Raw genomic sequence first — 45,700 nt, 5'->3', positions numbered from 1 at the left:
CATAACGTTGTGGTGAGCAGGCTTGCCCTGCGCTGGGCTGCGAAGCAGCCCCACTCCAGACACTGTGTTTTTATCGGGCACACCGAGGGGCTTGGCTTGGGGGCCGCTTCGCAGCCCAGCGCGGGGCAAGCCCGCTCACCACAAAAAAACCTATTTTCTCAGGTCTTCCAGAGCGGCCGCAGCGCATGGTCGATCACCCAATGCGGCTCGCCGGGGCGGATGCAAGTGCCGCCGACCCAGCGTTCGTGTGAGGCGTGGTCGGGCCAATAGGCTTGGCCGCTGAGCACCTGATGGCCCAGGGGCGTCAGCGTCAACATGCGACGGGGCCATTCCAGTTGTGTTGCGCTTTCGGTAAGTAACGGTTGCGCGCCATCGATGAGCGGGCGGAGCAGCGCATGGAACATCATGTCCCCCAGAAACGGCAGTGGTTCGCGCTTGGCCATCAGGTCGGCGAATACACGCCCGAAGGGCATGGGCCCGGTGTCGGCGAGGCTGGTCAAGGCCAGGCGTTCGGTCAGCGACAGGCCGTCCTGGGCGCCAGGCAATTCTTGCAACTGACGCAACAAGGCCGGGCCCAGCAAGGGCAGGGCGGGGTGATGGGCGTGTGCCAGTTGCGCCAGTTTGAGCGGTGACGGATCGCAATAGGCCGACCAGGCCTGTTTGGCCAGTTGTACCGCGTCGTCACCGATCAAGCGCCGCTGTGGCCACAGCCAGGCGAGCACGTCCGGGGCCAGTTGGCCGATGCCGATAAAGCGTTCGACGCCTGGAATCTGCGCCACTTCAATCAACTCCAACTGGCGCGGAGCACGGTCCAGGCTGGCCAGGACGCGGATCAGGAACAGCTGGTCATACGCGTCCGCTTCGCACCACAACACACTGGGCGTGTCGTCGGCCAGCGTCTGCAATTGCTGATATTCATCGTCGACCCGGCGCGCCACGGTGGCCAAGTCCAGGGCGAAGGCCTGGCTGATAAAGGCGCTGCGTAGAGCGCGAAACGCCTCGGCGGGAAGGTCGCGTACCGGGCCCATGCACAGCGGGTCGGTGAGCATGCGGAACTGGCCCTGGAACCCGGCCAGTTGCAAGGTGTGGGCGATGTCACTGCCGCAGCGCCAATGGGTGGTGCGGGCTTCGTCGCTGGCGTGGAAATCGGGATGGCGCGCGGCAAAGTCAAGGGCGTCGACATGGGCCTTGAGCTTGGGCCAACTGCTGAACCCCAACTGCTTGGCGATCTGCCATTGGGCCTGGGACAAGGTCGCACCGGGGTCTTGGGCTTTGAGCTGCGGCAGCAATTCCTTGGCGCGCTTGCGCTGCTGCTCAAGGTTGAGGCGACCATCGGTGGTGGAGGTGATAGGAAGTGGCGACATACGAGCTCCTGGGCTTACCTTTTTCCGCTGTCAGGTGGGGAGTCGTAGCAATCGGATGGGTGTTGCGGTGTCCTGGGCGCAGCCCTTTCCGCGGAAGGTGGCGTGGATCGCGCCAGGCCGCAAATATAGGCAGCATGGCAGGCGATTGCAAGGCGGCCCTCACGCAGAGGGCCGCTTTGCCTCACTTGTCCTGGCGCGCGTCCAGGGTCTTGCGGTGTTCGGCCAGGAACGGCTGTTCGGCCGGATCAAAGCGATCGATCCCGGCAGTGAAGCGGTGCCAGTACGGGTACAACGGCTGGCGCCGTGTCACGGCTTCGATGCGGGAGGATTGCGCCTCGGTGAGCTTCAACTCGGTGGCCGCCAGGTTATCGCGCAGGTGTTCCTCGGTGCGCGCGCCGACGATCAACGAGGTGATGCCCGGACGATCCTTGAGCCACGCCAGGCACGTACGCGCCACCGAGACGCCGTGCTCGTCGCCTACCGAGGCGAGGGTTTCGATGATGTCCAGCGCGCGCTCCTGATCATGCACGTAAGGTTCCGGCCAGTCGCTGCCCTGGCGGGTATTGGCCGGCGGCTTTTGCCCTCGGCGGGTGGAGCCGGTCAACAGACCTTCGCCCATCGGTCCCCACACCAGGGTGCCCACGTGCTGATCGAGGGCCAGCGGCAGTAACTCGTACTCGGCCTCGCGGGATTCCGGGGTGTAGTAGATCTGTTGCGTGATGGGTTTGAGCATGCCGTGCAACTCGGCTTTGCCCAGGGTTTTCATCATTTGCCAGGCCGTGAAATTGCTGGTGCCGAAATAGCGGATCTTGCCCGAACCCACCAACAAACGCAGGGCTTCGAGGGTTTCCTCGATGGGCGTCATACCGTCCCAGTTGTGCAACTGATACAGGTCGATATGGTCGGTGCCCAGGCGCTTCAAACTGGCTTCGCAGGCTCGGATCAAGTGATAGCGCGACGAGCCGGAGTTGTTCGGGTTGTTGTCCACCGGGCTGCGCCCTTTGGTGGCCAGCAGGATGTCGTTGCGCTTGTCGCCCAGCGCCTTGCCGACCACTTCCTCGGCCAAGCCATGGGAATAGAGGTCGGCGGTGTCGACCATGTTCACCCCGGCGTCGAACGCGATGTCGAACATGCGTCTGGCCTGGGGCACGTCGACGCTGCCGCATTTCTCAAACTCGGCGCGGCCGCCAAACGGTACGGTGCCCAGGATGATTTCGGATACCAGCAGACCCGAATGGCCCAGTTGTCGATACTGCATGTCGCCTCCTGCTAAACGTTGAACGTGAAGTTCTGAGCCGTGCAGTTGGCGATAGTTTGAATTTTTTCCATGAAACCTCGATACGCCTGCTGCATCGCTGTGCTGGATACATGTGGATAGGCATTGTTTCGCCAGATGAAATACTCGATTGTGAAGCGTGGTGATTCCATCGGTGGCAGCAGCGCTGGAAGATGGTCAGCGCTGCCTACCCACTACTTTTTTGGAGCCTGTCATGTCTCAGCCTACGATCAAACTCTACGGTTTTCCGTTGTCCGGCCACTCCCATCGAGTCGAGCTGATGTTGTCGCTGTTGGGGCTGCCCAGTGAATTTATCCTGGTCGACCTCAAGCAGGGCGCGCATAAAAGCGCGGCGTTTCTGGCCAACATCAACAGTTTCGGTCAGGTGCCGGCCATCGATGACGGCGGCGTGGTGCTGGCCGATTCCAATGCGATCCTGGTGTACCTGGCGAGCCGGTACGGTAACGGCCAATGGCTGCCGAGTGACCCGGTGGGGCAGGCGCGGGTCCAGCGCTGGCTGTCGGCCGCCGCCGGGCCGCTGCACGCAGGGCCTGCCACCGCGCGGCTGGCGGTGGTGTTTGGCGCCGATGTGGATGCGCCGTTGGCCATCAGCCGGGCTCATGGGTTGTTGAGCCTGTTGGAGCAGCAACTGAGTCAGACACCGTTTTTGGTGGGCGAGCAGCCGAGCATTGCCGATGTGGCGTTCTACAGTTACGTAGCTCACGCGCCGGAAGGCAATGTGTCGTTGGCCGACTACCCTCAGGTACGCGCCTGGTTGGGGCGCATCGAAGCCCTGCCGGGTTTTGTCGGTATGCCGCGCACAGCCGTCGGTTTGCAATCGAGCTAGGGAGCGTCAATGGACCGATTTCATGAAATGCAGGTGTTTCTGGCGGTGGCCGAGGAGCAGGGCTTCGCTGCGGCAGCACGGCGGTTAAATACGTCGCCCCCCAGCGTGACCCGTGCCATCGCCGCGATGGAACAACGCCTCGGCACACAGCTGCTGGCGCGCACCACCCGCAGCCTGCACCTGACTGAAGCCGGCCAGCGTTATTTGGAAGATTGCCGACGCATCCTCGCCGAGTTGGACGAGGCCGAGGAGGCGGCGGCGGGCAGTTACGCCAGCCCCTGGGGCCACCTGACGGTGACCGCCCCGGTGCTGTTCGGCGAGCTGTATGTGGCGCCGCTGTTGGGCGAATACCTTGACCGATTCCCCCAAGTGACGATCAACGCGCTGCTGGTCGATCGTGTGGTGAACATGGCCGATGAAGGTGTCGACGTGGCCGTGCGTATCGGCCATCTGCATGAGCCGGGGCAGCAGGCGCTCAAGGTCGGCGAAGTGCGCCGCGTGGTATGTGCTGCGCCAGGCTATCTGGAGCGGCATGGCCGGCCCGAACATCCCGGGCAGTTGCGCGAGGCTACGATTGCCACCTCGTCCGCCAGCCAAGTGGTCAGCGAATGGCAATTCGTCGACGACGGTCGCTCGCTGACGGTGCCGATTACCCCACGCCTGGTGGTCTCGGCGAATAACGCGGCGATCCACCTGGCGCGCCTAGGCTGGGGGATGACGCGTGTGCTGTCGTATCAGGTCGCGGCGGCGGTCGCGGCCGGTGAGCTGGAGATTGTGCTGGACGCCTTCGAGCCGCCGCCGCTGCCGATCCAGGTGGTGTTCCACAACCGTGGGCGCGTGCCGGCCAGGGTCAACACCTTTGTCGACTTTCTCAGCCAGCGCCTGAGCCAGGATGCTGCGCTGAACCCGTCCCACCGGCACTCGCCTTGATGGAGCGTTATCGCGACATGCAGCTGTTCGCCGCGCTGGCCGGGCAACCTAGCCTGGCGTCGGCGGCGCGCGCTGCACGGGTGTCCGGCCCGACCTTGGTGCGCGCCATTGCCCGTTTGGAGGCGCGTCTGGGGGTAGCGTTGTTGCGGCGCAGCACCCGCGGCGTCAGCCTCACCACTGCCGGCGCCGCCTACCTGGCCGATTGCGTGCGGTTGCTGGCCGCCGTCGACGCCGCCGAAGCCTCGGCCAAGGGCTTGCAGATGCAGGTTCAGGGCAGCCTGCGGGTGTGCTTGCCGTTACTGTTCAGCCGCTACGTGATGGCGCCGGTATTGGCCGACTATCTGGCGAACTACCCCGACATGCGCTTGCGGGTGCGCTATCAGGACCCTCACCCTAACCTGCACGAGGAGGGGCTGGATGTGGCGATCCTGGTGGGCGAATTGCCCAACTCAGCGCTGATCGCGCGACCTTTGGGGCAGGTGCGACCCATTCTGTGCGCAAGCCCCGATTACCTGGCTGCCCACGGTGACCCCAACCACCCCGATGAACTCAAGCAGCATCGCTTGATCGCCAGCCCCGCCCCCCACGACCCGTTCCGCACCCGCGCACGTCTGGCCTGTTCCACGGTGCAAGGCGCGATCAATGCCGCCGTACAGGGCGCTGGATTGTTGCAGTGCCTCAGTTATCCGGTGCATGAGCATTTGCTCAGCGGCGCACTACGCCGCGTGCTGCCGGACTTCGACGGACCACCGCTGCCGGTGCAGGTGGTGTACCGCGAGGGCAGGCAGGCGCCGATGCGCGTGCGCAGTTTTGTCGAACACTGTGTGAGCGCGCTGCGCGGGCATCCGGCATTTCAGTTGGCGTAACAGTGGATTGCTGGAGGTGGTGATTCCCTCGTCGCGTATTGGGGCGCAGCATTCGCCTATCCCTAATTGGAGGTGGCCCTATGAACCCGATCGAACAGTCCCCTTGGCATGCCGGCGAGCGGCAGATGCAGCACAGCGCCGGCGTTGCCGAGCGCATGGCGATGGTCGGGCCCAAGGTGATTCGCGACCACTTGCCCGAACAGCACCGGGATTTCTACCCCTTGCTGCCGTACCTGGTGCTGGGCGCGGTGGATGCGCAAGGCCTTCCCTGGGCGACCCTGGTGGAAGGTGCGCCGGGCTTTGTGCATTCGCCCGACCCGCAGCGCTTGCAGATCGACAGCCTGCCCTCGGCGGGCGATCCGGCCCGTGCGGGGCTGCATCAGGGCGCGTCGGTGGGCGTACTCGGCATCGACCTCAATACCCGTCGTCGCAATCGTATGAATGGCCGCATCGGCGCCCTTGACCACGAAGGATTGTCGGTGGACGTGGTGCACACCTTCGGTAATTGCCCCAAGTACATCCAATTGCGCCCGGTCGAAGGCGTCGCCCGCAAACCGGGCAGTGCGGTTGAGCGCTACGATCACTTGGATGCCGCCGCGCAGCACCTGATTCGCAACGCCGACACCTTCTTCGTCGCCAGTTACGTCGACACCGGCAGCGAGCGCGCGGTGGACGTTTCCCACCGGGGCGGCAATACCGGTTTCGTGCGCGTCGACGGCAACGTGCTGACCATTCCCGACTACGCCGGCAACCTGTTTTTCAACACCCTGGGCAACCTGGCGGCCAACCCGGTGGCAGGGCTGTTGTTTATCGATTTCGACACGGGGGATGTGTTGCAGCTTGTCGGGCGCACCACGCTGATCCTGGACGGGCCGCAAGTGGCGCTGTTCGAAGGCGCCCAGCGCGTGTGGACAGTGACCGTGGAGCACAGGGTTCGGCGCCCGGCGGCATTGGCCTTGCGCTGGCGGTTTGCGGAGTTCTCGCCGTTCAGTCTGGCGATGGGGTGATCGTTTCTGTGGCAACTGCAAATAGGATGAGCAGCGGGCCAGGTGTGAAGGGTGAGACTTCTGTGGTGGGCGGACCTGGCTTCATCCTGCTTCGTATCCAGACGCTGCCGCGCCGATCATCCACTTGGCTAACCCGTGCCGGCCGCTGACGCCCAGCTTGGTGGCGGCGCGTTTGAAGTAGGTTTCGATCGAGCTGTTTTTCACACTGAGCTTTTGCGCCAACTGCGGCACGGTACCGCCGGTCAACAGGCCCAGGCACACCTGTTGCTCGCGCGCGGACAGGCTGACGGCGTCCAGGGACAGGCGTTGGTAGAACGCACGGTGCAACTGCGATTGTTCGGGCAGCGCGTGATCCGGATTACGCGGTACCTGATGCAGCAGTTGTACGTGGTGTTCGAGCAGCGGCAGCAGGGTATCCGACAGTCGCTTGAGGAATGACAGCTGTGCCAAGGCAAAGCCGCGTTCGGTGTCGGATCGGTACAGCGAGATCACCCAGCGTCGGTTGCCTTGGCGTGACACCAGGTGGCACTGGTGTAGGTTGTTGATCCTTGGGTTTATCTGGATCAGCAACGGGTCCTGCATGTCGAGCATGTCCCGCAGCAACGGCTGGTCCTGCCCCGACGTCAGGCATGGCGGCCGTGCGTGCGGGTGGCCGGCGCTGCCCAGCCGCTTGATGTCGAGGACGTGTCCGGGCAATTCATCCAGGGTCCACTCACTGAGGTCGACCCATTGGGCAGGCACCGATCGGTTGACCAACTGCAGCAGATGGTCGGCGAAATGGGCGTGGCCGCTATGGGCAATCACCTCGCCCAGTTGCGCGTAGAAATGTGGGCTCTCGGGTTCGTGTGGCTGGGCATCCATGGCCCGCCGAGCGTCAAGGTTCAGCACTGTTAATGGCCGCCCTGGGAGTTTGCTTGAAGCATAAGCGCCTGATCCTACTTATCCAGCTGAAACGAGGTAGACAACGTGCCATAAAAATCGCGTCATTAATTCGACGTTTCTGAAGGGCGTTTCCGGATATGGATCTGGGGGGCAAATTTTTGATTTATCCTAACTATATGAAATGTAAGGATAATATTTAGCGAGAGACAGGCAGGCACTCGGGTTGACCTCGCCAATCAGTAGCCAATGTCTTACAGCGCTTTAATCGTTTCAGCCGTCGGGCTTCAGGGGTGGGGACCTATTCGTTTGGATATCGGGGCAAGAGGGCGGCAGTGAAGTCAATCGCCCCTTTCAGGGCTGGCGCGGAATGAATGCTTTGCTGCCGTCCTGCCTCGCCCGGAACAGCCGTTCGCCGTTATCCGGTTGTGTCGTGATGACCTGATGGTCTGCAGCGAGGTAAGCCAGTGGCGTCGGGTCGTCCTTGGAGAACGCTGTGACGATAATCGTGCGCTCTGGGTCGAAGTGACGGCCGCTGGTGGTGTCCAGCCAAGCCATGAACGCGGCGCTGTCGCCTTGGCGCGGGAAGTTTTGGGCCTGGCTGACGTAGTAGAACGCGTTGCCTTGGTTTTGCAGGTACAGGGGCACCTTGTTGTCGACTTCCAACATGACCATCTGCCATTGATCCCACGGCGCGGTTTTGACCGCCTCGGTGCGTACATCCTTGGCAAAGCGGGTGACGCCGCCATTGCCGTTGCTCCAGGGGTAGGCCACGCCGAGCACACCGAGCATCACCACGGCGGCGATGGCGAAACCCTTGTGCCAGCGCGTCCCACTGGCCGGCTTTTTCGCCAGGCGTTCGCTCAACCACCAAGCGGCCAACAGCTGGGCGAATGGCACCAGCGGCAGCACGTAGTAACTGCGTCGGCTGCCGCTGGCGGTAAAAAACACAAACAACAGACCCAAGCCCCAAACCAGCCAGCGCACATTGGCAGGCGTATGGCGCCAGTGCCGCACGGCCAGCCACAGACCCAGCAGCCAGCACGGCGTCCAGGGCAGGGTGTAGGCGGGCAGGTAGATCAGGTAGGTGTAGATCGGCCCCATGTGGTCGAAGGGATCGAAGAAGCGCACCACGTTTTCCCGGAACACCAACGCCAGGCCGCTCTCGCCGTAAGTCGCTGCGCCGTAGAGGTGAGATAACACGAACGGTACCGCATATGCCGCGCCACCAATCAGTGCGGCCAGTAACAAGCGCAGGTTGAGGTGCTGCCTGTAGCGCTGCTTGCTGAGCAGGTGCGGCAGCAACACCAGGCCTGGCAGCACCACGCCGATCAAGCCTTTGAACAGCGACGTCGCTGCCAGTAACAGGCAGAACACGGTGTAACGTCCCAGCCGTGTGTCGTCCGGCCCACGCCAGTACCACCATACGGCGGCGAGGACGCCGCACAGAGTCAGCACATCCGCCGTGGCCACCCGCGCCCAGAAGAGGAAGTAGAACGTGGTGGCGAGCATCCAGCCCGCGATCAGACCGGTGCCTCTGCGAAACAGGCGCTCGCCGAGCAGGTAGATCAGCCACACGCTCAACCACGCGGCGATGACCGAGGGTAAGCGCAGCGACCACGGGTCCAGGCCGCCCATCAGGTGCGCCATGCCGGTGATCATCCAGTAGGAGGGCAGGGGTTTGTCGTAATACGGCGCGCCTTTGAGGTAGGGGTCGAAGTAATCGCCGCTCTGCAACATCTGCAAGGCAATGTTCGCCCAACGGGTTTCCGGCCCCCATAGGTCACGCGCGCCGAGCCCGCACAACAGCAACAGGGCACAGACGCCGAGCAGTAACAGCAAGGCGCCACGTTCGCTGCGAGGATAGACCGGCATCAGGGCACCTGCGGGTACAGGGTCAGTTCCAGATAGCCTTTGTTATAGCGTTTACCACCCAGCGGCAGTTGCCCAGCCTCGGCCATTTCGCTGGTGCTGCCGACCCGCAGCAGCACGCCGACCGGGCCGTGACGGCGGGCCTCTTTGAGCCAGTCCTGAACCTGCGTCACGTCCACCTTACGCTGCGCGGCATCGGGGTATTGCAGGCCGTAACGCAATTCGCCCTCGGTGTTGTACAGCGTCACGTCAGGGCGTTGCAGGCGCCAGGCGAGGGCGCTGGCGCTTTCCAGTTGGTTGCTCAGCAAGGCGCTGGTTTGCTGCAGTTCGCCCAGGTGTTCTTGCACGAATTGGTCGGGCATTTCGTTGTCGGTGATCAGCGCCGGCATGCCGGCCGGCAGCAGTACCACCAGCAGGCCGATGCCCAGGGTCGGCATGGCCCACAGCGTCAACGGGCGGAAGGCTTGCAGCAGGTTGGTCAGAATCCACACCAACAGCACGATAAAGGTCAGGGACAGGCTGAACATCTCGGCATGGCTATTGCCGTATAGCGGTCGGGCGATTTGCAGGTAAATCAGGCCGATCATCGCCGCCATGCCAATGGCGAAATTAAGCAGGCCGTTAAGGCAGATCGACCGGGCTTTGCCTTGGCTGATCAGGTCGATCAAGGTGTGCCCCATGAGCAGGGCGAGCGGCAGCAGGCACGGCATGATATAGGTCGGCAGCTTACCGTTGCTGAGGCTGAAGAATCCCAGCGGCAGCAGTAGCCACAGGGCCAGGAAGCGAATGGGGGCCTGGGTTTTTTCCTGCCAGGTCTTGCGCAGGGTGTTGGGTAGCAGCCCCGCCCAGGGCAGGCACGCCACAGCCATGATTGGCAGGAAAAACCACCACGGCCGCACATGCTGCGCATCCTCGGCACTGAAGCGGCGAATATGTTCGTTCCAGAAAAAGAAGCGCCAGAAATCCGGTTCCTGCACATGAATCGCCCACACCCAGGGCAAGCACACCAGCGCCGCCACTAGTACCGCCAGTGGGCCGTAGCGCAGCAATTCCCCCAGGCGCCGTTGCCAGAGCATATAGGGCACCGCGATCAATACAGGTAGCGCCCAGGCCAGAAAGCCTTTGGTCATAAAGCCCATGGCGCAGGCAAGCCCCACGATGGCCCAGGCGCTCAGTCGGCCAGGCAGTGTTTGACTGTCGAGGGCAAACCACAACGCGACCAGACTCAGGTTGACCCACAGCGTGAAAAGCGGATCGAGGTTGGAATACCCGGCTTGGCCGGCGATCAAGCCGAAGCTCAGGTAGAGCAGGGCGCAGGCGAAGGTTTTGCGCGGATCATTCCACAGGCGACGGGCGAGCAGATAGGCCAGCAACACACTCAGGCCGCTGGTCAGGGCCGAGGCGATGCGCACGCCGAACAGGTTCTGGCCGAACACGGCTTGGCCCAGGGCGATCAGCCAATAGCCTCCGGCGGGTTTTTCGAAATAGCGCATGCCCATAAAGTGCGGTGCCACCCAGTTGCCGCTGAGCAGCATTTGCTGGCTGACCTGGGCGTAGCGGGTTTCATCCGGCGTCCACAAACCGTGCAGGCCCAAGGGCAGCAGATAAAACCCTGCGAAGGCCAATAACAGCAGGTGCAACGGTTTTATGCGGGGCATGGCAACGTCGCTCCTTGACGTTTTATGGAGGCTGTTTGAACTAATAAAGTCATAGCGGAAGAACCAAAGCGTTCACTAAGTGGCGAGAAAGAGTCATGGCGTCGTGATTTAAAGACGCAATTCAACATGCCAGAAAAGGGCTGTCTTTTTGCTGAACACGCTGTGGCGGTCGTTGTAACTGTGCTTAAAGTTGCTTGAGGGCAGCGGGCCAATCGGGGTTATTAACAATGCCCAGGGTTTTGAACTTACCGTTGGGCAGAACTTGCACGAACAGTGCACTGCCGTACTCGGGAAACCGCGCACGGGGGTAGCCCAGATGGCTTTCAAAGTCGGCGATGCAGCCGCTGTGCGTGACGAACACCAGGTTGCGCCCGGGCTGTTTATGGCTGAGCAATTCCTCGCCCATGGCCGCGCCGCAGACGGCTTGCTGGCTGGCGGTGACATCGGTCTTGCCGAACATGAAGCGGGACGTCTGGGCGGTGCGAATAGCCGGGCTGGCGAGCACGTCGCTGCCTTCCATGCCCAAGGATTTAAAGGCTTTGCCGAGTTGTTCGGCGCGTTGGCTGCCTTTGATCGTCAGGCCTTCGACGGGGCCCAGGCACGGGTTGCTCGAACGGTCGCAGCGCTCTTCATGGCGCACCAGTACGATCAAGTCGCCATCGCGCCAGAGCGGCAACACCGATGAACTCAGCAGGCGATTGCCGACACCCAAGTCCCGTGGCGATAAGGGCCAGTTCATGAAAGCAGTCACGAGCAAGGCAACTACCGCAATGCCCAGCCAGAGCGCTGACAAGCGCTTGAGAAAGTGTCGGTGTGCGCGTGGCTTGGTCAGGGTCAGGTCAACCACTTCATTCACCTTGGGCGCTGTCGCCAGCGTTTTATTTATTGGGCGCGACATGTTGGCGAGTGCCTTGAGTGGAGCCAGAAGCTGTCACAGAGCGGCTGTCTTTTCGCTGAACATGGAGCGTTTAAAAGTTGCCAGGCGTAACAACTAACAAGTTGCCGACGGATGACGCTTGGCCGGCAATTTAAAGAGTGACGGGTGGCCGTCCGGTGAAATCCATGTGAAAAATTTGCGTGGGCTCGGACCGCAGCCGTTATCCTCGATGGCCACCCATCAAACGAGTGCTCCCATGTTGCAGGTGCAAGGCGTGTTTAAAAGCTATGTCACTCCTCAGGGCCCGTTGACGGTGCTGGCCGGTGTCGATCTGCACCTGGCCGCACGCAGCAGCTTGGCGTTGATGGGGGAGTCGGGCAGCGGCAAGAGCACGCTGTTGCATTTGGTGGCCGGGTTGGATCGAGTCGATAGCGGCCGTATCCAGATCGGCGAACAGCGCCTGGACCGGATGAGCGAGGCGCAACTGGCGCACTGGCGGCGCACGGACATCGGCCTGGTGTTTCAGCAATTCAACCTGATCGGCAGTTTGCGCGTGGCCGACAACCTGGCATTCCAGGCGCGGCTGGCGGGGCGTTTCGATGCCCATTGGCAGGCCCAATTGATCGAGCGCCTGGGCCTGGGGGATTTGCTGAGGCGTTACCCGGAGCAACTCTCGGGCGGCCAGCAGCAGCGGGTCGCGGTGGGGCGTGCGCTGGCTTCGCGTCCGCGGCTGTTGTTGGCCGACGAGCCCACCGGCAACCTCGACGAAGCCACCAGCGACGAGGTGCTGCAACTGATGCTCGACCTGTTGCGCGACAGCCCCACCAGCCTGTTGATGGTCACCCACAGCCCACGCCTCGCTGCACGACTGGATCGCCAGGTAGTGCTGCATCGCGGCCAGGTCGTAGCGGCGGGAGCGGTCTGAGGTGGCGGTGTTCTATTGGACGTTGCGCGCCTTGCTCAGCCATTGGCGACGCCATCCCGTGCAGTTTTTCAGCGTGCTCACCGGCCTGTGGCTGGCCACCGCGTTATTGACCGGGGTGCAAGCCCTCAACAGCCAGGCGCGCGACAGCTACGCCCGCGCCAGCCAATTGATCGGCGGCGAACCCCAGGCCAGCCTCGCGATGCCGGACGGCGCCAGTTTTCCCCAGGCACTGTTTGCCCAGTTGCGCCGTGCCGGGTGGCCGGTGTCGCCGGTGGTGCAGGGCAGGGTGCAACTTCAAGGGCATGCAGACCTGCGCCTGCAATTGATGGGCATCGATCCGCTGTCGCTGCCGGGCAGTGGCGCGGTGGCGGGGCAGCGCTTGAGCCAGGCGCAGATGCTGGCGTTCTTCGCGCCGCCGGGCCGCACCTGGGTCGCCCCGCAAACCTTGCAAGTCCTCGGGCTGCAAGCGGGCGAGCAACCCTTGACGCTGAACGGGCAGCGCCTGCCGCCGTTGCAGGCCCAAGCGGATATGGCGCCTGGGCTGTTGCTCACGGATATCGCTTTCGCCCAGCCGTTGCTGGGGATGCCCGAGGGTTTGTCACGCCTGTTGCTGGACAACGCCTTCGCCGCCGACCACCCCACGCCGCCCGCCGGGCTACAACTCAAGCAGGGCGAGGACAACAACCTCGCGCGGCTGACCGAGAGCTTTCACCTGAACCTCGACGCACTGGGCTTTTTGTCCTTCGTAGTCGGGCTGTTTATCGTGCATGCCGCCATCGGCCTGGCCCTGGAGCAGCGGCGTGGGTTACTGCGCACCTTGCGTGCCTGCGGCGTCAGCGCGCGTTGCCTGATCGTCGGCTTAGGGGTGGAGTTGGGTGCATTGGCGTTGCTCGGCGGCGTGCTCGGCGTGGCCAGCGGTTACCTGCTGGCCAGCCTGTTGCTGCCGGATGTGGCCGCCAGCCTGCGCGGTCTGTATGGCGCAGAAGTGCCGGGGCAATTGAGCCTGAACCCAGGCTGGTGGCTGGCCGGTTTGGGCGTTAGCCTGCTCGGCGCCTTGCTCGCCGGCGCCAGTAGCCTATGGCGTGCGGCGCGCCTGCCGTTGCTGGCGTTGGCCAATGCCCAAGCCTGGCACGAGGCCCACGGGCGCTGGTTGCGGCGTCAAGGCTACGTGGCCGCCGCCGCGCTGCTGGTGGCCCTGTTGGCGCTGTGGCGCGGCGATAGCCTGGCCGCCGGCTTTGTGTTGATGGCCGCGTTGCTGCTGGGCGCCGCCCTGGGGTTGCCGGTGTTGCTTAACGGCTTGCTCAAAGCAGTGCTGGGCCGCAGTCGCTCGGTGCTCGGCCAATGGTTTCTCGCCGATTGCCGTCAGCAACTGCCGGCCCTGAGCTTGGCGCTGATGGCGTTGCTGTTGGCGCTGGCCGCCAATATCGGTGCCGGTTCCATGACCTCGGGCTTTCGCCATACATTCAATCATTGGCTGGAACAACGCCTGACCGCCGAGCTGTACCTCAACCCCCAAAGCCCGGCCCAGGCCGAGCAACTGGGCACCTGGCTGGCGCAGCAACCACGGGTGCGTGCGGTACTGCCTAACTGGCAGGTGGTGGTGCAGGTGCAAGGCTGGCCGGCGGACCTGTCAGGGGTGGTTGACGATCCCACTTATCGGCAGCACTGGCCGTTGCTGGAAGCGGCGCGCGCGCCTTGGGATCAATTACGTGACGGCGACAGCGTGATGCTCAGCGAGCAACTGGCGCGCCGCCTGGCAGTCAGCGTGGGCGACACGCTGAACCTGTCAACGCCGCAGGGGCTGTGGACGCCGAAGGTGGTGGGCATCTACGCCGACTACGGCAACCCCAAGGGGCATCTGCTGATCAATGCCACCCACTTGCTCAGCCACTGGCCGGGCCTGTCGCCGTCGCGTTTCAACCTGCGGGTCGCGCCGTCCGATGTGCCGGCGCTGATCCGTGACCTGCAACGGGTGTTTGCCCTGGAGGACAGCCGCATCATCGATCAGCAGCAACTCAAGGGCTGGTCGAGCCAGGTGTTCGAGCGCACCTTCGCCGCCACCGCCGCGCTCAATAGCCTGACCCTTGGCGTGGCGGGCGTGGCGTTGTTCATCAGCTTGCTGACCCAGAGCCAGAGCCGCCTCGGTCAACTCGCACCGCTGTGGGCGCTGGGCGTGACGCGGCGACAATTGATGCTGCTCAACCTGGGCCAGACCTGGCTGCTGGCGGTGCTCACCTTGTGCCTGGCGCTGCCGCTCGGGCTGCTGCTGGCGTGGTGCCTGGACGCGGTGATCAATGTGCAGGCGTTCGGCTGGCGCCTGCCGTTGCAGGTGTTCCCGTGGCAATTGGCGCAATTGCTGGGCCTGGCACTGCTGGCCACGTTGCTGGCTTCGGCCTGGCCGCTGTGGCAGTTGTATCGCAGCCGTCCGGCGGACTTGTTGAGGACATTTGCCCATGAAGGTTAAGTCGTTGTGTTGGGCTGTGCTGTGGCTGCTGGCGGCCTGCGATAAAGCCCCAGCGCCCGCGGAAAGCTTCGCCGGCCTTGGCAGCGATGCGGCGGACTTTGCCCAAGTGGTGCCCGGCAAAGTCTTCAGCTTTCCCGAAGACCATGGCCCCCACGCGGGGTATCGCATCGAATGGTGGTACGTCACCGCCAATCTCAAGGATGCCCAGGGCAATCAGTTCGGTGTGCAGTGGACATTGTTTCGCAACGCCCTGAAGGCCGGGCCCACCCAACCGGGCTGGCACGACTCCACCCTGTGGCTCGGACATGCGGCCGTCACATCCGCCACCCGCCACTACGCCGCCGAACGCTTTGCCCGTGGCGGCGTGGGCCAGGCCGGGGCGCAAGCGGCGCCGTTCAATGCCTGGATCGATGACTGGAATTTCGCCAGCCGCCCCGGTGCCACCCGCGCATTGACCGACATGCAACTCAAGGCCCACGGTGCGCAATTTGCCTACGACCTGCGCCTGACCTCCCAGCGCCCGCTGGTGTTACAGGGCGACAACGGCTACAGCCGCAAATCCGATCAGGGCCAGGCGTCGTATTACTACAGCCAGCCATTCTTCAGCGCCGAGGGCAGCGTAAGCATTGATGGCAAGACCTATCAGGTCAGCGGCCCCGCCTGGCTCGACCGCGAATGGAGCAGCCAACCGCTGAGCGCCAGCCAGAGCGGCTGGGACTGGTTCTCCCTGCACCTGGATCGCGGCGCACAATTGATGCTGTTCCGGGTGCGGCAAACCGACGGTGCGCCCTACCTGACCGGCACCTGGATCGACCGCGAAGGCCGTACCCAGACCCTGCACAATGGCGATATCCAACTGACGCCGTTGCACACTACCGCCATCGATGGGCGCCAGATACCGACGCGCTGGTCGCTGAAGATCCCCAGCAAACAGCTGGACATCACCACCGAGGCGCTTAACCCCAACGCCTGGATGAACCTGAGTATTCCGTACTGGGAAGGCCCGGTGCGCTTTGACGGTGGGGTGGGTTACTTGGAGATGACCGGCTATTAGGGGTGTTTCCGTAGGCGCTATTTCCTCACCCAGTAGGCAACTTCCCAAATGCGCTTCACCCCACCTGCGCTTGTGTCCGGGGCGTAGGCGCTTGCTTATATTTCCACGCCATCTTCTTTGCATCCTGGATGTAGGGCATGGCGCAGAGCTATATCAACGACCGCACCACGGACTACCACAGCTTGAAATCCCGCCTAATGGGCAGCGCCCCGACCCGACAACGTTCCGAACATTTTGATGTGTTGAACCGACACCTGCGCCCCGGCCTGGTCACGCCGGGGCAGTTGGTGATTATTCCCGATCCCCACAGCGTAAGTTGCTCCGGCGAGGAAGCCTGGTTGATGCGCCATGCCGAAGCAGTGCGACGCAACCTGGACATGAACTCATCCACCGGCAAGGCCTTGATCGGCAACTATGACTTGTTACAAAGCTTTATGGCGTACAGCTCCATAGGCATCGGCAGCGCCACAGCGGCCTGGGCGCGGCATCTGAATGACGTGGCGCAGACCTTGGAAGAAATCGAGCAGTTGCATCAGCGCTTGAAAGACGGCGCATTGGACCGCGAGGCCTTTATCCAACAGCGCCAGACCCTGTTCCGCCGCCTGGACCTGCAACTGCAAGGCGCGGCACGTTTTGGCACAGGGTTGCAGGGGCATGAATCGTTGAAAAAGGTGCTGGGAATATCGACCAAAAGCTATCTGCATAAAGGTGAGATCGCCGGGTATGCACAGCGGATTCGGGAGACCGCGCAAATGTCGAAGTGGCTGGGCAAAGGGACCTATCTCGGCGTGGCGCTGGATGTGGGCGTGGCGGGGTTGGAGATCAAGGAGGCGTGTGTGACGGGGCGAGAGGCGCAGTGCAGGAGGGTTCACTCATAACGAAAGGGTCCGCGCCAATAAGCGATTCTGGAGAAAAAATCATTGGATCGACAGGCAATACCGCATGTTGTTGATGTTTGATTTACTGTCTGACTCAGCACGCTATGTGAAAGCAGGTGTCGTGACCGAAGCCGAACTGGCGTCTGTGCCGGTAGCGCTCAAGCGTTGGGTGTTGTGGCCCTATAACCTTGGCCTCATTTGGGTTATCGGCACCGTCGCTTGGTCCGTTTGGCGTAGATGGTGCGGCGTCGAAATGGCGCTAAATTAAGTCGGCGTGCATGCAACATCTTTTTAGGTATTGCGGCTAAAGGGCATGGTGAACTCATCTGTAGTGTTATCGGAGGTGCTGCGGGTGGGTATGAGGGCGGCAATTTGTTCGGCGATGGCGGGGCGTTTCTGGGTGGGCAGATCCTGGAAGTTAATGGTGATTTGATATTCCAGCCAGAGGGCGCATAGCCATGGATCTTTTTCTTGCTTACACCATCGTGTGGTTTGGTGGGATGCTTGTCATTTTGGGACTGATACTTTATGCCGAATATACAAAACTCGACGAACTGGAAAGTTATTTCAGTGGAAACGAGAAAGTTTGTAGGCATAAACGTTTTTGGAAAAGAAATCAGCGAATTGACCGTTTTCATCGCATGGGGTTGATGATCGATATTCTGTCAACGCCCAAGGCTTTTCTGAAAGCCGGTCTTGTGACTGAGGCGGAACTGGCATCTGTTCCTTTAGCGCTTAAACGATGGGCGTTGTGGCCTTATCGTGTTGCTTGCGTTTGGTTTGTCGCATCCTGCGTTTGGTATATCTGGTTTCATGGGTGGCCAGAGTGGATTTGACTGTGGATTTTTTCTTGTCTACATCACTCTGTTGATAGTTTTTACTTTCGTCATGTTAGGACTGATGTTATTTGCCGAACATAGAAGGCTGGAAGAGCTGGAGAGTTATTTCAGTAAGAACAAAATGGTTCTTGAGCACAAACGTAAATGGGGCGTAACCAGAGACTCGCCAGATTTCATCGCATGGGTTTGATGATCGATATCCTCTCAATTCCAAAGTGCTATGTGAAAGAAGGATCTGTGTCCGAGGCAGAGTTAGCCGCCATCCCAGCATATGCCGATGGTGAAGAGCGGCGATGAGGTGGTGTTGTTTGGCAAGCAGGGGAGTGTGCAGACGACTCAGGCGGAGAGAGAGGACATTAATGAGGCATTGTTGGCTGACCTGTATACAGTGTTAGGTAATACCAATCCCAAAATACTGGTGGATAAATAAGCCGAACACCATCCACACGTGGGAGCGTGCTTGACCGCGATGAGGGTGTATCAGCCACCCATTTATAAACTGATACCCCGCTATCGCGGGCAAGCCCGCTCCCGCAATTTAACCAATGCAAATTCAAGCGCGTTGGGCAGCAAGAGCCTAAGTCAGGGAAAATGGGCATACGAAGAAGGTTAAGTATGTGCCACTCCCCTCTAATGAATTTTACCTAGCATACTTCGCCCTCTATACAGTTAGCGTTTGCACAACCAACATCACGCCCGATTAAATACAATAGGCACTATAACCTTTGTCTGTGTATTATAAAGCTCCCCTTCTAGCCTCAGGTACTCATAGTTACTAGCCAGTAAAATACATCGTTCATTGCCAAAATCGAAAGTAACGCTACTTTGTTGATACTCATCAAGCCTGTGATAACCCGACCGCCCAAGATCAGCTGAAGGCGCACTGTTCTTACCCCAGGTGCCCGTTATAGAGCCGGTGTCATAGTCCGCAAAATTAACAAGCACTGTATAATAGGAGCCATCAGCAACAGTTTCAGAAATAAACGCTTTCTGAAGAGCTGGATTTTGTTTTCCCGACATTATTCAATCCTCATAAAATATAAAAAACACAGATAATGAAGTTCGAGTAATCTTTTATATGTTGCCGCAAAAAAACTTATACTTTAACCACTGACAATTTGATCTTTTGACTTGTTGAAAGTAATCGAAGAAATTACTTCATCGTTAAACATATTGATCAAATTACCTGTAAACTTATTATAGTTATAGTCTGTGGCTACCAATAAACACTTCTCAAAAATAAAATCTAGTGTCATATCGGTGGTTTTTCCGTCATCGGCGCGATGATACCCAGATCGCCCCATAGAAGTCCCCAAGAATCGACCTTTACCCCACCTGCCTCTTATTACTCCGGTATCATAATCTGCAAAAATTATGTGAAACGTATAATACGTGCCGTTAACGGTTTCACTAAAATAAGTCCCCTGAAGTGCAGGATTTTCCTTTGCCATTTTTCCACCCTCGCCGCAGCCTAAAAATAAATAACAGTCAGGACGCTACTCTCTGCCTGATCATACTTACCTTGCAAGACTAACTTTATGTGACTCTTATAAAAATGCACCTGTGAAAAATGACAGTTTTTTATATTTTTTTGAAATAATCCAAGAGCCAAATTTTGGGTGGCTGACGATAAATATCCTAGCGGTGGATGTAACGGTTAAGCCGTGAAAAGCGGTAGCCAGACAAAGTGGTGTCGTGCAAACCAGATAGGCTGAGGTAAAGAGATCAATGGTGCTTTGTGGCCGACCTCGAACAGGGTTAAAGGGGGCGGATCTATTAGATTCCATAGAGTACTGACGGCCCAAAGGAGTGGGTTGATTAAATAAATCTGTCCCCGTTATCGCAGATAATACTGGTCGATAAATAAGCCGGCCCCCCCTTGCACTCAAGCGTTGGGCCGTTTGGCCCTATCGCCTTGTGATGGTTTGGGCGGTGGGTTGGGGGTATTGGGGGACCTGGCTGTAGAAGCAGCCTTTTCCTACATGCACATTTCCTTCATCCCACATTTTTTTCAAAAAAATACTGTACATGCATACAGTTGTGTCCTACAGTCCATCCCAGGTGACCGGATGTCACCTGACCTTCAGTTTTTAACTATGGATGGATAAAAAATGAAATCGAAAAAAGCCTTTATGCTCGGCGCGGCCATGGCGGCCTCCTGCTTTGTTTCGGCCTTTGCGCTGGCGGAGCAAACCCCTCAGAAACTCAGTGCCCAGGCCGTCCGGCAGGCGGTCGACAAGGCGCTCAAGCCCGGCGGCAAGTTGGATGGGGCGAAGGTTTCGGCCTCGCTCAAGCAAAAACTCAAGGCCGCCAAGACCGACCAGTCCAAGGCGCTGACCCAGGCGGTGAAAACCGCACCGTTCGACACCGTGGTCGGTGAACTGAAAAAACCGGCGCAGGCCCAATTGAGCGCCGCTGCCATTGCTGCGTTCGAGCCGTTGTTCCCCACGCTGGATATCAACACGCTCTACAGCGTGGACGGGGTGCAGACCGGCAACGAGTTCGCCTACCACTTCAACCTGCCGCAGAATGCGCGCATCCAAGTGCAACTGGTCAACCAGAGCGCCGGCACCGACATGTCGCTGAACCTGTTCCTCGACGACGGCCAGGGCAACCTGAGCCTGGTCGGCTCTTCGGATGCCGCCGGCAACGCCGATGAATACCTCAATGGCGTGCTGCCGGCGGGGGATTATTACTGGTACATGGTGGCCAATGCCGCCAGCAACGGGCAGTTCAGCTTTGGCGTTGCCGTAGACACCAATATCGATGCCTACGAACCCAACGACACGCCGCAAACCGCCTTCGTGCTGCCGGACTCGATGAACAAAGTCAGCGGTAACCTCGACAACGCCAACGATGTCGATTACTTCGACTTCAAGGCCGTGCGCGGCCAGAGCGTGAGTATGTACCTGGCCGGTGATGAAACCGGCAGTCGCAACCAGTGGATCTTCGACCGTTTCGACGGGGTCAATTGGGTCACGGTGCCGGCCGGTTCGACGTCGACCTACCCCAGCGTGGCGCCGGGCACCACGGTCAAAGTGCGCGTACGGGCCAATCCGAACGTCGCGCAGGATGCGACCAAGCAGTACCAACTGAGCCTGGGCTCCACGCCGCGCCTCAATAACCACGATGTGAAGGGTGACAACATCGTTCGCGTGCCGGTTTCGGAAATGCCACTGGCCACGCAAACCGCGCGGGTTCTGAACTGGAGCACGCAATGGTCCGACTCCACCGGAGCGCCGTTGCTGGGTGTCACGCCGGTGTTGCGCGTGGATAACCACTTCATCGACTTCGACTACCGCTGGGTCGACTACCCGGCCACCACCAACAGCGCAGGTGCGACCTCGGCCACGGCGAATATCGGCAGCTGCTTCGGCGATTACCATACGGTCATCAACGACAGCAGCACCGGTGTGCCGTACAAGTGGGACACCACCTACAACCAGGGCGGCTGGCGCATCGAGCTGGCTGAGTTTCCGGGGGTAGGCGTCGGCGGTGACAATGTGCAGTACGTCAGCCTGGGGCATATCTGCACCCAGACCATCGTGCATTGATCGTGACGCGTCAGTGAAAAAGGGGGCAGCCTGCACAGGCTGCCCCCTTTTTTTGCGGCAATGGCTGATGGCTTAACTCAATGGATCCCAGCGCTGTGACCAATCCCCTTCGGCCTTGACCACCCCGCGCAGCAGTTCCAGCGCCTGCTGCAATACCGCCGAATCCCGCGCCCGTGCGTACACCAGGTACGTCGGAAAGCTGAATTCGGGCGCTTTGGCTACGCGCCGCATCACGCCGCTGTCCAGGTAGCTTTGCACCACTCGCGTGCGGAAGTACCCGGCGCCGCCGTTCTCCAGGATGTATTGCAGTGCCAGCGGGCCGAGGTTGAAACTCACGGCGGCGCGGGCCCGGTCGGGCAGGGCGGCGTCATGCTGCTGGCGAAACCCCGGGCCCCAATCGATATAGACGTAGGGTTCGGGCTTGCTCGCCAATTGCACCAGGATCAGTTTTTCCTCCAACACCTGCTCCACTTGCAGCCCCGGCCAGTAGTGCGGCTGGAACACCAGCGCGGCGTCAAGCACGCCCAGTTCCAGTTGACGCAACAGATAGTCGCCCTCGCGGATTTCCGTACGCAGGGCATGACCGGGGATGTGTTCGCGCAGGGCTTGGGCCCAGCCGAGCATCAGCGGGTTGCACAGGCTCACCTCGCCGCCGATATGCAGCACATTGCGATAGCCATCGGGCAACGGCAGGTCGCGACGCGCGGCTTCCCAGGTTTGCAGCAATTGATTGGCGTACACCACAAACGCTTCGCCATCGGCGGTCAGTCGCGCCCCGGCCCGGTTGCGCACGAACAGCGTGCAGCCCAGCTGGTTCTCCAGGTTTTTCACGCGGGCGGTGATGGCGGTCTGGGTAACGTGCAGTTTCTCTGCCGCCGCGGCCAGGCTGCCGCAGCGAGTGATTTCGAGGAAGGTGCGTGCCAGTTCGATATCCATGAAGCCCCCGCGAATGAATGGGAGGCATTGTAGAGGGGATGCCATGGGATGGGGGAATCGGGATACACGCCGGACGGAAATGTATGGGATGTCACTCAGGAAAAGCGCCTGCCAACCCGCTGTTTGCAGACCTAGAGTCGACGGCGACGGTGGGAATACGTCCCCCCGGTTTTTTGTCATCTCACTGATTGAGTGCCTCGGAGACACGCTATGACGAACTCACCCACAATTACCATTTCACCCTATGCCAGCGCGACCGTCACTCAGTTGGATCGCGTACTGCACGCCGATCAACGCGGCGGCGGGGGCGAGATCAATGGCAAGCCTTCCTACAGCATCCAGCAGGCGGCCGATGAGATAACCCGTGACAATTTGCGTTGGCCTGATCTTAACAGTGATGGAAAAACGGACATCGCCTATCGTTTTCTGACAACGGCGGGGCAGTCATTCCGCCAGCTGGGGCTCACGCAGTTCAGCGAATTCAATCAAGCGCAAAAGGAATCGGCACTCAGGGCCATGGAGCACTGGTCGGATGTTGCCAATTTGAGTTTCACCCAGGCCAGCCCAGGGACGCAGGAGGATGGCAACATCAGTTTCGGCAACTTCGCCCTGGACCCCCAAGGTCGCAACGCGTTCGCGAGCCTTCCACCTTCCGAAGGCGCCCGCCAATTCATGGCATCACGCCCCCGCGCTCAAATAAACGTGCCGGTCGCCGAGGTTTGGCTCAACGGCACGGAAGACGCTCATACCGCACCGAGCCACAACAACGAAGGCCACAAAACCCTTGCCCACGAGGTCGGGCACGCCCTTGGGCTAGCGCATCCGTTCAGAAGCCATCCCGCTGGCGTGAGTTACAACACGGCCACATACGCGGAGGACACCGGCGGCCACAGCATTATGAGCTATTGGAGCGAACACCACTCCGGGCAGTCATTTCACAAAAACGGCATGCACCATTCGCCTTCAACGCCGATGGTCGATGACATCGCGGCGATGCAAAAACTGTACGGTGTCAATCATCAAACCCGTACGGGCGATACCACCTATGGGTTTAATTCCAATGCCGACCGCGAGGCCTATCACCTGCACTCGAACGCTGACGCACCGGTATTCACGGTGTGGGACGGTGGTGGCACGGACACCCTCGATTTTTCCGGCTTTAGCCAAAACCAGGTCATCAATCTCAATGAAGGCACACCCTCGGATATTGGAGGGATGCGAAAAAATGTGTTCATCGCCAAAGGCACCACAATAGAAAACGCTAAAGGCGGGGCCGGCGACGACATATTGATTGGCAACGCGGCACAGAACGAATTGTCCGGTGGTGGTGGCAAGAACACTTACGTCTTTTTAACCCCTGAGCAATCGACACCGCAGGCGCCTGATCGAATCACGGACTTTGTGTCGGGTAGGGACAAGATCGATATTTCCAATCTCCGTGCGACCGGGCCCGAGAGTACTTATATCGATGAAAGTAACTATTCTCCGATCGAGGAATTGCGGAACGGCTTAAATTCCACAAGGCCACGGCGCGACATTGCGCAAAAACCGGTCGAATTAGTTTCCAAGTTCAGCGGTGAAGGACGGCAAGTCATGCTGACGTACGACGAAAATGCCCGTCAGGAAGTACTGCAGATTGATCTGGATGGCGATCGGCGTGCCGACTTTATGCTCAAAATTGACAGCGAGCAGATGTTGAGTTGGGGCGATTTCGTGAAATAAATCCTGAAGGTGCGGCGGTAGCCCTTTGATCGGCTACCGCTCGCTGAAGCACCGCCCATGCGTAGCATGGGTGCGATTTATCGTATTAATGCGGATAAATAGCACTTAATAACGATCCGACCGGAGCGTCAACGCAAGAGGTCGCTTTCGGCGGCAAAGGGTCGCAAACAGTGTGCTATGGCCAATCGCCCACATCCAGGCAGCGCGTGAAGGGCGGCGGCTGCCTGCCGTAGGCCAGAAAGTCGCCGATCCAGCGGGTGATGCAAGCGCCGGCATCCGCCTTTGCCGGCTCCTTGAGACGCAGCTGTTCGACTTGCAGGGGGCCGCTGTCGTCGGGGTCGGCGTTGACCAGCACCATGCGCGCCACGCGTTCGGGGAACAGCGCGCTGTAGCGATTGCCCAGCCGCGTGGCTTCAGCGTTGCCCAGGTAATGCAGTTGGGCATCGCCGAGTTGGGCGCGTACGTATTCCATGTCGCGGGCGGCGTATTCGACGTCGTTGGGCTGGCGGATAGTGCGCGCGCTGAGTTCGATCACGTCATAGCGATCGAGCAGCGTGCGATAGGCCGGGGTGACGTGGGTATTCCAGCGGCTGGCCAGTTGAATGGCGAAGGTGCCGCTGCTGTTCTTACGCGCCGGTTCGCCGGCTTGGGTGAAGACCACGCCCTGGCGGCTTAACGGCTCGCGGGCACCAACGCGGGTGACAAACAAGCGCAGGTTGCCTTGACGGGGCGCTGCATAGTTACGCGGGACCGATATGAGGCCGCATTGGGTGCGCGCCAGCACGCTGGGGTCGAGGCGCTCGGTAGCGGGCAGCGGGCAGTCCAGCAACCAATCGATGGCGGTGGGTTTGATCAACGGCTCGGCAAAGGCAAGGCCTGCCAGCAGCCAGAGGCAACCGCACGCCAAGTGTTTTACGACAGTCATCGAGAGGTCCAGGGCAGCTGTATGACAGCGGCGTTTTTACCAAGGACCTGGGGGCTGGGAATGTAGGGTGAGAAGACGCCTCATGTACGAAATCGGAGTTTTGTTTATCGGATGCCAGAGTTCCAGCCGCCACCCAATGCTTTGTAGAGCGCGATGCTGGCTTGCAGGCGTGACAGTCGCAACTGCACGTTCAGGTCCTGGGCGGCGTACAGGGTGCGCTGGGTTTCGAGCACCGTCAGCCAGTCGGCGGCCCCGGCCTGGTAGCGCTGTTGGGCGATTTGGAACGCGGTCTGCGCCTGTTGCAGTTCTTCGTCCTGCCATTGGCGCTGCTGGTCGAGGCGGGTGATGCTGCTGAGGGCTTTTTCCACGTCGGCAAAGCCGTTGATGATCGCGCCGCGGTAGGTTTGCAACAGTTCATCCTGGCGCGCGCGGGCCTTGTCCCGTTCAGCGCTTAAACGGCCGTTGTTGAAGATCGGTGCCACCAGCCCGGCGGTTAACGTGTAATAGGGGCTGCGTAGCACATCGACGGCCTTGTAGGCGTCGGAGCCCAAGGTGGCGCCGAGGGTCACGGCGGGCAGCAGGGCGGCGCGGGCCACCGTCACGTCCGCCTGCGCCGCCGCCAGTTGGGCTTCGGCCTTGGCGATGTCCGGGCGGCGGCTGAGCAATTGGCTGGGCAGGCCGGCGCCAATGACGGGCCAGGTCAGGTTCTGGAAGGGCTCGGCGCCCAGGTCCAGGGCCTGCACGGGTTGGCCGAGAAGGGCGGCGAGGGTGATGCGCGATTCTTCGGCCTGTTGCGCGATCAACGGCAACTGGCGCTGCTGGCCGGCCACCAGGCTTTTTTGTTGGGCCAGTTCCAGCGCGGTGGCCGAGCCGGCGTCATAGCGGGTTTGCACCAGCGCGAGCACATTCCGCGCATTGGCCAGGTTCAACTCGGCGATCTGCCGGCGCTGCGCGGCGGCGAGGGTTTGCGCATAGCGGTCGGCGACGTTGCTGAGCAGGGTCAGTTCCACGGTGGCCTGGTCGAATTCGCTGGCCCGCAGGCTGTGCAGGGCGCTGTCGCGGGCGGCAGCGCGAGCGCCCCAGAAATCCACTTCGTAGCTGGCGGTCAGGTTGGCGCCGAAGTTGTTGACCGCGTCGTCGCTATCGCTGGCGTCGAGGTCCGGGCCGCCGGGGCCGCGTAGCAGCTTCTGATGGCTGGTGGTGAGGTTGGCCTTCACCTCCGGCAGCAACGGCGCGCCGGCAATCACCGCGCTGGCCTGGGCCTGGCGCACCCGCGCCACCGCTGCAGCCACATCGAAACTGTCGCGCCGCGCCTGTTCGATCAAACGATTGAGCGGCGCACTGCCGAACTGTGTCCACCACTGGGTGTTCACGTTTTGGGCGGCCTCGCGTTCGGCGTACTGCCAGGCGGCCGGCGGCGCGAGGCCGCTGTCGACGCTGGGCGGTTGGCCGGCGCAGGCATTGAGCAGCAGGCACAGGCTGAGCACGCCCAGGTGCGATGGGATACAGGGTTTATTCACTGGTCAATGCCTTAACCGGATCGAGCCGGGCAGCTTTACGGGCCGGCATAAAGCCGAATACGACGCCGGTGACCAACGCACAGCCAAACGCGCCAAGCACCGCCACCAGGGAAAACTGCACCGCCACCTTGGCCAGCGTCAGCACGCCGCCCACCAGCAAGGCCAGGGCGATGCCGCACAGGCCGCCGACCACCGAGAGCATCACCGCCTCGGTGAGGAACTGGCGCAGGATGTCGCGCTGGCGTGCGCCGGTGGCCATGCGGATACCGATTTCGCGGGTACGCTCGCGCACCGTCATCAGCATGATGTTCATCACACCGATACCGCCCACCAGCAGGGAAATCGCCGCAATCGAACCGAGCATCAGCGACAGGGTGTTCTGGGTGCGCGCCTCGGCCTGGATCATCGCGGCGTTGTTGGTCAGCTCGTAGTCGCGCTTGCCGTGGTGCAGGCGCTGCATCAACTGGTCAATGGCCTGTTCGGCCTCATGCACCTTGCGTGCATCGGCGGCGGCGATCACCACGTACTCGGGGTTGTAGCTGCCGAACAGGCGCACGCTGGCGGCGGTGTAGGGAATGGCTATGCGGTCGTCGCTGTCTTTATTGCCGGAGCTGGCGCCTTTTTCCGCCAGCACGCCGATGACCTGGAACGGCACGTTTTCGATCAGGATGTATTGGCCGATCGGGTCGACCAGGCCCTTGAACAACTTCTCGCGCACCCGATGACCGATCACCGCTACCGTGGCCCCGGCGCGCTCGTCGGCCGCCGTGAAGTAACTGCCCTCGACCACCGGCCAGTTGAAAATGTCGGGGAAATTGGTGTCGTTGCCGCCCACGTACGCCATGTAGTCGACGTTGCCGTAACGCACCCCGGCTTCGCTGCCGTTGACCGGCATGATGCGCTGCACCTGAGGCAGCGCCGCCAGCGCTGCGACGTCGGCCAAACTGACGATGCCCAGCGGCGTGCGTGGATTGGGTGAGGCGCCGCTGAGGTAGAGGATGTTGGAACCGAAGGCACCCATCTGCGCCATGACCTGGCGCTTGCTGCCTTCGCCCACCGCCAGCATCACCACCACCGACGCCACGCCGATGATGATGCCGAGCAACGTCAGCGCGGTGCGGAAGCGGTTGATCCACATCACACGCCAGGCCGCCTGGACGGCGTCCACCAGTTCGGCTTTCCAGGCACCATTGTGTTCGGCGCCATCGGCCAGACGCTGACGCAGGTCCACCGCTTGCAGGGCGCCGGGGGTAGCGGCGGTCGCGGTGTCGTGGGCGGATGCCGAATCGCTGATGATCAGGCCATCGCGAATCTCGATGATGCGGTTGGCGCGCGCCGCGACTTCGCGGTCGTGGGTGATCAGGATCACCACATGGCCCTGGCTGGCCAGCTCGTCGAGCAGGCTCATCACCTCGGCGCCGCTGTGGCTGTCGAGGGCGCCGGTGGGTTCGTCGGCGAGGATGATGTGCCCGCCGTTCATCAACGCGCGAGCGATGGACACCCGCTGCTGCTGGCCGCCGGAGAGCTGGTGCGGGCGGTTGCCGGTCCGTTCGGCCAGGCCCAGGCGGGTGAGCAGGGCACTGGCCCGGGCGTGCCGTTCGGCGGCGCTGATTCCGGCGTAGATCGCCGGCATTTCTACGTTTTCCTGGGCCGAACCGGACGGGATCAGGTGATAACCCTGGAACACAAAACCGAAGGCTTCACGGCGCAGCCAGGCCAGGGCGTCGCTGTCCAGGTGCGCGACATTCTCCCCGGCAAACAGGTACTCGCCACTGCTGGGGCGGTCGAGGCAACCGAGGATATTCATCAAGGTGGATTTGCCCGAGCCGGACGCGCCGACAATCGCCACGAATTCGCCGGCGTGAATCGCCAGGTCGATACCGCGCAATACGTCAACCTGAGGGCTGTCGCCGCCGCCGTAGGATTTGCGGATGTGCCTGAGTTCGATCAGCGGCGTACTCACCTCAACCCCCATGGCCGTCGACCGGGCCGATCAACAGGTGGTCGCCTTCGTTCAGGCCGTCGAGCACCTGCACCCGCAGGCGGTCGCTGAGGCCCAGGCGCACCTCGCGCTGTTCGATGCTGCCGTTGGGCATCACCACGCGGGCGATCTGTTTGTCGGTGTTGCCGTTGCCGAGCAGGGCGGCGACCGGGGCGGTGAGGGTGTCCTTGGCCTGGCCGGCGACGAAGAACACCTGAGTGGTCATCTCAGCCATCAGCGCGTTGTCGGTGTTGTCCACGTCCAGCAGCACGGTGTACAGCACCACGCGGCCGGTGCCGCTTTTATTGGAACTGGTGGGGCTGCCGCTGCCCTGGGTTTCGTTCAACGGCTTGGGCGGGATCGGCAGGATCTGCCGCACAGTGCTGCTCCAGCGCCGGTTGCCGCCGCTCAGGGTGGTGAAATAGGCGCTCATGCCGGGTTTGACATGGCCGATATCGGCCTCGGACACCTCCGCCCATACGGTCATCGGCGACAACTTGGCGATGCGCAGGATCAGCGGCGTCTGCTGTTGAGCGTTGAGGGTCTGGCCAACGCGGGCGTCCACCGCCACCACGGTGCCGCTCATTGGCGCATAAATACGTGTGTAGCCAAGCTCCGCTTCATCGCTGCGCAGGCTGGCCTGGGCCTGGCGGATCTGGGCCTGGAACATGTCGACCCGGGCCTGGGTCGCGCTCAGCTCGGCCTTGGCGGTTTGTACGTCTTCTTCACGGGTGGCGTTGCCGCTGGCCAGGCGCTGCTGGCGCTGGTACTTCTGGCGCGCCAACGCGTGCTGGGCTTTCTGTTCCTGCAATTGCGCCTTGAGGTTTTCGATGGCGTAGCGGCTGGCGTCGAGCTTGGCCTGCTGGGTGGACGGGTCGATTTCCACCAGCAATTGGCCCTCCTTGACCTGATCGCCCGCCTCGACATGGATCTTGCGGATCTGCCCGGACGCCTGGGCGCCCACGTCCACATAGCGGCGCGGTTGCAGGGTACCGAGGGCGGTCACGCTGTTTTCGATATTGCCGCGGGTCACGGTGACGGTGGTCAGGTCGTCGCGGCCCGAGGGCAGTACCTGCCACGCGGCGACGGCGATCAGCGGTAACAGGCACGCCACAACAAGCAAGGCGCGTCGGGCGGGGCGGGGGCGTTTCATGGATGGATTCCAGCCAGGAGAGTTCAGGGCGCGGTTGCGCAGAGCTGACAGTTAAACGAGATAAGGGCGCTGGAATTTAAGTGGTTACACAGGCCGTTACTGCTCTTTTGCATAAAAAAAACGGCTGGCGTTACAAGTCTTCTTTAAAAGTAGATGAGAATTACTATAAATTGCACCCACCCAAACTGCCATTATCGAATGGCACCCTTCTGCAGGCCTGACAACGCTCGCGCCTGCAGCGTGTTTTCAAGATGGTCGGGAGTCATGTTGGAAAACTACTATCGCGAGCTGGTGTGTTTCCTCAACGCCAAGCTGGGCAACCGTCAGGTGGCCGAAGATGTGGTGCATGACGCTTACGTGCGGGTACTGGAACGTTCCAGCGATACCCCCATCGAGCAACCCCGCGCCTTTTTGTACCGCACGGCGTTGAACCTTGTGATCGACGGCCATCGGCGCAATGCCTTGCGCCAGGTCGAGCCGCTGGAGGTGTTGGACAGCGAAGAGCGCTTCGCCGCCGGCACGCCCCACGCCAGTCACGATCAGGCCCAGCGCCTGGAACTGCTTGAGCGCGCCCTGGCCGAACTGCCGGCGGCCTGCCGCGAGAGTTTCCTGTTGCGCAAGCTCGATGGCCTGAGCCATCTGCAAATCGCCGAACGCCTGAGCATCTCCCGCGCTCTGGTGGAAAAAAACATCGTCAATGCCATGAAACACTGCCGCGTGCGGATGCGCGAGTGGGATGCGCACTGAGGGTCGACGGCTTAAATTTTTTTTCACTGTCCTCGTTTCCTATCAACACACGACCTGTTGTGCAGGTCTTGAAGGTATTCCCGCCCCACCGCCACGGGGCTTATCCAGAGGACACTGGAATGACACAGGCAATTGCTTCGCCCGCGGTTCACGACCTGATCGGCATCGGTTTCGGCCCGTCGAACCTGGCACTGGCCATCGCCCTGCAAGAGCGCGAGAAGGCGCAGGGCAAACTGGACGTGCTGTTTCTGGACAAACAGGCCGACTATCGCTGGCACGGCAATACCCTGGTGACCCAGAGCGAATTGCAGATTTCCTTCCTCAAGGACCTGGTGACCCTGCGCAACCCCACCAGCCCGTACTCCTTCGTCAACTACCTCAAGGCCCACGGCCGTCTGGTGGAATTTATCAACCTCGGCACCTTCTACCCGTGCCGCATGGAGTTCAACGACTACCTGCGCTGGGTCGCCGGGCACTTCCAGAGCCAGGCCCGCTACGGCGAGGAAGTACTGGCCATCGAGCCGATCCTGCATCAGCAGCAGGTCGAGGCTTTGCGGGTGATCTCCCGCGATGCGCTGGGCGAGCAGCATGTGCGCACCACCCGTTCGGTGGTGGTCAGCGCTGGCGGCACGCCGCGCATTCCCGACACCTTCAAGGCGTTCAAGAACGACCACCGCGTGTTCCACCACTCCCAGTACCTGGAGCGCATGGCCAACCAGCCGTGTGTTGAGGGCAAGCCGATGCGCATCGCGATCATCGGCGGCGGCCAGAGCGCGGCAGAAGCCTTTATCGACCTCAACGACAGCTTCCCCTCGGTGCAGGTGGACATGATCCTGCGCGGTTCGGCGCTCAAGCCGGCCGATGACAGCCCGTTCGTCAACGAAGTGTTCTCGCCGGCGTTCACCGACCTGGTGTTCCAGCAAGTCGGCGCCGAGCGTGAGCGGTTGGTGGCGGAGTATCAGAACACCAACTATTCGGTGGTGGACCTGGACCTGATCGAGCGCATCTACGGCATTTTCTATCGCCAGAAAGTCTCCGGCATCGCGCGCCAGGCCTTTCGCACCATGACCGTGGTGGAGAAGGTCACGCCCGGCCCGCTGGGCATCGAACTGGCCCTGCGCAACAACGCCACGGGTGAAACGACCGTGCATCACTACGACGCGGTCATCCTCGCCACCGGTTATGAGCGCCAGATGCACCGCGAACTGCTCGCCCCCCTGGAAACCTACATGGGCGATTTCGAAGTGAGCCGCGACTACCGCATCGTCACCGATGAGCGCTGCAACGCCGGCATTTATATCCAGGGCTTCAGCCAGGCCAGCCATGGGTTGAGCGATACCTTGCTGTCGGTGCTGCCGATCCGCGCGGATGAGATAGCAGCGTCGCTGTATGCCCTGGACCGTGGGCGCGGCCAAGGGCGGTCAATCGAGGAATTGCTGCTGGCCACCGCAAGCTGAGTTCGCGCCGGTGGGCGGGGCGTAAGGGCGAGGCAGTGTGCTTTCGCCCAAGCTCGCCCCTACGGGCGGTACTTGTGACAAAGGGTTACCGCTGATACTGTACAAAAAACCAGTATCGGTAGCCCGCCATGCAGTTGATCGAAAAACTCAGCATCCTCGCCGACGCCGCCAAGTACGACGCGTCCTGCGCCAGCAGCGGCGCGCCCAAGCGCAGTTCCGAGGGCAAGGCGGGGCTGGGCTCCACCGATGGCATGGGCATCTGCCACAGCTATACGCCTGACGGGCGCTGTGTGTCACTGCTCAAGGTGCTGCTCACCAACTTCTGCCTTTACGACTGCCAGTACTGCGTCAACCGCCGCTCCAGCGACGTGCCCCGTGCGCGGTTCAGCCCGGAAGAAGTGGTCTCCCTGACCCTGGATTTCTACCGGCGCAATTGCGTCAGCGGGTTGTTCCTAAGCTCCGGCATTATCCGTTCGGCCGACTACACCATGGAGCAGCTTGTCCGGGTGGCGAAACTGCTGCGCGAAGAGCACGACTTTCGTGGGTATATCCACCTCAAGACCATCCCCGAAGCCGACCCGGCGTTGATTGCCGAGGCCGGGCGTTATGCCGATCGCCTGAGCGTGAACATCGAACTGCCCACCGATGCCAGCCTGCAAACCCTGGCACCGGAAAAGCAGATCGGCTCGATCAAGCAGGCCATGCGGACCATCTACACCGGCGAGCAGACGGTACTCAACGAGCCTCGAGCGCCGCGTTTCGCTCCAGCCGGGCAGAGCACCCAGATGATCGTCGGCGCCGACGACACCGACGACAGCACCATCCTGCATGGCGCCGAAGCGTTGTACGGCAACTTCAAGCTGCGCCGCGTCTACTACTCGGCGTTCAGCCCCATCCCTAATAGCCCCAAAAGTGTACCCCTGGCCGCGCCACCGTTGATGCGCGAGCACCGCCTGTACCAGGCTGACTTCCTGCTGCGCAGCTACGGCTTCAGTGCCGGCGAGTTGTTCGAAGGCCCCGGTCACCTGGCGCTGGATATCGACCCCAAACTGGCCTGGGCCCTTGAACATCGCGAGGTGTTCCCCCTGGACCTCAATCGTGCCGAACCGACGTTGATCGCGCGTATTCCCGGCATCGGTCTGCGCACCACCCAGCGCCTGGTGGACCTGCGCCGCGAACGCAAAATCCGCTTCGAAGACCTGGCGCGCATGCGCTGTGTGCTGGCCAAGGCCAAGCCGTTTTTCATTACCAGCGACTACCACCCGCAACAGGCGGACAGCACCAGTGTGTTGCTGCGCGAGCAACTGCGCGACCGGCCGCAACCGCAGCAAATGGGGCTGTGGGGATGATCAGCCTGGAATGCGACAACCTGTTCGGCACCTGGCGCGAACAGGCGCGCTGGCTGCTCAGCCATCAGGTCGACCCCAGCCAGGTAAGTTGGGGCGAGGCCCAGGCGGCGGACCTGTTTGCCACTGATGAGCCGATCCCTGCCGGGCTGGGGCCGTTTCAGGCGCGCATCCCCAAGGCACTGCTCGAACTGCTGGAGTCGGCCGCCTGCTACCACGGCGACCAGCGCTGGAGCCTGTTGTATGAAGTGCTGTGGCGCGTCAGCCACGGCGACCGCACCGCGATGCTGGCCGGCGACAAACTGGGCAGCGAGTTGCAGCGGCGGATCAAGCAGGTCAGCCGCGAAGCCCATCACCTGCACGCGTTCGTACGCTTTGTCGCGCTGCCGCCAGAGGCCGGGCCGGAGTTACCGGAGTACGTGGCCTGGCATGAACCGGCCCACGACATTCTGAAGTCGGCCAGCCAGCACTTTATCGGGCGCATGGGCCGCCATCGCTGGATGATCGCCACACCGTTGGACGGCGTGTATTACGACGGCCAGCAATTGATTCATCAACGCCATTGCCCCGAAGCCTGGCAGCAACTGGCACAAAACGTCGAAGACCCCCACAGCGCCATGTGGCTGACCTACTACAGCCACATCTTCAACCCGGCGCGGTTGAACCCCAAGGTGATGGAAGGCCACTTGCCCAGTCGGTTCTGGAAAAACCTGCCGGAGGGTAAGTTGATCCCAAGCTTGATCAGCGAAGCGCGAACGGGTAAGCAGAAAGATGGTCAGGCCAAGATGATCGGCAACAAGCCCGGCAAGCGTATTGCCAGCGGGCAAGGTTAAACAGGAGGGGTCATGTCTACCGTCGTACGTCTCGCCCAACCCGACGATGCCGAGGGAATCAGCCGGGTGATCCTGGCGGCTTTGTACGGCAGCAACGCACAGGATTATCCGGCGGATGTGATTGAGCGGGTGGCCAGCAACTTTACGCCCGACGCGGTGCGCGAGCTGCTCAAGCGGCGTGTGGTGCCGGTGGCGGTTCAGGGGCGGGTGATCGTCGGCGCCGCTGCGCTGGATGCCAAAGTGGTGCGCTCGGTGTTCGTCAACCCGACGCGGCAAGGGCAGGGCATTGGCCGGTTATTGATGAGTGAAATCGAACTGCGCGCGGGGGAAGCGGGGGTGACAACGCTGAGTGTGCCGTCCTCGCTGACGGCCGAGCCGTTTTACTCCAGGCTGGGGTTTCGCACGGTACGTGAGGTCGAACACGGCAATGAGCGCACGTTAGTGATGGAGAAGACGCTGTTGTCGTGCGATGCCTGAGCACACCGGAAAGTAAATGAGGGAGGGGGCTTGCCCCCGATGCGGTGTATCAGTCGACGGATTCATTGACTGAGCCATTGCTATCGGGGGCAAGCCCTATATGAGAATCCAAACGCCCTCTTCAGTTAACTGAAAGAACCGGCTCGAATGTGGGAGGGGGCTTGCCCCCGATGCGGTGCATCAGTCGGCGGGTTCATTGACTGAGCCATTGCTATCGGGGGCAAGCCCTATATGAGAATCCAAACGCCCTCCTCAGTTAACTGAAAGAACCGGCTCGAATGTGGGAGGGAGCTTGCCCCCGATGCGGTGTATCAGTCGACGGATTCATTGACTGAGCCACTGCTATCGGGGGCAAGCCCTATATGAGAATCCAAACGCCCTCCTCAGTTAACTGAAAGAACCGGCTCGAATGTGGGAGGGGGCTTGCCCCCGATGCGGTGTATCAGTCGACAGATTCATTGACTGAGCCATTGCTATCGGGGGCTTGCCCTATATGAGAATCCAAACGCCCTCCTCAGTTAACTGAAAGAACCGGCTCGAATGTGGGAGGGGGCTTGCCCCCGATGCGGTGTATCAGTCGACAGAATCATTGACTGAGCCACTGCTATCGGGGGTAAGCCCCCTCCCACTAACTTTAAAAGCCATTGCCTGGGCTGGATCAACTGAGCCCTTAACTAAGTGGCATGAGGGCAAGCCCCCTCCCACAGGCGGTTAGACCTTTACGATCCAGCCGGCTGGCGCTTCGACGTCGCCGGTCTGCACGCCGGTCAGCTCTTTGTAGAGCTTCTGGGTGATCGGGCCGACTTCGGTTTCGCTGTGGAACACGTGCAGCTTGCCGTTGTACTGGATACCGCCGATCGGCGAAATAACCGCCGCCGTGCCGCAGGCGCCGGCTTCCTTGAATTGGTCCAGCTTGTCGATGAACACTTCGCCCTCGACCACTTCCAGGCCCAGGCGGGTCTGGGCCAGTTCGATCAGCGACAGGCGGGTGATGCCTGGCAGCACCGAAGGCGACTTCGGCGTGATGAACTTGTTGTCATGGGTGATCCCGAAGAAGTTGGCCGAGCCGACTTCTTCGATTTTCGAGTGGGTCATCGGGTCCAGGTAGATCGCGTCGGCGAAACCGGATTTCTTCGCTTCCGAGCCTGGCATCAGGCTGGCGGCGTAGTTGCCACCGACCTTGGCTGCACCGGTGCCCTGTGGCGCGGCGCGGTCGAAGGTGGAGATCTGGAAGTTGTGGGGCACCAGGCCGCCCTTGAAGTAGGCGCCAACCGGGATGCAGAACACCGAGAAGATGAACTCCGGCGCGGTGCGCACGCCGATGTTGTCACCGGTGCCGATCACGAACGGGCGCAAGTACAGCGCGCCGCCGCTGCCGTAGGGCGGGATGAAGCGCTCGTTGGCCTTGACCACTTGTTTGCAGGCGTCGATGAATACGTCGGTCGGTACATGCGGCATCAGCAGGCGCGCGCAGCTGCGTTGCATGCGTGCGGCGTTCTGGTCCGGGCGGAACAGGTTGATCGAGCCGTCCTTGCAGCGGTAGGCCTTGAGGCCCTCGAAGCACTGCTGACCGTAGTGCAGGGCGGTGGAGCCCTCGCTGATGTGCAGCACGTTGTCGTCGGTCAGGGTGCCAGCTTGCCATTCGCCGTTCTTCCAGGTCTGGAGAAACCGCTTGTCGGTCTTGATGTAGTCAAAACCCAGCTTGTCCCAATTGATGCTTTCGTTACCCATGACACCCTCTATCTCTGGTCAAGTCGGATTTTTTTCTGGATGGGCGCAACAATACTGCATTCTTGGCTCGTGTGGGAGCAGGTGGGCGGACCATCCGACATCTGTATTGGCTGATCCGCCGCTATCGCGGGCAAGCCCGGCCCCACCGTTGATTGCATTCCAAAGGTGGGAGCTGCCTGGCCTACAGATGCAGCGCGTGGCCCAGCGCCCGCAATGCCGCTTCCTGCACAGCCTCGCCGAGGGTCGGGTGCGCATGGATGGTGCCGGCCACGTCTTCCAGGCGCGCGCCCATTTCCAGGCTCAGGCCGAAGGCCGTGGACAGCTCCGAGACGCCAACGCCCACTGCTTGCCAGCCGACGATCAGGTGGTTGTCACGCCGCGCCACCACCCGCACGAAGCCGGTTTTCGACTCCAGCGTCATCGCCCGGCCATTGGCCGCGAACGGGAAACTCGACACGATGCAGTCCAGCCCCGCCGCCTTGGCATCGTCGGGGGTCTTGCCGACCACCACCACTTCCGGGTCGGTAAAGCACACCGCCGGGATCGCCGCCGGGTTGAACTCGCGATGCAGGCCGCTGATCAGTTCGGCGACCATCTCGCCCTGGGCCATGGCCCGGTGCGCCAGCATCGGTTCGCCGCTCAGGTCGCCGATGGCCCACACGTTGCGCATGCTGGTCTGGCAGCGGCTGTCGACTTGGATTGCCGTACCGTTCATGTCCAGGTTCAGCGCTTCCAGGTTCCAGCCCTGGGTGTTGGGTTTGCGACCCACCGCAACCAGCACCTGGTCGGTGGCCAGTGACAAGGTGTCGCCATTGGGGTCACGCACTTGCAGGTGGCCGTCGGCAAACCCGGTGACACTGTGCTTGAGGTACAGCTTCACCCCCAGTTGCTTGAGGGATTCGGCCACCGGTTGGGTCAATTCGGCATCGTAGGCGGGCAGGATGCGATCCTGCGCCTCAACCACGCTGACTTCCGCGCCAAGCTTGCGATAGGCCGTGCCCAGTTCCATGCCGATGTAGCCGCCGCCCACCACAATCAGTCGCTTGGGCACTTGGGTGGGAGCCAACGCTTCGGTAGATGAAATGATCGGCCCTCCAATCGGCAGCATCGGCAGGTTGACGCTTTTCGAACCCGTGGCCAGCAGCAGGTGTTCGCACTGGATGCGTTGCTCGCCGACATCGACGGTCTTGCCGTCCACCACCTTGGCCCAGCCGTGGATCACTTGCACCTTGTGCTTCTTGAGCAACGCGGCGACGCCGGTGGTCAGGCGGTCGACGATGCCGTCCTTCCACTCCACGCTTTTGCGGATATCCAGGCTGGGTACATCCACTTCGATGCCCAACTGGGAACCCTGGCTGTGGTGCACGGTTTGCTGGAATTGCTCGGCCACATGGATCAAGGCCTTGGACGGGATGCAACCGATATTCAGACAGGTGCCGCCCAGGGCCTGGCCTTCCACCAGGATGGTCGGAATGCCCAATTGCCCGGCGCGGATCGCCGCCACATAACCGCCGGGGCCGCCGCCGATGATCAGCAGGGTGGTATGGGTAATTTGTGTCATGCCCTTACTCCAGGAACAGGCTGGCGGGTTGTTCGAGCAGGCCGCGAATGGCCTGGATAAATTGCGCCGCGTCCATGCCATCGACCACGCGGTGATCGAAGGAACTGGAGAGGTTCATCATCTTGCGAATCACGATCTGGCCCTTGATCACCATTGGCCGTTCGACGATGCGGTTGACGCCGACAATCGCCACTTCCGGCAGATTCAGCACCGGCGTGCTGACAATACCGCCCAAGGCGCCGAGGCTGGTGAGGGTGATACTGGAACCGGACAATTCCTCACGGCTGGCCTTGCCATTGCGTGCGGCTGTGGCCAGGCGCGTGATTTCTTCGGCGGTGCCCCACAAGTTGCGCGCTTCGGCATGCCGCACCACCGGCACCATCAAACCCACGTCGCTCTGGGTGGCGACGCCCACATGCACCGCGCCGAGGCGAGTGATGACCTGGGCTTCGTCGTCGTAGCGTGCGTTGATCTGCGGGAAGTCCCGCAGCGCCACGACCATGGCCCGCACAATAAACGGCAGCAGGGTCAGTTTGCCCCGAGTGGCACCGTGTTTTTCGTTGAGGTGCACGCGCAGTTCGTCCAGCGCAGTGACGTCGATTTCTTCCACATAGCTGAAATGCGCGGCGCGCCGGGTGGCGTCCTGCATGCGCTGGGCGATCTTGCGGCGCATGCCGATCACCGGGATTTGTTCTTCGTCGTGGCGTTCGGCGTAAGGGGTGGCTGCCGTCGAAGGCTTCGCCGAACCTTGTTGCAGATAGGCGTCAAGGTCTTCGTGCAGGATCCGCCCGGCCGGGCCGGTGCCCTGGACCAGCCGCAGTTGGATGCCGGCATCCAGCGCATGCTTGCGCACAGCGGGGGAGGCCAGCGGGCGTTCGTCGGCCTCGCGGGATACGGGGGGCGGTGCGGGCTTGCGTTCAACCGCAGGGGCCACCGGCGCTGGTTTGGCTTCAACTGCGGGGGCGGCCTTCACTGGTTCATCCGTCACAGGCACATCCTTGGCATTGCCCGCGCCTTCCACTTCGATGCTGATCAACACACTGCCCACGGCCATGACTTCGCCCGGCTCGCCGCCGAGAGCAATGACCTTGCCGTGCACCGGCGAGGGAATGTCCACCATCGCCTTGTCGGTCATCACGTCCGCCAGCACCTGGTCTTCGACGACCATATCGCCGACCTTCACATGCCAGACCGACAGTTCAACTTCCGCGATGCCTTCGCCAATGTCCGGCATCTTGATAACGTGCGTGCCCATTCAGACCTCCATGACCCGTTGCAGCGCCGCGCCCACACGGGACGGCCCTGGGAAATACGCCCACTCTTGCGCGTGCGGGTAGGGGGTGTCCCACCCGGTGACGCGTTCGATCGGCGCTTCCAGGTGGTGGAAGCAATGCTCCTGCACCAGCGCTACCAGCTCGGCGCCAAAGCCGCAGGTGCGCGTGGCTTCATGCACCACCACGCAACGGCCGGTTTTTTTCACCGATTTGACGATGGTTTCCAGGTCCAGCGGCCACAGGCTGCGCAGGTCGATGACTTCGGCGTCGATGCCGGTTTCTTCGGCGGCGACCTGTGACACATACACGGTGGTGCCGTAGGTCAGCACGGTGACGGCCGAGCCCGGACGCACAATGGCGGCCACGTCCAGGGGCACGGTGTAGTAACCGTCCGGTACTTGGGCTTGCGGGTGTTTCGACCAGGGGGTGACAGGGCGGTCGTGATGGCCATCGAACGGGCCGTTGTACAGGCGCTTGGGTTCGAGAAAGATCACCGGGTCATCGTTTTCGATGGAGGCGATCAGCAGGCCCTTGGCGTCATACGGGTTGGACGGCATCACCGTGCGCAGGCCGCAGACCTGGGTGAACACCGCTTCGATACTTTGGCTGTGAGTCTGGCCGCCATAGATGCCGCCGCCGCAGGGCATGCGCATGGTCAGCGGCGCGGTGAACTGGCCGGCCGAGCGATAACGCAGGCGCGCGGCTTCGGAGATGATCTGGTCGGTGGCCGGGTACACGTAGTCGGCGAACTGGATTTCCGCCACCGGGCGCAAACCATAGGCGCCCATGCCTACCGCCACGCCAACGATGCCGCTTTCGGAGATCGGCGCGTCGAACACCCGCGAGGTGCCGTACTTGCTCTGCAAGCCTTCGGTGCAACGGAACACGCCGCCGAAGTAGCCGACGTCCTGGCCGAACACCACGACGTTGTCGTCCCGTTCGAGCATCACATCCATGGCCGAGCGCAGGGCCTGGATCATGGTCATGGTGGTGGTGGTCATGGCAGTTTCCAGTTCGATGCTGTTGTTGTGATCGTTCATGTCAGATCCCCAACTCCTGACGCTGGCGCTTCAAGTGCTCCGGCATCTCTTTGTAGACGTCTTCGAACATGGTCGCGGCGCTTGGAATCTGGCCACCGGCCAGAGTGCCGTACTGCTCGGCTTGTTTTTGTGCGGCGATGACTTCGGCTTCCAGTTCGGCACTGACCGCCGCGTGTTCCTCTTGGGACCACTGGCCAATCTTGATCAGGTGCTGTTTGAGTCGGGCAATCGGGTCGCCCAGCGGGAAGTGGCTCCAGTCGTCGGCGGGGCGGTACTTGGACGGATCGTCCGAAGTGGAGTGGGGGCCGGCGCGGTAGGTGACCCATTCGATCAAGGTCGGGCCGAGGTTGCGGCGCGCACGTTCGGCGGCCCAGGCGGAAGCGGCGTACACCGCGATGAAGTCGTTGCCGTCCACACGCAGGGAGGCAATGCCGCAACCGACGCCGCGTCCGGCGAAGGTAGTGGCTTCACCGCCGGCAATGGCCTGGAAGGTGGAGATGGCCCATTGGTTGTTGACCACGTTGAGGATCACCGGCGCGCGGTAGACGTGGGCGAAGGTGAGGGCGGTGTGGAAGTCCGATTCGGCGGTGGCGCCGTCGCCGATCCAGGCCGAGGCGATCTTGGTATCGCCCTTGATCGCCGAGGCCATGCCCCAGCCCACGCCCTGTACGAATTGGGTGGCGAGGTTGCCGGAAATAGTAAAGAACCCAGCGTCTTTGACCGAGTACATGATCGGCAACTGTCGGCCCTTGAGCGGGTCGCGCTCGTTGGACAGCAACTGGCAGATCAGGTCCACCAGCGGCACTTCGCGGGCCATCAGGATGCTTTGCTGGCGATAGGTGGGGAAACACATGTCGTCGATGTTCAAGGCCAGGGCCTGGGCGCTGCCGATGGCTTCTTCGCCAAGGCTCTGCATGTAGAACGACATTTTTTTCTGACGCTGGGCGACCACCATGCGGTTGTCGAAGATCCGCGTCTTGAGCATGGCGCGCATGCCCTTGCGCAGAACCTCCACGGGAACCCCTTCGGCCCACGGCCCCAGGGCCTGACCCTGGTCATCGAGCACGCGGATCAGGCCCTTGGCCAGGTCGGCGGTGTCGGCGGGTTCTACATCGATGGCGGGTTTGCGCACCAGGCCGGCGTCGGTCAGGCGCAGGTAGGTGAAATCGGTCTTGCAGCCTGGGCGGCCCGAGGGTTCGGGAACGTGCAGGCGCAGTGGTTCGTACTGCTGGGTCATGGCTTTCTACGCTCTATCTTGTGAATTTCTTGTAGTGGGCGCGCTAGCTGACAGTCAGTCTCCGGGTAGGAGAAATCTTGTCCTACAACAATCATAGGCGGGGCGTAGAAGAATATTTATCTGTGTTTCGTTGCGCTCAGGACTATTTGCGGATAAAAAAACTGCATAAACATAATAAACAGGTGATTTTGTCTCATGCGCAAACTGGACCGTACCGATATCGGCATTCTCAACGCCCTTCAGGAGAATGCGCGCATCACCAACGCCGACCTGGCGCGCTCGGTCAACCTGTCGCCCACCCCGTGCTTCAACCGGGTCAAGGCCATGGAAGAACTGGGCCTGATCCGCGAGCAGGTCACCCTGTTAGACGCCGATCTGCTGGGTTTGCACGTCAATGTGTTCATTCACGTCAGCCTGGAAAAGCAGAACGAACTGGCCCTGCAACAGTTCGAGAGCGCCATTGCCGATCGCCCCGAGGTGATGGAGTGCTACCTGATGGCCGGCGACCCCGACTACCTGATCCGCGTACTGGTGCCGACGATCCAGGCGCTGGAACGCTTCATGATGGACTTTCTGACCAAAGTGCCGGGCGTGGCGAATATCCGCTCCAGCTTTGCGCTCAAGCAGGTGCGCTACAAGACTGCGTTGCCATTGCCCTCCAACGGCATCAGCCTGGGTTCCTGATGAACCCAAGCACACAGGTGGGAGGGCGTTTGCCCTCTTCAGTGAAAGCACAAGGTTTTTGTAGTGAGCGGGCTTGCCCCGCGCCGGGGCGCGCAGCGGCCCTAATCCAGCCGCCTCGGTGGGCCAGGTAAAACAACATTGCCTGGAATGGGGCTGCTGCGCAGCCCAGCGCGGGGCAAGCCCGCTCACCACAAAGTTATGGGTCAGCCTTTAGTAGATGCCCATGCCCTGGTAACGGCATCAGCCTGGGTAGCTGATGCACCCAGGCATATAGGTGCGAGGGGGCTTGCCCTCTTCAGTGAAAGCACAAGGTTTTTGTGGTGAGCGGGCTTGCCCCGCGCTGGGCTGCGCAGCGGCCCTAATCCAGCCGCCTCGGTGGGCCAGGTAAAACAACATTGCCTGGAATGGGGCTGCTGCGCAGCCCAGCGCGGGGCAAGCCCGCTCACTACAAAGTGATGGGGCAGCCTTTAGTAAATGCCCGTGCCCTGGTCACGGCATCAGCCTGGGTCGCTGATGCACCCAGGCACACGGGTGGGAGGGGGCTTGCCCCCGATGGCGGTGAATCAGCTAGCGCCAAGCTGCCTGTAACACCGCCATCTTGGGCATCTCGAGTCCCGCATTTCAGAGCTGGTTGAGCGGGATCTTCAAATACACCACGCCGTTGTCTTCCGCCGGCGGCATATTCCCCGCGCGTACGTTCACCTGAATCGCCGGCAGCAGCAGCGTCGGCATTCCCAACCCGGCATCGCGTTGGGTGCGCATCGCCACGAACGCGGCTTCATCCACGCCGTCATGCACATGAATATTGCTTGCGCGCTGCTCGGCCACCGTGGTCAGGCATTTCGCCTCGCGTCCCTGGGGCGGGTAGTCGTGGCACACGTACAACTGGGTTTCCAGGGGGAAGGCCAACAACTTGCGCATCGACGCGTACAACTGATGCGCATCGCCGCCGGGGAAGTCGCAGCGGGCGGTGCCCACATCCGGCATGAACAGTGTGTCGCCCACCAGGATCAGCTTGCCGTCGATCAGGTAGGCCATGTCTGCCGGGGTATGCCCGGGCACATGCAACGCCTGGGCTTTCAAACGGCCGATGTGGAAGATTTCGTCCGGCGCGAACAGATGATCGAACTGTGAACCGTCGGCGTGGAATTCCGGCTCCAGGTTAAACAGGTTTTTAAACACGTTTTGCACCTGGCTGATGCACTGGCCGATGGCGATCTTGCCGCCCAGCGTGCGGCGCAGGTACGGCGCGGCGGATAGGTGATCAGCGTGGGCATGGGTTTCCAGCAACCACTGCACCTGCAATCCGTGCTCGTGCACGAATGCGATCACCTTGTCAGCCTGGGCGGTGTCGGTGCGACCGGAGGCCGGATCGTAGTTGAGCACCGAATCGACGATGGCACAGGGACCGCCGTCCGCTTCATAGACCACGTAGGTGTAGGTCGACGACGCCTCGTCCAGAAAGGATTGAATCAACGCTGGCATGGCGGTAGCCCCTGATGCTGGAAAAAAGTGATTACAATCACTTTATGTTTACACATAATGTTTTCAGATTAAGTGACACACAGGACCCGAAGCAAATGGAATCTACCTTGAGTGAGGGCGAAGTCGCCCAACTGCGTGCTTCCGCGTCCAAGGCCTGTGCCTTGCTCAAGGCGTTGGCCAACGAAGACCGCCTGTTGATCCTGTGCCAGTTGACCCAGGGCGAACGCAATGTGGGCGAGCTGGAAACCATGACCGGCGTGCGCCAGCCGACGCTGTCGCAACAGCTGGGCATCCTGCGCGACGAAGGGCTGGTGGCCACCCGTCGCGAAGGCAAATACATTTTCTACGGACTGGCCAGCCACGAAGTGATCCAAGTGATGAGGACCCTGTCCGGCCTTTACTGCGGCGCGGTCATAAAAAGCTGGGCGTGACGCCATCCGGCAGCGACCCTTGTGTGCATTGACAAAAAAAGGCGATAGACCATGACCGACCAACACTGGGGCCAGACCATCAGTAGCGACATCGTTGTCATCGGCGGCGGTTCGGCAGGCATTGGCTTGCTGGCCAGCCTGCTCAAGCGCGACCCCGACCTGAACATCACCCTGATCGAACCCAGCGACTACCACTGCTACCAACCGGCCTGGACTCTGGTGGGCGGCGGCGCGTACGACCTGAAAAAGACCCGCCGCCCTTTGGCCGATGTGCTGCCCAATGGCGTGACCTGGGTGCAGGCCGCCGTCACCGAGGTGCTGCCGGACAGCCAGAGCCTGGTGCTCGACAACGGCCAGCGCGTGACCTGGAACAACCTTATTGTCTGCCCCGGCCTGCGCCTGGCCTGGGAGAAAATCGAAGGCTTGCAGGACACCCTCGGCCAGCACGGCGTGACTTCCAACTACAGCTACGAGCACGCCGCTTATACCTGGCAGCAAGTCAAGCAACTCAAGGCCGGCAAGGCACTGTTCACCCAGCCGGCCATGCCGATCAAATGCGCCGGCGCGCCCCAGAAGGCTATGTATCTGTCGTGCGACCACTGGCTCAAGCAGGGCCATTTGCAAAACATCGACGTGGAATTCAACCTGGCCGGCGCGGCGCTGTTCGGCGTGGCGACCTTCGTGCCGCCGTTGATGAAATACGTGGAGAAATACAACGCGCGCCTGGCCTTCAATGCCAACCTGGTGAAGGTCGACGGCCCGGCGCGCAAAGCCTGGTTCGAGGTCAAGGATGCCGAGGGCAATGTCACTCGCGTCGAAAAAACCTTCGACCTGCTGCACGTGGTGCCGCCGCAACTGGCCCCGGAATTTATCCGCCACAGCTCGCTGGCCGACGCTGCCGGCTGGTGCGATGTGCACCCGCACAGCCTGCAGCATCAGCGCTATGCGCCCATCTTTGGCTTGGGCGATGTGTGCGGCACCAGCAACGCCAAGACCGCCGCCGCCGTGCGCAAGCAGATCGTGGTGGTCGCCGAAAACCTGCTGGCCCTGCGCAAGCAGGCGCCGTTGCCGCTCAAGTACGACGGTTATGGCTCCTGCCCGCTGACGGTGGAGAAGGGCAAAGTGGTGCTGGCTGAGTTCGGCTACGGCGGCAAATTGCTGCCGACCTTCGCCCTCGACCCGACCCAAGCGCGCCGCTCCATGTGGTGGCTCAAGGCGACCTTGCTGCCGTGGTTCTACTGGAACGGCATGCTCAAGGGCCGCGAGTGGCTGACCCGTCTGAGCAAGGTGGACTGAATGCTACTGGCCAGTGTGTTGGGGGTGTTGATGGGCCTGGTCATGGGCCTGACCGGCGCGGGCGGCGGCATCCTCGGCGTGCCCGCGTTGGTGCTGGGCCTGGGCTTGAGCATGACCCAGGCCGCGCCGGTGTCGTTGCTCGCGGTGGGCGCGGCGGCGGCGGTGGGGGCGATAGACGGTTTGCGCCATGGCCTGGTGCGTTATCGCGCCGCCTTGCTGATCGCCTTGCTCGGCGCGTTGTTTTCACCGCTGGGGGTGTTCGTCGCTCACCAGATGCCCGAAGCGTTGCTCAAGGGCCTGTTCAGCGCGTTGATGGTGCTGGTGGCCTGGCGCATGCTGCAACGGGAAAAAAACCAGGCCGGGCCGAGCGACCATGGCGCCGCCTCCTGGGGCCAGAAAAACTGCATGCTCAACCAGCAGACCGGGCGCCTGGCCTGGACCGCCAAATGCACGGCCACCCTGGCTGCGCTGGGCGCCATCACCGGTGCGGTGTCGGGCTTGCTCGGCGTCGGCGGCGGCTTTCTGATCGTGCCAGCGTTCAAGCAACTCACCGACGTGCAGATGCGCGGCATCG

General features: G+C 61.6%; 37 protein-coding genes and 3 pseudogenes (1 of these 40 only partly in view). 21 read left to right on the top strand and 19 right to left on the bottom strand.

Going from position 1 to position 45,700, the window contains the following annotated elements; all coding sequences use genetic code 11:
• Positions 1 to 158: 158 nt before the first annotated feature.
• Positions 159 to 1,364 carry a DUF1835 domain-containing protein gene (locus tag QRN41_RS04320; protein ID WP_167417946.1) on the bottom strand — a complete coding sequence of 402 codons (1,206 nt, stop codon included), beginning with the start codon at positions 1,362 to 1,364 and terminating at the stop codon, positions 159 to 161.
• 181 nt (positions 1,365 to 1,545) lie between these two features.
• Positions 1,546 to 2,622, bottom strand: a complete 1,077-nt coding sequence (locus QRN41_RS04315; protein ID WP_034137839.1) for an aldo/keto reductase — start codon at positions 2,620 to 2,622, stop codon at positions 1,546 to 1,548.
• 232 nt (positions 2,623 to 2,854) lie between these two features.
• On the opposite strand from QRN41_RS04315, the gene QRN41_RS04310 reads away from it, so the two are divergent.
• From QRN41_RS04310 to QRN41_RS04295, 4 genes are all read left to right on the top strand, one after another.
• Complete coding sequence (locus QRN41_RS04310) at positions 2,855 to 3,487, top strand: glutathione S-transferase family protein (protein WP_167417945.1); 633 nt, start codon at positions 2,855 to 2,857, stop codon at positions 3,485 to 3,487.
• Positions 3,488 to 3,496: 9 nt separating this feature from the next.
• Entirely contained in the window at positions 3,497 to 4,417 is a 921-nt protein-coding gene (locus tag QRN41_RS04305; RefSeq protein ID WP_167417944.1) for a LysR family transcriptional regulator, read from the top strand.
• A complete protein-coding gene (locus tag QRN41_RS04300; RefSeq protein WP_167417943.1) occupies positions 4,417 to 5,283 on the top strand; it encodes a LysR substrate-binding domain-containing protein in 867 nt (288 codons plus the stop codon). Before QRN41_RS04305 ends, QRN41_RS04300 begins: the two co-directional genes overlap by 1 nt.
• Positions 5,284 to 5,363: 80 nt before the next feature.
• Complete coding sequence (locus QRN41_RS04295) at positions 5,364 to 6,290, top strand: pyridoxamine 5'-phosphate oxidase family protein (protein WP_167417942.1); 927 nt, start codon at positions 5,364 to 5,366, stop codon at positions 6,288 to 6,290.
• Positions 6,291 to 6,371: 81 nt separating this feature from the next.
• Here the strand turns inward: QRN41_RS04295 and QRN41_RS04290 are convergent, their stop codons facing one another.
• From QRN41_RS04290 to pmrG, 4 genes are all read right to left on the bottom strand, one after another.
• On the bottom strand, positions 6,372 to 7,151 hold the full coding sequence (locus QRN41_RS04290; RefSeq protein WP_213632159.1) for a helix-turn-helix transcriptional regulator: 780 nt from the start codon (positions 7,149 to 7,151) through the stop codon (positions 6,372 to 6,374).
• A gap of 372 nt (positions 7,152 to 7,523) precedes the next feature.
• Positions 7,524 to 9,044 (bottom strand): ArnT family glycosyltransferase, encoded by a 1,521-nt coding sequence (locus tag QRN41_RS04285; protein WP_285421201.1) that lies wholly within the window; start codon positions 9,042 to 9,044, stop codon positions 7,524 to 7,526.
• The gene (gene arnT / locus QRN41_RS04280) at positions 9,044 to 10,699 is read right to left on the bottom strand and encodes a lipid IV(A) 4-amino-4-deoxy-L-arabinosyltransferase (RefSeq protein ID WP_167417940.1); all 1,656 of its coding nucleotides are present in this window, start codon (positions 10,697 to 10,699) and stop codon (positions 9,044 to 9,046) included. The genes QRN41_RS04285 and arnT overlap by 1 nt, the downstream gene beginning before the upstream one ends.
• Before the next feature lie 184 nt (positions 10,700 to 10,883).
• The gene (gene pmrG / locus QRN41_RS04275) at positions 10,884 to 11,597 is read right to left on the bottom strand and encodes a lipopolysaccharide core heptose(II)-phosphate phosphatase PmrG (RefSeq protein WP_285421200.1); all 714 of its coding nucleotides are present in this window, start codon (positions 11,595 to 11,597) and stop codon (positions 10,884 to 10,886) included.
• 235 nt (positions 11,598 to 11,832) lie between these two features.
• Here pmrG and QRN41_RS04270 point away from each other — a divergent pair, with 235 nt between their 5' ends.
• The 6 genes and pseudogenes from QRN41_RS04270 to QRN41_RS04240 form a co-directional block, all read left to right on the top strand.
• Positions 11,833 to 12,501 carry an ABC transporter ATP-binding protein gene (locus tag QRN41_RS04270; RefSeq protein WP_034137831.1) on the top strand — a complete coding sequence of 223 codons (669 nt, stop codon included), beginning with the start codon at positions 11,833 to 11,835 and terminating at the stop codon, positions 12,499 to 12,501.
• A 1-nt stretch (position 12,502) separates the two neighbouring features.
• Positions 12,503 to 14,965: an ABC transporter permease gene (locus QRN41_RS04265; RefSeq protein WP_285421199.1), complete on the top strand. Its 2,463-nt coding sequence runs from the start codon at positions 12,503 to 12,505 to the stop codon at positions 14,963 to 14,965.
• On the top strand, positions 14,955 to 16,019 hold the full coding sequence (locus QRN41_RS04260; protein WP_285421198.1) for a lipocalin-like domain-containing protein: 1,065 nt from the start codon (positions 14,955 to 14,957) through the stop codon (positions 16,017 to 16,019). The genes QRN41_RS04265 and QRN41_RS04260 overlap by 11 nt, the downstream gene beginning before the upstream one ends.
• A 137-nt stretch (positions 16,020 to 16,156) precedes the next feature.
• A pseudogene (locus tag QRN41_RS04255) lies at positions 16,157 to 16,885 on the top strand (hypothetical protein); the annotation flags it as partial.
• Positions 16,886 to 17,355: 470 nt separating this feature from the next.
• Positions 17,356 to 17,733, top strand: a complete 378-nt coding sequence (locus tag QRN41_RS04245) for a hypothetical protein (RefSeq protein ID WP_285421197.1) — start codon at positions 17,356 to 17,358, stop codon at positions 17,731 to 17,733.
• Positions 17,734 to 18,010: 277 nt separating this feature from the next.
• Positions 18,011 to 18,166, top strand: a pseudogene (locus tag QRN41_RS04240) (alanine racemase); the annotation flags it as partial.
• A gap of 260 nt (positions 18,167 to 18,426) precedes the next feature.
• Here the strand turns inward: QRN41_RS04240 and QRN41_RS04235 are convergent.
• Both QRN41_RS04235 and QRN41_RS04230 read right to left on the bottom strand, forming a co-directional pair.
• A complete protein-coding gene (locus QRN41_RS04235; RefSeq protein WP_167417934.1) occupies positions 18,427 to 18,756 on the bottom strand; it encodes a hypothetical protein in 330 nt (109 codons plus the stop codon).
• Positions 18,757 to 18,839: 83 nt separating this feature from the next.
• Positions 18,840 to 19,187, bottom strand: coding sequence for a hypothetical protein (locus QRN41_RS04230; RefSeq protein WP_135948306.1), 348 nt, complete (start codon positions 19,185 to 19,187; stop codon positions 18,840 to 18,842).
• Between the two features lie 660 nt (positions 19,188 to 19,847).
• Here QRN41_RS04230 and QRN41_RS04225 point away from each other — a divergent pair.
• Positions 19,848 to 21,290, top strand: coding sequence for a hypothetical protein (locus QRN41_RS04225; RefSeq protein WP_285421196.1), 1,443 nt, complete (start codon positions 19,848 to 19,850; stop codon positions 21,288 to 21,290).
• Positions 21,291 to 21,362: 72 nt separating this feature from the next.
• Here QRN41_RS04225 and QRN41_RS04220 read toward each other — a convergent pair whose 3' ends face one another.
• The gene (locus QRN41_RS04220; protein ID WP_034111016.1) at positions 21,363 to 22,226 is read right to left on the bottom strand and encodes a LysR family transcriptional regulator; all 864 of its coding nucleotides are present in this window, start codon (positions 22,224 to 22,226) and stop codon (positions 21,363 to 21,365) included.
• A 210-nt stretch (positions 22,227 to 22,436) separates the two neighbouring features.
• Here QRN41_RS04220 and QRN41_RS04215 point away from each other — a divergent pair, with 210 nt between their 5' ends.
• Positions 22,437 to 23,948, top strand: coding sequence for a M10 family metallopeptidase C-terminal domain-containing protein (locus QRN41_RS04215; protein WP_167417933.1), 1,512 nt, complete (start codon positions 22,437 to 22,439; stop codon positions 23,946 to 23,948).
• A gap of 175 nt (positions 23,949 to 24,123) precedes the next feature.
• Here the strand turns inward: QRN41_RS04215 and QRN41_RS04210 are convergent, their stop codons facing one another.
• The 4 genes from QRN41_RS04210 to QRN41_RS04195 form a co-directional block, all read right to left on the bottom strand.
• Entirely contained in the window at positions 24,124 to 24,873 is a 750-nt protein-coding gene (locus tag QRN41_RS04210; protein WP_285421195.1) for an alpha/beta fold hydrolase, read from the bottom strand.
• Between the two features lie 104 nt (positions 24,874 to 24,977).
• The gene (locus QRN41_RS04205) at positions 24,978 to 26,393 is read right to left on the bottom strand and encodes an efflux transporter outer membrane subunit (protein ID WP_285421194.1); all 1,416 of its coding nucleotides are present in this window, start codon (positions 26,391 to 26,393) and stop codon (positions 24,978 to 24,980) included.
• Complete coding sequence (locus tag QRN41_RS04200) at positions 26,386 to 28,368, bottom strand: MacB family efflux pump subunit (RefSeq protein ID WP_143521067.1); 1,983 nt, start codon at positions 28,366 to 28,368, stop codon at positions 26,386 to 26,388. The genes QRN41_RS04205 and QRN41_RS04200 overlap by 8 nt, the downstream gene beginning before the upstream one ends.
• Positions 28,358 to 29,527 carry an efflux RND transporter periplasmic adaptor subunit gene (locus tag QRN41_RS04195; RefSeq protein ID WP_034137816.1) on the bottom strand — a complete coding sequence of 390 codons (1,170 nt, stop codon included), beginning with the start codon at positions 29,525 to 29,527 and terminating at the stop codon, positions 28,358 to 28,360. The genes QRN41_RS04200 and QRN41_RS04195 overlap by 11 nt, the downstream gene beginning before the upstream one ends.
• A 264-nt stretch (positions 29,528 to 29,791) precedes the next feature.
• On the opposite strand from QRN41_RS04195, the gene QRN41_RS04190 reads away from it, so the two are divergent.
• The 5 genes and pseudogenes from QRN41_RS04190 to QRN41_RS04170 all read left to right on the top strand — a co-directional run.
• The gene (locus QRN41_RS04190) at positions 29,792 to 30,274 is read left to right on the top strand and encodes a sigma-70 family RNA polymerase sigma factor (protein ID WP_034137815.1); all 483 of its coding nucleotides are present in this window, start codon (positions 29,792 to 29,794) and stop codon (positions 30,272 to 30,274) included.
• Positions 30,275 to 30,393: 119 nt separating this feature from the next.
• Positions 30,394 to 31,731 (top strand): lysine N(6)-hydroxylase/L-ornithine N(5)-oxygenase family protein, encoded by a 1,338-nt coding sequence (locus tag QRN41_RS04185; RefSeq protein ID WP_285421193.1) that lies wholly within the window; start codon positions 30,394 to 30,396, stop codon positions 31,729 to 31,731.
• Positions 31,732 to 31,859: 128 nt separating this feature from the next.
• Complete coding sequence (locus tag QRN41_RS04180; RefSeq protein WP_167417930.1) at positions 31,860 to 33,080, top strand: putative DNA modification/repair radical SAM protein; 1,221 nt, start codon at positions 31,860 to 31,862, stop codon at positions 33,078 to 33,080.
• The gene (locus QRN41_RS04175) at positions 33,077 to 33,910 is read left to right on the top strand and encodes a TIGR03915 family putative DNA repair protein (RefSeq protein WP_123479658.1); all 834 of its coding nucleotides are present in this window, start codon (positions 33,077 to 33,079) and stop codon (positions 33,908 to 33,910) included. The genes QRN41_RS04180 and QRN41_RS04175 overlap by 4 nt, the downstream gene beginning before the upstream one ends.
• Before the next feature lie 12 nt (positions 33,911 to 33,922).
• Positions 33,923 to 34,375, top strand: a pseudogene (locus tag QRN41_RS04170) (GNAT family N-acetyltransferase); the annotation flags it as partial.
• A 723-nt stretch (positions 34,376 to 35,098) separates the two neighbouring features.
• On the opposite strand, the gene QRN41_RS04165 reads toward QRN41_RS04170, so the two are convergent.
• The 5 genes from QRN41_RS04165 to QRN41_RS04145 form a co-directional block, all read right to left on the bottom strand.
• Positions 35,099 to 36,118: a branched-chain amino acid aminotransferase gene (locus QRN41_RS04165; RefSeq protein ID WP_034098950.1), complete on the bottom strand. Its 1,020-nt coding sequence runs from the start codon at positions 36,116 to 36,118 to the stop codon at positions 35,099 to 35,101.
• 181 nt (positions 36,119 to 36,299) lie between these two features.
• Positions 36,300 to 37,679, bottom strand: coding sequence for a dihydrolipoyl dehydrogenase (lpdA, locus tag QRN41_RS04160; RefSeq protein WP_285421192.1), 1,380 nt, complete (start codon positions 37,677 to 37,679; stop codon positions 36,300 to 36,302).
• A 4-nt stretch (positions 37,680 to 37,683) separates the two neighbouring features.
• A complete protein-coding gene (locus QRN41_RS04155; protein ID WP_034137808.1) occupies positions 37,684 to 38,934 on the bottom strand; it encodes a dihydrolipoamide acetyltransferase family protein in 1,251 nt (416 codons plus the stop codon).
• Positions 38,935 to 39,993, bottom strand: a complete 1,059-nt coding sequence (locus QRN41_RS04150) for an alpha-ketoacid dehydrogenase subunit beta (RefSeq protein ID WP_034098947.1) — start codon at positions 39,991 to 39,993, stop codon at positions 38,935 to 38,937.
• Position 39,994: 1 nt separating this feature from the next.
• Positions 39,995 to 41,230, bottom strand: a complete 1,236-nt coding sequence (locus QRN41_RS04145) for a 3-methyl-2-oxobutanoate dehydrogenase (2-methylpropanoyl-transferring) subunit alpha (RefSeq protein WP_285421191.1) — start codon at positions 41,228 to 41,230, stop codon at positions 39,995 to 39,997.
• A 195-nt stretch (positions 41,231 to 41,425) separates the two neighbouring features.
• Between QRN41_RS04145 and bkdR the strand changes: the two genes are divergently transcribed.
• On the top strand, positions 41,426 to 41,914 hold the full coding sequence (gene bkdR / locus QRN41_RS04140) for a Bkd operon transcriptional regulator BkdR (RefSeq protein WP_034137807.1): 489 nt from the start codon (positions 41,426 to 41,428) through the stop codon (positions 41,912 to 41,914).
• A 621-nt stretch (positions 41,915 to 42,535) separates the two neighbouring features.
• Here the strand turns inward: bkdR and QRN41_RS04135 are convergent.
• Positions 42,536 to 43,399 (bottom strand): MBL fold metallo-hydrolase, encoded by an 864-nt coding sequence (locus QRN41_RS04135; protein ID WP_034098943.1) that lies wholly within the window; start codon positions 43,397 to 43,399, stop codon positions 42,536 to 42,538.
• 95 nt (positions 43,400 to 43,494) lie between these two features.
• On the opposite strand from QRN41_RS04135, the gene QRN41_RS04130 reads away from it, so the two are divergent.
• The 3 genes in view from QRN41_RS04130 to QRN41_RS04120 are tightly spaced (at most 51 nt apart) and all read left to right on the top strand, a layout consistent with a single transcriptional unit that may run on beyond the window.
• Positions 43,495 to 43,830 carry an ArsR/SmtB family transcription factor gene (locus QRN41_RS04130; protein WP_167417927.1) on the top strand — a complete coding sequence of 112 codons (336 nt, stop codon included), beginning with the start codon at positions 43,495 to 43,497 and terminating at the stop codon, positions 43,828 to 43,830.
• Between the two features lie 51 nt (positions 43,831 to 43,881).
• On the top strand, positions 43,882 to 45,126 hold the full coding sequence (locus QRN41_RS04125; RefSeq protein WP_167417926.1) for an NAD(P)/FAD-dependent oxidoreductase: 1,245 nt from the start codon (positions 43,882 to 43,884) through the stop codon (positions 45,124 to 45,126).
• Positions 45,127 to 45,700: the 5' portion of a sulfite exporter TauE/SafE family protein gene (locus QRN41_RS04120; protein WP_167417925.1), read on the top strand. 233 nt of this gene lie beyond the right edge of the window; 574 of the gene's 807 nt are visible here — the first part of the coding sequence; it begins with the start codon at positions 45,127 to 45,129; its stop codon lies off the right edge, out of view. It abuts the gene before it with no gap.

Origin of the sequence: Pseudomonas sp. efr-133-TYG-23, from assembly GCF_030209215.1 — a bacterium.
Lineage (GTDB): Bacteria > Pseudomonadota > Gammaproteobacteria > Pseudomonadales > Pseudomonadaceae > Aquipseudomonas > Aquipseudomonas rhodesiae.
The sequence above is the reverse complement of the archived record's forward strand: the minus strand, read 5'-3'. Positions and strand labels throughout refer to the sequence as shown.

Coding starts and splice junctions, on each gene's coding strand:
- QRN41_RS04225 (WP_285421196.1), top strand. CDS start 19,848: ATGAAATCGAAAAAAGCCTTTATGCTCGGCGCGGCCATGGCGGCCTCC.
- QRN41_RS04195 (WP_034137816.1), bottom strand. CDS start 29,527: ATGAAACGCCCCCGCCCCGCCCGACGCGCCTTGCTTGTTGTGGCGTGC.
- QRN41_RS04190 (WP_034137815.1), top strand. CDS start 29,792: ATGTTGGAAAACTACTATCGCGAGCTGGTGTGTTTCCTCAACGCCAAG.
- QRN41_RS04155 (WP_034137808.1), bottom strand. CDS start 38,934: ATGGGCACGCACGTTATCAAGATGCCGGACATTGGCGAAGGCATCGCG.
- QRN41_RS04150 (WP_034098947.1), bottom strand. CDS start 39,993: ATGAACGATCACAACAACAGCATCGAACTGGAAACTGCCATGACCACC.
- QRN41_RS04270 (WP_034137831.1), top strand. CDS start 11,833: ATGTTGCAGGTGCAAGGCGTGTTTAAAAGCTATGTCACTCCTCAGGGC.
- QRN41_RS04135 (WP_034098943.1), bottom strand. CDS start 43,399: ATGCCAGCGTTGATTCAATCCTTTCTGGACGAGGCGTCGTCGACCTAC.
- QRN41_RS04310 (WP_167417945.1), top strand. CDS start 2,855: ATGTCTCAGCCTACGATCAAACTCTACGGTTTTCCGTTGTCCGGCCAC.
- QRN41_RS04315 (WP_034137839.1), bottom strand. CDS start 2,622: ATGCAGTATCGACAACTGGGCCATTCGGGTCTGCTGGTATCCGAAATC.
- QRN41_RS04230 (WP_135948306.1), bottom strand. CDS start 19,187: ATGGCAAAGGAAAATCCTGCACTTCAGGGGACTTATTTTAGTGAAACC.
- arnT (WP_167417940.1), bottom strand. CDS start 10,699: ATGCCCCGCATAAAACCGTTGCACCTGCTGTTATTGGCCTTCGCAGGG.
- QRN41_RS04290 (WP_213632159.1), bottom strand. CDS start 7,151: ATGGATGCCCAGCCACACGAACCCGAGAGCCCACATTTCTACGCGCAA.
- QRN41_RS04320 (WP_167417946.1), bottom strand. CDS start 1,364: ATGTCGCCACTTCCTATCACCTCCACCACCGATGGTCGCCTCAACCTT.
- lpdA (WP_285421192.1), bottom strand. CDS start 37,679: ATGACACAAATTACCCATACCACCCTGCTGATCATCGGCGGCGGCCCC.
- QRN41_RS04295 (WP_167417942.1), top strand. CDS start 5,364: ATGAACCCGATCGAACAGTCCCCTTGGCATGCCGGCGAGCGGCAGATG.
- QRN41_RS04215 (WP_167417933.1), top strand. CDS start 22,437: ATGACGAACTCACCCACAATTACCATTTCACCCTATGCCAGCGCGACC.
- QRN41_RS04210 (WP_285421195.1), bottom strand. CDS start 24,873: ATGACTGTCGTAAAACACTTGGCGTGCGGTTGCCTCTGGCTGCTGGCA.
- QRN41_RS04235 (WP_167417934.1), bottom strand. CDS start 18,756: ATGTCGGGAAAACAAAATCCAGCTCTTCAGAAAGCGTTTATTTCTGAA.
- QRN41_RS04285 (WP_285421201.1), bottom strand. CDS start 9,044: ATGCCGGTCTATCCTCGCAGCGAACGTGGCGCCTTGCTGTTACTGCTC.
- QRN41_RS04220 (WP_034111016.1), bottom strand. CDS start 22,226: ATGGATATCGAACTGGCACGCACCTTCCTCGAAATCACTCGCTGCGGC.
- QRN41_RS04165 (WP_034098950.1), bottom strand. CDS start 36,118: ATGGGTAACGAAAGCATCAATTGGGACAAGCTGGGTTTTGACTACATC.
- QRN41_RS04200 (WP_143521067.1), bottom strand. CDS start 28,368: ATGGGGGTTGAGGTGAGTACGCCGCTGATCGAACTCAGGCACATCCGC.
- bkdR (WP_034137807.1), top strand. CDS start 41,426: ATGCGCAAACTGGACCGTACCGATATCGGCATTCTCAACGCCCTTCAG.
- QRN41_RS04130 (WP_167417927.1), top strand. CDS start 43,495: ATGGAATCTACCTTGAGTGAGGGCGAAGTCGCCCAACTGCGTGCTTCC.
- QRN41_RS04305 (WP_167417944.1), top strand. CDS start 3,497: ATGGACCGATTTCATGAAATGCAGGTGTTTCTGGCGGTGGCCGAGGAG.
- QRN41_RS04300 (WP_167417943.1), top strand. CDS start 4,417: ATGGAGCGTTATCGCGACATGCAGCTGTTCGCCGCGCTGGCCGGGCAA.
- QRN41_RS04180 (WP_167417930.1), top strand. CDS start 31,860: ATGCAGTTGATCGAAAAACTCAGCATCCTCGCCGACGCCGCCAAGTAC.
- QRN41_RS04125 (WP_167417926.1), top strand. CDS start 43,882: ATGACCGACCAACACTGGGGCCAGACCATCAGTAGCGACATCGTTGTC.
- QRN41_RS04185 (WP_285421193.1), top strand. CDS start 30,394: ATGACACAGGCAATTGCTTCGCCCGCGGTTCACGACCTGATCGGCATC.
- QRN41_RS04260 (WP_285421198.1), top strand. CDS start 14,955: ATGAAGGTTAAGTCGTTGTGTTGGGCTGTGCTGTGGCTGCTGGCGGCC.
- QRN41_RS04145 (WP_285421191.1), bottom strand. CDS start 41,230: ATGACCCAGCAGTACGAACCACTGCGCCTGCACGTTCCCGAACCCTCG.
- QRN41_RS04175 (WP_123479658.1), top strand. CDS start 33,077: ATGATCAGCCTGGAATGCGACAACCTGTTCGGCACCTGGCGCGAACAG.
- QRN41_RS04245 (WP_285421197.1), top strand. CDS start 17,356: ATGGATCTTTTTCTTGCTTACACCATCGTGTGGTTTGGTGGGATGCTT.
- pmrG (WP_285421200.1), bottom strand. CDS start 11,597: ATGTCGCGCCCAATAAATAAAACGCTGGCGACAGCGCCCAAGGTGAAT.